We start from the raw sequence: 57,451 nt of genomic DNA on the forward strand, positions 1-57,451 counted from the left end.
TAGGGGCTTTTGCCATTGGCAATGTTGCGTCGCTGCAAAGCAGTTCGGCATCTGGCAAGGACCATCGCAACGGCGTGGGCGACGTCACGGTGGGCTCGACTGTCGGCTGGGACGTCGGCGCGTTTCACCCGCTGGTCGCGGTCGACATCGTGCTGCCCGTCGGCGGCTATGACATGGCACGCGGCCTGAACACCGGCGGCAACTACTACTCGTTCCGCCCGATCGTCGCTTTCACTTATCTGCCAACAAACGGTCTGGAAGTGTCGGCGAAGATCACGTACACGTTCAACGTACGCAATGCGGCTACTGATTACCGGTCGGGGCAGATTTTCCACTTCGACTATTCGGTGAGCTATCCGGTCGCGAAAGACCTGCGTCTTGGCGTGAACGGGTACTACGTGAACCAAACCACGGACGACTATCAGCACGGCATGCCTGTCGACGGAGACGGGTTTCGCGGCCGCGTGGCTGCCATCGGGCCGGCTGCGCATTATCAGTTCGGCAAGGTTGGCCTCGACCTGAAGGTGCTGAAGGAATTTGCCGCGCGCAATCGTACGGAGGGCACGAGCGTCTGGGCAAAGGTCGTTGTGCCATTTTGAAGCCCAATGTCCAGCGTTCAAGGGCTGGCTCGTAAGCCGCGGTCGGAAGCTCTCGGGAATGACACGGACAGATGACTCACGCATCGGCCGAAGCCTTTCCAATCTCGCTGAGCAGTGCCTCCTGGCATTTGAGCAACTGAGCGGCGAGCATCTCGCGCTTAACACCGAACCGCGCGCTTGGCACGACCACCGAGACGGCGTAGCGGCCAAGAATGGTGTCGATCGCGACGGCTATCGACGAGATGCCAGGTTCGGTCTCGTCTTCCTGGTACGCATAGCCCGCACTGCGCACCTTTCGAAGTTCTTTTGTCAACGCGGTGGCTGAGTGCAACGTGCGGGGCGTTACGCGCTCGTAGGTGTCTCCCATGAGCTCAAGCACTTCTTCATCGGGGTTCAGCGCAAGCAGAGCCTTTCCACCGCATGTGCTGTGAAGCGGCAGGCTTGCGCCCACGCGCGGCACAACGCGTAGCTCTTGCTCGGAGACGACGACATGCACGAACGCAAGCTCGCGCCCGCTCATGCGCGTGAGCGCCACCGTCTCGGCGACCTCGTCGCACAGCGCCTGCATATGCGGAGTAACGACCGCAACGACGTCGGTATGCAGCTTCCCCACAAGGCGCAGCAAGGAAGGGCCGAGGCGCACGCCGTCCGCGCGATCGGATCGCACAAGACCTTCGGTCCCGAGCGCGTTGACGATGCGCTGCACCGTCGAACGGGGCAGTTCGACTACTTTGGCTATCTCGCCCAGGCTCATGCCGCCCGGGGAAGCGCCAAGGGCATCCAGGATTCTCGCGGCGCGGCCAATGACCTGAATGCCGTTTCCGCGCTCGTCGTCGCCGTTCTGTTGTTGCTTTTCGTTCATGGTCGGTCGCTTTTCGGTGAGTCTGGAGTTTAACGCGTCTGTACGGTCGTGCGTCACAAAATATCCACGATACGATACAACGGATCGTATGATAGACTTCGCGCTTATTTTGAATCTGTACCGTAACACGAGTTGAAGTACCGTATGGTGAGCATTAACATGCGTCCAGCGGTGAGCGTTCTTTCAGTTGGAGCACGAGATGACCTCGATACAATCCATAGCAGTAGGCGGACCGCCGCCCGTGCCACCGGTGCCCACACCTTTTAACGGGCGGCTCATTGTCGGCCTTCTGGGCGTGCTGATTGCCGCGCTGGCCTCGGGCCTGAATAACCGCGTGACGGATATCGCGCTGAATGACGTTCGGGGCGTACTCGGCATGGGGTTTGACGAAGGCACGTGGGTGCGCGCGGCCTATGCCGCAGCGGAAGTGGCTGCAATGATGGTGTCCGCGTGGTGCGCCGTGACGTTCTCACTGCGCCGCTTCGCGATGGCCGTGGTGCTGCTCTTCGCACTGCTTGGCGCGGTGTTTCCTTTCGTGCAGGGCTTCAACGCCATCATCGCGCTGCGAATCGCCCAAGGGTTGCTCGGCGGCGCGCTGCCGCCGCTCCTGATGACGGTGGCGCTTCGGTTCCTGCCACCGCCAATCAAGCTTTACGGGTTGAGCGCGTACGCATTGACCGCGACGTTCGGCCCGAACCTCGCGGTACCGCTCGTCGCACTCTGGACGGGGCCGGTGGGCTGGCAATTCGTGTACTGGCAAATCATCCCGCCTTGCCTGATTGCGGCGGCGATGATTGCCTACGGTCTTCCGCAGGACCCGCTGCGCCTCGAGCGCTTCCGGCAATTCGACTGGGTGGGCGTGCTGACCGGATGCGGTGGCATGGCGGCGCTGGTTATAGGTCTGGAGCAGGGTGAGCGGCTGGACTGGTTCAACTCGCCGCTCATTTGCGTGCTGCTCGGCTCAGCGGCCGTTTCGCTCGTGGTCTTCTGCATTAACGAGTGGCATCACCCATTGCCCTTATTCAAGCTGCAAATCCTTGCGCGCCGCAATTTCTCGCATGGCCTGCTGGCACTCGGAGGCTTGCTGACAGTCTTCATGTCGGGTTCGATGCTGCCTTCGCTTTACCTCGGACAGGTACAGGACTTCAAGCCACTGGAGATTGGACCGCTCGCGCTAAGCATTGCGATTCCGCAGTTGCTCGCAGCGCCGGCCGCTGCCGCGCTGTGCAATCTCCGCTGGCTGGATAGCCGGTTCGTCATGGCAACGGGTCTCGCGCTATTGGTGGCGTCGTGTTTCGCGGGCTCGTTTCTAACGTCCGACTGGGGGCGCGATAACTTTTACCTGTTGCAGGCGATGCAGGCGCTGGGCCAACCGCTTGCCGTCCTTCCTATCCTGATGGGCGCCACCGGCGTCGTGCAGCCGATGGAAGGACCGTTTGCTTCGGCGATGTTCAACACGGTGCGTGGTCTTAGCACTGCGGTCGGCGCGACCGTCATCGAGGTATTCATCGCTCATCGTGAACGCTTCCACTGGACCATGCTGCTCGATCGCGCGGGCAATCTCGCCGGGCGTTTGCCGCAGACCGCGGTAGGCGCTCGACTTGGCTCCCAGGTGCACGAGCAGGTAGTCGTGCTGAGTCTCGCCGACGCCTACCTGCTGATTATGGGCATCGCACTCGCGCTGGTCATTCTGTTGATGGTTCTACCCGTTCGCGCTTTGCCTCCTCAATCCGTTTTCATACAGCCCTCGAAGTAAGGTGTTTCGATGAACAAGAAATTTCTCCGTGCTGCCGGCGTTGCGGTGGCAGTACTCGCCGTCGCGGGTGCCGTATTCGCGATGACTGGCCGCAGCCAGTCGGGTGAACAGTCGACCGACGACGCCTACGTCTCTGCCGACTACACGCTGGTCGCCCCCAAGGTCTCGGGCCAGATTGCCAAGGTGCTGGTCGAGGATAACCAGCGCGTTATGGCGGGCGCCACCCTTGCGCGCATTGACGACCGCGACTTTCAGACCGGTCTTCAGACGGCACGGGCCGAACTGGTTGCCATCAACGCACGGCTGGCCAACATCGACGCGCAGCTTGCGAAGCAGGATGCGGTCATCGCGCAGGCGAAGGCTTCGATCGCGGCGGACGATGCGGCTATCACCTTCGCGCAGCAGAACGCCGAGCGCTATCAGCGGTTGTCGAAGGACGGCGCCGGTACTATCGAGCAGCAGCAACAGGCCGAATTCACCTTGCGGCAGCAGTCCGCGATCCGGGCGCGGGACGCAGCAGCATCCGACGCGGCGCTAAAGGAACTGGGCGTGCTGAAGAGCCAGCGGGCAGAAACCGCTGCCACGGTGGAGCGCGCTGAGGCCGCGGTGGAACAGGCGCAACTGAACCTGTCATACACAACGATCACGGCGCCCGTCGATGGCATCGTCGGGCAGCGCTCGGTCCGCGTGGGTGCCTATGTAAATGCGGGGACTACGCTCATGGCTGTCGTGCCTCTGCACAAGGCCTATGTGGTCGGCAACTACCGCGAAACGCAATTGACGCGTGTGCGCGTCGGAGAACGCGTCCGGATTACGGTGGATGCGTATCCCGACCTTCTATTGCAGGGCAGTGTCGAGAGCATCGCGCCGGCAACGGGACTCACGTTCTCGCCAGTCGCCCGCGACAACGCAACGGGCAACTTCACCAAGGTCGTTCAGCGCGTGCCCGTGAAGATAGCCCTGGACCAGGACCAGCCGCAGGAAAACCTGCTTCGCGTCGGCATGTCGGTCGTCACGCACATCAATACCGGAAGTCCGGCGAAATCGGAGTAGCCACATGACCACGAGACAACCACGTCACCTGGTTCGTGCCGGGCTAACTACGCTCTCCTTCGCTCTGCTAACGGCATGTACGGTCGGCCCCAACTTCGTCGCTCCGCAGGCACAGGTGCCCGAAAAATGGACTCCCCATACCAGTGCAACGACGCAGAGCCATCCGGTAGATGCGTCGATCGACCCGAAGTGGTGGAGTCAGTTTGGCGACGCTCAGCTCGACGCGCTCATACAGCGCGCGGTATCAAGCAACCTGGACATCCAGGTTGCGGCGACGCGACTGCTGCAAAGCCGCTGGGAGCGCCGCATTGGGGGTGCGGCGGGGCTGCCGTCCGTGGGCGCTAACGCGGCCTACCAGCGTACGGGCGTGAGCGGCGTGGGCGTACTGGGGCAGGAGGGCGAGTCCTCCGGACCGGCGGACGGTGGAAACGCAAGCGTCATGGGCGCCGAAGCAGGCGCACCGTTCAATCTCTACCAATACGGCTTCGACGCAGCCTGGGAACTGGACCTGTGGGGGCGCAACCGCCGCGCGAACGAATCCGCAGATGCGATGATTGTCGCGACCGATGAAATGCGACACGGCGTAATCGTGTCCGTATTGACGGAAACCGCCACCAGCTACATCCAGCTTCGTGCGGTTCAGGCGACGACGGCGACGGTGACCGAGTCGCTCACATTGGCGCAGCAGAGCCTTGAGCTCACGAAACGACGCCGCACCGAAGGTGTCGCCACCACCCTCGAAGTATCGGAGGCGTCGGCACTCGTCGCATCTATTGAGTCGGAATTGCCCGCGCTTGAAGAGCAGCAGGGGCATCTGGTCAATGCGCTCAGCCTGCTCGTCGCGCAACCGCCGGGAACATTGACAGCGGAACTGGCTGGCGCAAGGCCTGTGCCGCCGGTGCCGGCGCAGGTACCGGTCGGGTTGCCGTCAGAGCTCGCGCGGCGGCGGCCGGACATCCGTCAGGCCGAAGCACGTTTGCATTCCAGCACTGCGAACATCGGCGTCGCTCAGGCTGACTTCTACCCCCATGTAACGCTCTCGGGCAACATCGGGATGCAATCGCTGTCTTTCGCGTCGCTCGGCACGTGGGCGGCGCGACAGTTTGCAGTCGGCCCCACGATGAGCCTGCCTATCTTCGAAGGCGGCCGCCTCAAGGGCACACTGAAGTTGCGCGAGGCGCAGCAGCAGGAGGCGGCACTGGCCTATCAGAAGACGGTCCTGAACGCGTGGCGGGAAATTGACGACGCGTTGATTGCGTACGACGCGCAGCAGCGCAGACGCGCCAGTCTCACTGCGGCAGTCGAGCATAGCCAGACCGCGTACCGGGCGGCGGTATCGCGCTACAAGGCCGGGGCGAGCACGTTCCTGGACGTGCTCGTGGTGCAGCGCTCGCTGCTCGACGCGCAGACGGCACTCGTGCATAGCAATGCAGAGGTGTCGTTGACGGTGGTGCGGCTCTACAAGGCGCTCGGGGGCGGCTGGGAGGATTCGCCGCTCGCTTGAATCACAAGATTTCGTACGTATGAACCGGGCCGCTGGTCTGGCGAGCCCGGCATGAATGTGTCGTAAAGCTGCGCCTGCGCGCAGCCTGAGCCATGCGCCATGCGCCATGCGCCATGCGCCATGCGCTATGCGGCGGGGACGTTGAACTTACCCGCGTGGAAATCAACTACAGCCTGATTCAGTTCTTCCTGCGTGTTCATGACGAACGGACCGCGGGCTGCGATCGGCTCGTCGATCGCCTCCGCATGACCGAAGAGCAGGACGGACGCGTCCGCTGCGGTCAGTTCGAGCGCATCACCGTCGTCATGCAGTTCAGCCAGGTTGAACTGTGAAACCTCTTGCCCTTCTATCGCGACCTTGCCACGGACGACGTAGAGAAAGATCTGGCGACCTCCTACATTCTCGAATCTGACCCGGCTACCAGCCGACATGCGGATGACGGACATGAAGGTGCTCGTCAGCGATTCAATGGGACCTTGCACGCCTTGCCATTCTCCCGAAATCAACTGAACATGCGCCGCCTGGTCGGGTGTGCTCACCACGGGAATATTGTTTTCCTGCAGGCCGACGTAGCGAGGCGACGTCATCTTCAGGCGCGCCGGCAGGTTCAGCCATAGCTGCAGGATTTCCAGCGGTCCGCCGTGCTCCATGAACGGATGCGGCGAGAGCTCGGCATGAATAAGACCACTGCCCGCCGTCATCCACTGGACCCCGCCGGCGTCGATGACGCTCTCCTGTCCACCGGTGTCCGAGTGCGCCAGGCTACCGTCGAGCACGAAAGTCACCGTCTCGAATCCGCGATGCGGATGCGGCCCAAATGGCAATCCGCCATTGTGCGGTGCGTACACCTGTGGGCCGTGGTGATTCAGAAAGAGGAACGGATTCAGATGCGGCAGCGCCGGCCCCGGCAGGGGACGCCGTGTGGTCAGGTCGGCTATATCGTCGCGATGCGCGCGATGGATCGCTTTAAGCGTACGGTTGGGCATTCGATGGCTCCTTGCAGCGTCGGTAGCGAGCCCACGCAAAAGATTCAAGTTATGGACACGTTGGACGAAAACGTTGATCAACGACCGCATGCTACCCGTGCGTGACGGGTTCGGGTAGCGGGCAATATCGATGAGCAGTGTTCTATTTCTGGAACGATAAATGTATGGCTGCCGCGTGTCAGCTTGACCGGACCGAGCTATGGCTAGCGCATCCATTCACTCGCGTAGTTATCTGGCATATGCATTGCGTCGAATCCGAAGCGTGGTGCCGCGAGGTTGACCGCTGTAAGAACCAACAGGAGCCGTCCCCATGTCCAGTCATTCAAGCGTTTCCTTCACAGAGCGGCGTCGCCTGGGCGGCTGGCTGCCGCGGAAAGAACCGGAGCTAGCGGCGTTTAGAAAGGACCTCGCGGCAAAAGCGCGGCGGCGGGCTGGGCAGGCTCCGCGCGTAAGCGTAGTCGAGGAGCTGGCAACGCTGATTGGCAACGATCCGGTGCTTCGGATGGACCTGACACGCGCCATCAATGACGCGGTCACCGCCGGCTATGAACTCGGCTATTCGACCATCGACGAGTTGATCGATATTGTCGACTACCTGATGACATACGCGCCGCGTTTTAGCGAAGCGAGCCTTATTCATTGCCCGCTGAACGCGGTTCTCGATTGGCCGATGTGCATGCCGTCGGGCTATGCGCTTTTTCGCGACCCCGCGCTCAATGCCCAGTTGAAGCGCGTACTTGACGTCTGGTGCGGCTTCCTTAGTGGACCCCATTCGCGAACACATCTGAATACCTCGTCGCCAGACGGATGGTTTTCGCCAGAAGCGCAGAAGCAACTGGGCATGTCGCAGTTCATATGCGACCCGGACGCGCCGTACTGGGGATTCGCATCGTGGAATAGTTTCTTCACGAGGCAATTCCGGCCGGGCGAGCGCCCGGTCGCCGAACCGGATGACAACAAGGTCATTGTCAGCGCATGCGAAGCGTCTCCCTACAACATACAGCATGACGTCAAACTGCATGATCAGTTCTGGATTAAATCCCAACCGTACTCGCTGCAAGAGATGTTCACGACGAGCCAGCACGCGCTGGCGAAACAATTTGTTGGTGGCAGTGTGTATCAGGCTTTTCTTAGCGCGTTCAACTATCACCGCTGGCACGCGCCGGTCGGTGGCAAGATCGTCAAGGCGTATCACGTCGACGGCAGCTATTACTCCAATGCGGAATCGGAGGGCGTCGACCCCGGCGGGTTGAACGATTCGCAGGGTTATACGACGGCAATTGCTGCGCGCGCGGTCATCGTGATCGATTGCGATGATCCCCGGATCGGCCTTGTAGGTTGCATCTTCGTCGGTATGGCCGATGTGTCCTCGTGTGTCATCGAGGCGCTTCCCGGACAGCGGGTCGCCAAAGGCGATGAACTCGGCTACTTTCAATACGGCGGCTCAACATATTGCCTGGTTTTCCAGCCGGCCGTGGTGCAAAGCTTTATGCCGCATCCGCCGTTTGACGACGCGAAACCGCCTCTTCACGTCAATGCGTGCGTCGCCAAGGCACGATGAGAATTTAGGGTACTTAGTGGACGAGCGCCGGGCGTTTGGCAACGCGTGATTCACCGGAGCTTGGATCCTCTTCTCAGGCGCGCATCGGAGGTCGTCAGCGAGAGCGGTCAGTCGATAGACCCCGCGGCACCCTCAGTTAGCGGTCGAACCGGGGGGGATGGGATTCTTGTCCTGGGAAGAATCCAGCGCATTTTCTGAGGCTGGGTGTTTGTTCTTTTCCTCCACGTCTCGCGCGGTTTGCTTTGAGTCGGGCGATGGATCTGCGCGCGAATCCGTTCCTGCTCTTCTGCCTTGCTTTCCAGCCATGTTCGCTTGCTCCGCTCGCTTTGCTTCCTCCGCTTTCGCGTCGCGATGCTCTTCCGGTATGCGAGAAGCTTCTAACGTGTGCTTCATGATGTTCTCCCACAGAAATAGGGTGTTCAATCGATCGCAGCAAGCGGTGGACCCGCTCGCGGCGAACGGCGAACCGGCTAGGCGGCAATTCATCTGACAAGGGTCCAGCAAACGGACACCGCACCGGCTTCCATTGCCGATTCGGTAAACGGTGGCGGAGATAACGCGTCGAACGATCCGCGCCATCGGACGTCGAAACGTTCCTCGACGGTGGCCGTTCCCGCCTTTAGCTGAAAGCCCCTGGTTGCGAGACGATAGCCTTCTAGTCGAAGCAGTTCGGTCAGCCGTTCCCTGCATGCACTCGCCCGGTCATATTCGACAGTCAGCAAGGCAGTTTTTTCACGCGACATGCGACGCTCAACGTACTCGAAACCCCATAGGACGATCATGCCCAACGTGAGTCCGGCTAAACCGAGGAGCAATTGACCACCACCAATGCATAACCCGATGACCGTGACGAACCATAGCGTCGCGGCAGTCGTCACGCCGATCACCAGACCGTCTTGACGCAGGATGGTCCCCGCACCGATAAAGCCGACGCCTGAAAGAATCCCCAGCGGCAAACGCATCAAGTCGAGTACAGCGAACGACCCGGGTTGCTTGCCGGCTTGCGCGAGCAGCGCGTTGACCTGAAGCATCGCGAGACAGGCGGCCAGGCAGACGAGCAACGTTGTCCGCAGCCCGGCTACTTTGCCTGACTCGCCGCGATTAAATCCTACCAATGTTCCGGCCAGCACCGACAGCGCGAGACGGATCACGATATCGAACCAATGAAGTGTTGTCGGCATCAGGTCCATATTCGCTTCCCGATTAAAAGCAACAAACTTCGCTGAGGTTGGATCTCGGCCGACGGCGTGATTCAAGTCGCGGACTTACGCATGGCGCCGGGATATCCGACGCGAAACCGTCAGCCTCCGCTAAGTCAGTCGGAATCGTAAAGGCGCTCGCTCTGATCGCGGTAATCCTTTTTTGGGCTCCTGCTGCGGCACAGCGTGCTACTTGTTTTTATGGCCGGGCAGCACTGCGCCCAGTACCTGCCTGGCGGTATCGATAAGTACATTGCCCTGATCCGGGTCGCCCTTCATCAATGTCGATGCGAATGCCTTGGCCTGCGCGAGCGTGATATGCGGCGGCAGGGGCGCCACGTTCGGATCGGTCTTTACCTCCAGTACGACAGGGCGATCCGAGGCGAACGCCTCGTCCCACGCGGCCCCCATCTTGTCGGCATTGTCGACATAGATTCCCTTCAGACCAATCAGCTCAGCAAACTTGTGATACGCGACAGAGGGAATGTCCTGAGATGCCTCGAACTTCGGGTCGCCCTCCATGACGCGCTGCTCCCACGTCACCTGATTCAAATCCTCGTTGTTCAGCACCATGCAAATCCAGTGCGGACTGGCCCATTGCTTCCAGTATTTCGCCACGGTGATGAGTTCAGCCATATTGTTCATCTGCATTGCGCCGTCGCCAACAATGGCGATCACGGGCCGCTGCGGATGTGCAAATTTCACAGCGATGGCGTAAGGGACCGCGGCCCCCATCGACGCGAGCCCTCCCGACAACGAACACATCATCCCGCGCTGGACCTTCAGGTCGCGTGCATACCAATTGGCGCAAGAGCCGGAATCGCTTGTGACAATCGCATTGGATGGTATGCGCGACGAGAGCTCCCAGACCGTGCGCTGCGGATTGACGCCGCCTTGGGCGGATTCGTGTGCACGCCGGTCGAGCGTTTGCCACCAGTCCTCGGTCCATCCTTCAATCGTCTTGCGCCAACCGCGGTCCTGCTTTTCTTCGAGGAGCGGTAACAGGGCACGCAGGGTCTCGGCGCTGTCGCCAACAAGGTTCACTTCCATCGGATAGCGCAGGCTCAGCATATCGGCTTTGAGATCGATCTGAACGCCACGCGCGGCGCCTTCCTTCGGCAAGAACTCCGAGTAGGGAAAGCCGGAGCCGACCATGAGCAGCGTGTCGCATTGGGTCATCAAATCGTAGCTCGGCTTGGTGCCTAGCAGTCCGATCGAACCCGTGACCCAGGGCAGGTTGTCCGGTAACGCGGCTTTGCCCAGAAGCGCCTTTGCAGCGCCAGCGCCGAGCTTGTCCGCCACGGCGATCAATTCGTCGGTCGCTTTCAATGCGCCTGCGCCGACGAGAATTGCCACCTTCTTGCCCGCGTTCAGCACATCCGCGGCTTGCCGGAGGTCGTCGGCATAGGGGACTGTCTTTGGGGCACGATAGCCCGCGCCTGAATGCACTGTTCCATGCTTTCGACCGGGCGGCTCGTACTCAATATCTTGCAAGTCGTTTGGAAGGATCAGTGCGGTGACGGTGCGCTCGGCTAACGCGACCCGCACAGCCCGGTCGACGAGATGGCGAATTTGGGAAGGAACGCTTGCTTGCTGCACGAAGGCGCCGGCAACGTCCTTGAACAAGGAAACGAGATCCAGTTCTTGCTGATAATGCCCGCCGAGCGACGCGCGAGCTTGCTGTCCCACGATCGCGAGGACCGGCATGTGATCCATTCTGGCGTCGTAAAGGCCAGTGACCAGATGAGAGGCCCCCGGCCCTGAGGTCGCGATACAGACACCGAGTTCGCCTGTAAATTTTGCATGCGCCGCCGCCATGAATGCCGCCATTTCCTCATGCCGGACCTGGACGAATTCTATTTTTCTTTCGGCCCGGTTAAGCGCGCCGAACACGCCGTTGATGCCGTCGCCGGGATAGCCGAAGATGCGGCGAACGCCCCACGAATAGAGACGATCGACGAGAAAGTCGCCAACTGTTGCGGCCATGGGATGCTCCAAAAGGTGGGTGGCGGAGACTACCGAATAGCAATGTGTATTCCCCGCTTGGCGCGGCTTTGCCCAAGGACGCAATTAACGCAGTGCACGGGTCGCGGCAGGAGATGGTGGCGTCTGTTTAGGGTAACGAGCGCAAAATGAGTCGCTTGCATCGGTACGTTCCGTGCAGCAAGCTCGTAGCGGCGACGCGGGTCTGGTCGAATCACACGAAGGTGTCGAATTGATTGGAAAGCTGGGCTTTAGCGCAACCGGTAGGACTACGGTGCGTAGTCCATGGATAACCGGAAGAGTCGAGTAACGAGCGGCTGGTTAGCGCGCGTACTGTGTGTTTGCAGCGATCAGGCCGCGAGGTTGCCGCACATGCTTGACAGCACATTGTGCTGCGGAAGAACGGTTCACCGGGGGTCCCTAAAAATCCTTCCAACGAGCCAGGAAAACTCCGGCGGAGGTGTGGTCTTGATTGCGCGGCACATGTCGGCGACCGGGCCGAGATCACGACGATTTGCGAACGCGATGGCTTCGTCGAGGGATACGGTTCCCGCTACCGCTTTGCCTTCGCTGTTGCCTATCGTGAAATCAAATTCCCAGTGCGTTGCGAAAATCCCTTTCGACTCTATAACCCCAATGATTTTTGCGTCCATGTCGCACCTCCGGGCATTCTTTATAAAATAAAGAATGAGAGCGACGTCTGCCATCCAGTATTTCTGTCGAAAAATGGCGGATTTCGGACAGCCCCGACATGATTCTTTCGTGCCGCACGCGGCTGGTGAACATTTTGTAGAGGAGAACGAGCATCGTTCGTCCCGCTCAACTGCATGTCGCTACCCTGACAGCGCGTCATTAAAGATTTTCTTCTACTGCCTACCGCCTGCGCATGGAAGGCAGGAATCGCGCTTGCTGGTATGTCCATTACCGAACGCCTCGTATGAATCCGTAAACATTGGAGTGCGCCATGCCGTCCGAAAAAATATCCACTTCGCGTCGCACTTTGATGCAAGGCGCCACAGCGGGATTTGTCACCGCAGTGGCAGCACGGGCTGTCGCACAGACCGATGTTTCCAATTCGACAGGAACCGCCATGGCGAGCCCGCCGCAGGACCCACGCACGCTCTATCCGCATCCGCCATTCCCTGCCCAGGAGCAACCGTGGCCAGGCCTTGCAGGGCGCATGACGCCCCGCCCCGATCACGGCGAAACCAGCTATCGAGGTTCTGGCCGTCTCAACGGACGAAGAGCGCTGATTACTGGCGGTGACTCGGGCATTGGTCGCGCCGCAGCTATCGCATATGCACGTGAAGGAGCCGACGTCGCGATCGTCTATCTTCCGGCGGAAGAACCCGATGCCCGTGAGGTCATACAAATCATTCGTGCCGCGGGTCGCAAGGCAATCGCATTACCCGGCGATATTCGCGATGAGGCTTTCTGTCAGGCGCTGGTAGAACAGGCGGTGTCAGGACTGGGCGGCCTGGACATTCTGGTGAGCAACGCTGGACGACAGCAAAGCCACGACTCGATCCTCGACATCACCACTGAGCAGTTTGACTGGACACTCCGTACCAATCTGTATGCGATGTTCTGGATTACGAAGGCCGCGATTCCTCACATGCCACCGGGCTCGGCGATCATTTATACGAGTTCGGTGAACGCTTACGATCCCTCATTCAACCTGCTCGATTACGCAATGACCAAAGCGGCTATCGCCAACTTTTCCAAAGGGCTCTCCAAGCAAATGATCAAGCGGGGCATCCGCGTCAATGCGGTTGCCCCTGGTCCTTTTTGGACAGCGCTACAGGTCAGCGGCGGGCAGACAACCGAGAATGTCGAAAAGTTTGGTGAGCAGGTACCGATGGGGCGCCCAGGGCAGCCGGCGGAGATCGCACCCGTCTACGTGCAGCTTGCGTCTGCGCAGGCGAGCTACGTGACCGGGCAGGTCTATGGTGCATCAGGCGGCTCGGGCCAGCCGTGAATTCGCGACTTTCTTTCCGGTGCCTCGCGCCATGCCGGTATCGACGCGAAACTTTGACCGACACGGGGAATGTGCCCACGGCTTGACGTCCTAACAACGAGCGCGCGAGAAACGATGGCTAACAGGATCGGAATATCGGGTTGGCGCTACGAGGGATGGCGCGGCGTGTTCTACCCCAAGGGCCTTCAACAGGCTCGCGAACTGGAATTCGCTTCTCGTGCGGTAGATACGATAGAAATCAACGGTTCGCATTATTCCCTCCAAACGATCGGCAGTTACGAGTCGTGGTATGCGGCAACGCCGGCTCATTTTGTGTTCAGCGTAAAGGGTCCGCGTTATCTGACCCATATGCTCCGATTCCGGGACGACTCAGTGCGGCCGGCCATCGCGAATTTTTTCGCCTCTGGCGTCCTCGCGCTTAAAGAGAAGCTTGGACCTTTTCTCTGGCAGTTCCCGCCTAACTATTCTTTTGAGCCGGTGCGCCTGGACCGGTTTCTGGCGCTGCTGCCGCATGACACTCGCGAAGCTGCCGCTCTGGCGAGCCAGCATGACACCCGGGTAAAGCAGCCGTGGTTTGACATCAGGCGCCAGCACCGTCTCAGACACGCGATCGAGATCAGGCACCCGAGTTTCGCAAGCCCGGACTTTATAAAAACGCTGCGCGAACATCGCGTTGCGCTTGTGATTTCAGACTCGGTGGCAGGGTGGCCTTATGCCGAAGATCTGACGGCTGACTTCGTGTATATGCGCCTTCATGGCACTGAGACGCTGTACGGCGGAGCCTATACCGATGAAGGGCTCGACCATTGGGCAAGTCGGATCCGGAGTTGGTCCGCGGGAAGCGCACCTCCGGATGCGAAGCTTTTCTCGCCGGCACGCGCCCGTCCAGGAAAAATTGATGATGTGTTCTGCTACTTCGACAACGACAAAAAGGTTCGGGCGCCATTTGATGCCCAACGATTGATGACGCGTTTATCGGACGCGTGAAGCATCTTGATCTGCACTCGTCCCGCTTGCCGCTCGAACGCCGATAGTTGTCCGTAGATCGCTTAGGCATGGAAATTGCCAATTCATGTGGGTATTCGTAGCAATAGCCCACCTACATTTTTACCGACGCCTCGTTGCGTCTCAACGCCTACATTGAGACCGCGGTGCGAACAGTCGCGATGACAAACGATAAAACGCCAAACGAGACGCCTGCTCCCGAATCCAAACAGCTTTCGGCAACAAGCTCGCTGGATTTTCCGGTGGTGGGCATCGGCGCCTCGGCCGGTGGCATCCAGACCTTGCTTCGTCTGTTTGAAAACACGCCTGGCGATGCCGGCATGGCGTTCGTCATCGTCTTGCATTTGTCCTCGAAACACGAGAGCGTCGCGGATCAGGTCCTGCAACGTGCAACGAAGATGCGCGTCATTCAGGTGACGACGCCCACGCGAATCGAAAAGAACTGCGTCTACCTCATCTCGCCGTCGAACAACTTGTCCATGGAAGACGGACATTTGCGTGTCACGCATGTTGATCGCCTACCCGGTCGGCCCGTCACGATTGACCTGTTCTTTCGGAGTCTGGCCGAGGCGCACGGCGAACGGGCCATCAGCATCATCCTTTCCGGGTCCGGAAGTGATGGATCGGTTGGCATCGGTCGTATCAAGGAGCTGGCTGGAATCACGATCGCGCAGAGCCCCGAGGACGCCGAATACGAGGACATGCCTCGCAATGCGATTGCGACCGGCATGGTGGACATCGTGCTGCCGATCGTTGACATCCCGCAAAAATTGATCGAATTGTGGGCCAACATGCGCGCTATCGAGGTGCCACGATCTGGTCAGGAACAACCCGTTGCTCCCGCCGTTGTCGGAGAGCACATCGTTTCGCCTGCCGAGCGCGCGCTTCATTCGATATTAATGACCCTGCATACCCGCACCGGTCACGATTTTCATCACTATAAGCGCGCGACCGTCCTGCGGCGTATCGAACGGCGGTTGCAAGTCAATGCACTGCCCAGCCTCCCGTTGTACGAGCGATTCCTGAGTTCGCATCCCGAGGAAACGTCACCGCTACTCAAGGACATGTTAATTGGCGTTACCAACTTTTTCCGTGATCGCGAAGCATTCGAAGCGGTCGAGCGTGAGGTAATCCCGAAGATCGTTACCGAGCGGAACTCGCTCGACGATCCGGTGCGCGTGTGGGTGCCCGGTTGTTCCACCGGAGAAGAGGTTTACTCGCTCGCGATGTTGCTATGTGAACGCCAGCCGGAAGGGAACGAGCTGCCGGCGATTCACTTGTTCGCGACCGACATTGACCAGCACGCTATCGAAATCGCCCGGGCAGGTAACTATCCTGAATCAATCCTGACGGACGTGCCGCCCACCCGTTTGAACCGATTTTTCAACCACGCCGGCAGTCGCTATGTGATCGACAAGTCGGTACGCGAAAAGGTGCTTTTTGCCCCTCACAATATCCTGCGCGATCCGCCGTTCTCGCAGGTGGACTTCGTGTCTTGTCGCAATCTGCTGATTTATCTGGATCGCGCGATTCAGCGGGAAATTTTTCAGACATTCCACTTTGCGCTGAAGCCGGGTGGCTTTTTGTTCTTGGGAAGCTCGGAATCGGCCGAAGTTGCAGACGATCTATTCATAGCGATCGACAAAAAGAACCGGATCTATCAAGCGAAGATCCTGACTTCGCGCCCGCGTGCGTCTGCTGCGTCATTCCCCCGGCTGGCGGCGGGGCCGGCATACCTCAGCATCGCGGCGCGACCCGTTACTGAACGGCCACGCCTGGAGACCGCCGACTTGCATCGCCGGGCGATTGAACACGGTGCGCCTCCCAGTGTAATTGTGGATCGCGACGCAGATGTCGTGCATATGTCTGGTCAGGTCGGGCAGTTTTTTCACTATCCAGGTGGCGAGCCATCACACAACCTTCTCACGCTGATCCATCCTGACTTGCGGCTCGAACTGCGCACGGCGCTGTTTCAGGCGACACAAAAAGGCATCGACGTCGACACGCGGCCGGTGCGTTTGTCCGGCGGTGAGACGGCCACGCGAATCAGGATGAAGGTGCATCCGTACCACGATCAGGCAAGCGGCGTGGACATCCTGCTAATTTCGTTTAGTGAACTGGAAGACGTCGCACGGCACGAAGGGAGTGCAAATGACGAAAGCAGCTCCGCTGCGAACGATCCGGTTATGGCGCAGCTTGAAGCAGAGTTGCATCTCGCGAAAGAGAACCTGCAGTCGTCCATTGAACAGTCGAACGTATCGACCGAGGAGTTGAAAGCATCCAACGAAGAGCTGCAAGCCATCGTTGAAGAACTCCGGTCGGCTACCGAAGAGCTCGAAACGAGCAAGGAAGAGCTTCACTCGGTCAATGAAGAACTGGTGACGGTCAATGTCGAGCTGGAATCGAAGGTGGAGGAGACGGCCAAGGCGAACGATGACCTGGAGAACCTCATTGCCTCAACGGATATCGCGACTGTTTTTGTAGACCGGGCGATGCGCATTAAACGCTATACCGCGCCCGCAGTCGGCTTGTTCAATCTGATCAAGTCCGACGTCGGCCGCCCATTGCTCGATCTTACGCATCGCGTGAAATATCCCGAACTGGCCAACGATGCTGCCGCTGTCTTTGGCACCCTGCAGATGATCGAGCGAGAGGTCGAAACGGGCGATGGCCATTGGTTTCTGGCTCGTTTGCTGCCGTATCGCACTGCTGACCACCACATCGACGGCGCTGTGCTTACGCTGATCGATGTCACGTCTCAACGACAAGCGCAACTGGAGGCGCGCACAAGTGACGACCGGCTGAAGCTTGCGGCGCTGACGACCGACGATTACGGGATCATCGTCCAGGACATGGACGGCGTGATTGTTAGCTGGAACAAGGGTGCGGAACGCATATTCGGATACAAGGAAGCGGAAGCGAAGGGCAACTCCATCGATATGATTTTCTTGCCCGAAGATCGGGGGGACGGTATTGCTCAAGCTGAGCGAGCGCAAGCGGCCGGCGTCGGGCGCGCGGAAGACGAACGGTGGTACCTGCGGCATGATGGCTCGCAAGCCTACTGCAGCGGCGTTATGACATTCATTGATGCAGCCGGCTTTAAGGGTTACGCGAAGATCGTTCGCGACGTCACGGATCAGAAAGGGATTGAAAGCCAGCAGCAGTTACAGTTGACGCTTGAGCGCGAAGTGCGCCTTCAGGCGGAGGCCGCCAACCGTTTGAAGGACGAGTTCTTTGCCGTGTTGTCGCACGAACTAAAGAACCCGCTCAATCTGATTCACGTGAAAGCGGAGTTGCTCACCCGCACGCCCGAGGCAAGAGGTATCGCAGTCGTTCAAGAGGCGGCCGAAGCTATCCAGCGCTCGGTCGTCGGCCAGGCGAAAATCATCGACGATCTGCTCGACTTGTCGCGCGCCCGCACCGGCAAGCTGGCGTTGCAGCGGGGACCGGTCGACGTTTCGGTCGCAGTGCAATCGGTGGTCGAGGCGAGCGCGGCCGATGCGGCAATAAACGGCATTGCCCTATCGACGTCTGGCGTGAGCGTCCCCGTTGTCATCCGGGCCGACGCGGTCCGGCTCGAGCAGATGCTTTGGAATCTCGTGCGTAATGCACTGAAGTTCACGCCGCGCGGGGGACGTATTGGGATCACGCTCTTGCGCGATGAGGATTTCATCTGCATCGAAGTTGCAGACACGGGGCAGGGCATTGCGCCGGATTTCCTGCCGAGAATATTTGACATGTTCAGCCAGGCTGAAGCGGCAGGAAGACGTGATCGTGGAGGATTGGGAATCGGGCTCTCGCTGGTCCAGCAAATAGCGGAGATGCATGGTGGACGCATCGAGGCCGAGTCCGCGGGCTTGGGAAAGGGCGCTCGTTTTCGTCTCTGGTTACCGGAAAGCCCCGTTTCGCGAGGGTTGAACCATCCGGGTGAGCCACTCGATTCGAGTGCTCTCATGGGGCTGAAAGTCCTGTTGGTCGACGACTCGCTGGAAGCGCTCGAAGCGTTTCGCACGCTTCTCGAACTTGAGGGCGCGCACGTGCAGGCGGAGGCGACCGCGAAGCAGGCCCTTGCGGCGGCAACCAGCAACGACTTCGATTTGATTCTGTCGGACATCGGAATGCCGGAAATGGACGGCTACGAATTAATTGAAGCCTTGCGAAAACTGCCACGGATGGTCGCGGTGCCCGCGATCGCACTCACCGGGTTTGGACGTGCTCAGGATGCTGCGAAAGCGCTGCGTGCCGGGTTTAATGCTCATCTCGCGAAGCCTGTATCGCTACCGGTTTTGCTTAGTGCCATCGATCGAATAAAAGGGCCGAAACTTGGGTAGTTGCGGCAAAGTTTCGACTTCCGCACCTCACCGCATGGTCCATGTCGCGGGTGTCGCTGGAGTGTCCAAAATAACGGTTTCGCGCGTGCTCGCCTGGTTTGCGCGCGGGGGATTAGTCGCGCCTCGAACCATGATTGCGTTCTGTTTGGGTTTCTGATATCGGTCGACCTTGTCAGGCGGGTTGAGCCGCGAGCATGGCTTCCATTTTTACAGAATCCATATTTGAATCGCAGGACCAAAACGGTTCGAATTGCTAAATTATTGGCGAGTACCGATGCAGTCTCTCGAGGCTTAAACGTGCAGCGAAGCTTTGAAGTCACCGGGTCGATCAATGTGCATTCGCTTGGCGAGCGATGAACCCAATCTTGCATGACGGAATTCGTGTTAATGAAATTATGCAAGCGGGATTTAAGCGCTGTCCTTGAATTACGACAAAGGATAAGGCCGTTAATGGGCTGCCTTGTGCTCACTGCATCACTCACCGGCGTTGCGTCTGCCGAAGGCAAATTCACGGACGCTGAAGACGGCATGTTCGACTTGAGCGATATGTTGTTGTCACATCGCGGAGTCCTGCCGGTACCCACTATTGTCACGGAACCTGCGGTTGGATATGGGCTCGGCCTTGGGCTGCTTTACTTCACCATGCCCAAGCGTGATCCGGATGCCCCTCAGAGCGAGGTCAAGAGCTCAGCGCCTCCCAATATCACGGGCTTGGGCGGCTTCGCGACAGGCACGCATAGCTGGGGTGTAGGGCTGATGCATTTTCACACCTGGGACGACGACCGGATTCGCTACCTCGGCATTGTGGGAAAGATCAATCTGCATCTGAATTACTACGGTTCGGACGGCGGATCGCATGCGTATCAGCTAAGTGGCGTGGCGGTTGTTCAGCAGCTCTTGTTCCGCTTGGGCGATAGTCCGTGGTACGTTGGCCCTCGCTATACGTTCCTGGATTCCAACACGCGGTTCGGCGCCATGCTGCCGAATGGACTGCTCGATTTCAAGAACGAGCAACGCGTCGCAAAGGGCGGTGTCGTCATTGACTACGACACCCGCGACAATTTCTTTTTCCCGGGCAAGGGAACCTATGCCGAGCTTGAAGCGGAAATTGCCAGAGGTGGGCTAGGCAGCTCTTCAAATTTCCAGATGGAGACAGCAAAGGGTTATCACTGGATACCCCTCGCTCCGTCATGGGTCCTCGGTGTGCGGGCCGACACCGGATTTTCGCAAGGCAATATCCCGTTCTTTGCGCAGCCTTACGTCTCGCTACGAGGCGTGTCTGACGCGAAGTATCAAGACCGGAATCAACTGACGAGTGAAGTCGAGCTCAGGTGGAATGTCGCGCCGCGCTGGTATGTGCTCGGTTTTGGCGGCGCCGGCAAAGCGTACGGCGAGCTTCACTCACTTTCAGATGCGCCGACAGCCTATGGTTTCGGCACTGGTTTTCGCTACCTGATCGCCCGCAAGCTGGGTTTGACGATGGGTATCGATATTGCACGCGGCCCCGGCCAGAACGCGTTCTACGTTCAAGTCGGCAGTGCCTGGCGCTAAGACTTGAACCTGAATTCAAGCCACCCCCGTTCCAATGGCCGGCCAATGAAAAACCACTCGATCCAAGCATGCCTGCACGTCGTTTTGCTGGCAACGTGCTGTCTGATCACTCGGGAAAGCCGGGCAGCGTCCATTGACCTTCCCGGCGCGCTTCCCAGCATGGTCGGCGGTGGCCTTGGGTCTACAACGGACTATGCAGGGGCCAAGGACCGTTTTATCGGCGCTGTGCCGGGCGTGCGTTATGTGACTGATGGCGGGCAGCTGTTCGAGCTATACGGGCCCTATGCCCAGTTCGATCTTGGTGGGCTGACAGGACTGCAATACGGCCCCGCCGTGGAGCTTCGCCTGGGACGAAGTCATGTTGACGATCCGGTCGTTTCCCAGATCCACGACGTGAACACGACCGTGGAAGCGGGCGGTTTTGTGGGCTATGAATACGATAATCAAGGCGCGTTCCCGTATCGCCTGCGGGGTTCCGTGACGGTGGTGACCAACGCGGGCATTGTTTATACGGGAGCGCGTGTGTCGATGAACGGAAGCCTCTGGTTGCCCGTGCAGCGGCGCATTTTCGTAGGTGCAGGGGTGGGCGCGAGCTGGGTCAGCCAGGGATTTAACCAGGTGTACTACGGCGTCACGGAAGAGGACTCCGCGCGCAGCGGCCTGCCCGCTTTCACTCCTTCCGGTGGGCTTGAACAGATGACCGGGTGGCTTGCCGCGATCTACCAGATCGACAAACACTGGTTCGGCGGAGCAATGATTTACTACCAGCGGTTATCCGGCTCGGCGGCTGACAGTCCTATCGTCACGCAGCGCGGAAACCGGAATCAAATCACTTACGGCGTTGGAGTCGCCTACGCGTTCAAGTGACATGCCGGACGGAGGCTAAAACCTTCCTTCGACAATTTCGCAATTGGACGGCATGTCCACGCATCGAGCGGCGTCATCCATACTGATTTCGTTCAGGATGACCCGCACGGCCTGAAGCGTCCAGCCGTGCGTGACGACGAGCACGGTCTGCGGACTACTCAGCTTCAGGTCAGCGATCAGTGATTGAACGCGCGTGAGCATTCCCGTGAACGGTTCGCCGTCCGGCATGGCGGTAGTAGCCGGCGCGTGGGCAATGAATCGCTGGAAATCATCGCCAGGCTTTCCTTCAAATTCGGCGCCCACCCGGTTTTCGTTGGCTAGCCGATTAACGACTTGCGGAACGTTCAATACCTTATTGGCCAGCCATGCTGTTTGCCGCGCACGCAGAAATTCCGAGGTCACGATAAGCTCGATTTTCTCGTCCTTCAGGCGCTCGCCCAAGGCCCTGGCTTGCGCTTCTCCCTTCTCGGTCAGGTAAAAGCCGGTGCGGGGATTACTGTTGCAAACGCCGCGAACGTTGCACGGATATTCGCCGTGGCGCGCGAAGATGATGCGTTTGGACGCGGTGCTGGGTTCGGACAGCCAGTTTATTTCGGACATGTGGTGAAGAAGGACGGGGAGCTTGCCCCGATTGTACCAACCCAAGCTTCCTCGTCAGTTTGGTACCCGGCGTGACAAGCGAAGCGGACTAACCGGGGCCGCCTGCCGGCACTCGGCAATATCATCCACGTCCATGCCGCGCGGATACCTCTTGCAAGTCCAGGTCATGCTCGAGGATGTGCAACATCTCGTCGTGAATGGCGCCGGAGCGATGCATCCGGAGCAACTCCTTGCGCCCGGCTGCGATAGCTGCCAGGACAACATCGTAATGAGTGACACGTTCCTCATGCGGAAAATCAGTCCGGTCGCCATACGCTTTGGTGAGTGTTGCCCGGTAGGTATATTGCTCTAGCAGCCGGGGATGAATCACCTTTCCCTCACTGTCGCGTACAAGTGGTTCGATAGCGGCGAGCTGCGCCGCCTCCAGTCTTGCCCATGCTTGCGGTTCGGTGAGATGTTGGGCGCCGGCATCCAGGCTGCGATCAGGATTGATCCATTCGATGAGAACGCCAATGGTGGCGCCTTGCAGCAACACGGTCACCAGGATGACGGCAAACGACGCGACAAGGATCAAATCCCGTCCGGGCAAGGTTTCTGGAAGCGACAGCGCAACCGCGAGGGTGACCACGCCGCGCATGCCCGCCCAACTCGTTATGGTCGCGGTTCGCCAATCCAGCGCCACGTTCTTGCGGCCGGTTAGACGCTGCCATGACGCGTTGAAAAACTCGGTAGCGAAGACCCACACGAAGCGCGACAGGACCACCGCACCAAGCACTGCCGCCACGGCTGGCGCGAGCGTAAGGAGTGCATCGTCGGCACCGCCTGACCGGGCGATGACCCCTCGAAGAGAGAGCCCGATCAGGATGAATACGAGCGCTTCGAGAAGGAAGATGATGACTTGCCAGAACGCGGTGCCGCGCATGCGAACAGTTGCGCTCAAGACTTCGTGTTGATACCAGCCCAGGGTCAGGCCTGCCGTGACAGTCGCGATGACGCCCGAGACGCCAAGCATTTCGCCAACAATGTAGCTGATCCATGCCGTCAATACGCTGATGGTGATGATGAGATAGTCGTCAGCGAGGCAGCGGATGATTTGCACGATCACGTAGCCAACGACGGCGCCGACCACCACGCCACCCAGGCCGAGCAGGGCGAAGCTTGCGGCAGCATGTTCAATGCTGAACGTTCCGGTAAGCGCTGCCGCCACGGCGAAGCGAACCAGGACGAGGCCGGCCGCGTCGTTGAGCAAGCTTTCTCCCTCGAGGATAGACATCAGCTTGCGGGGCAGCGCGAGACGTTCGAGCACGGCCTTGGCTGCGATGGCATCGGGTGGCGAGACAATAGCGCCGAGCGCAAAGCAGACGGCCCAAGGCAGGCTGGGGACAATCAGGTGGGCGACCACACCGACCGCAAGTGTGGTGAACGCAACGGCACCGATAGCGAGAAGCAGGATCGCGCCGAGATTGCGCTTGAGCTCTTCCCAGACAGAGAAGTAGGCACCATCCATGAGCAGCGGCGGCAGGAATACGACAATCACCAGGTCCGGGTCAAGCCGAACGGGCGGAAGACCGGGCACGAATGCCATGGCCATGCCGCCAATCAGCAGCGCGGCAGCGGGTGGCAATCTAAGGCGCTTGGCTAGCAACTGCAAGCCGATCATCACGATTAGCGAGAGCAGGACAAGCTTGAATGCGGAGACGGAGGACATGGATTTGCCTGCAGAGCGTCAAGTGAGTGGAGCTTACCCGACGGCGGCATTTTTTCGGAATTCACGTGTGCAGGTTATCGCGTGCATCCGTTCTGAAGAAACGCTGCTACATACGCAGTTCTAGACAGAATACGATGCTTACCGCGCCCGTACGTCGCGACTGATTCCGGGACTTTACCAAGCCCGGCAATCCTTGACGCCAGGCTCACTTATCAAGCTTACTTATCGCCGTGGAAAGCCTCGTAGCGAGCGAGCAGACGTTTGGCATTATTGCGTTCGGGTGCGTCGATCCAATTGTCTGCGTCGGCGGCATAGGCCCCTTGTGCTTCGCAAGCAGCCAGCATTGCCCGCGCGGCCTCCGCAGCGCTCCCTGACGGTGTCAGCGCGCGATTGACCGCATCAACGTGTTCGGCGAACACCACGCACTTCGATGTAAATCCAAGCTGAGTCGAGAGCTCCATATCCGCTGCCAGCGTTGCGGGGGATCGGTAGGTACACGGCAGGTCGATCGGCACGCAATTCGCCGCAATACATTCAATGAGAAACCGGCTGCGTGCATAAAGCAGTTCCCGGCTTTCAGGCGTGCGACGTGCGCCCAGATTCGCGGCTAGATCCTCGACTGCGAGCATGCAGCATCGAATACGCGGGCTGACGGTCAATAACGTTCCGAGAGCGACCAGACCCTTTGCGGATTCGATAGTCGGAACAATCTCCGTCGTGCCTTGCACGATATCGTGGATACGTTCGAATTCACTGAGCGCCGCATCCAGCGCGACGAGTTGATCCGTGGTTTCGGTGTGGGGCAAAAAGACTGCATGCGGGGCTCCGGACATGATGCCTTCAAGATCGGCATGTCCATCATTCTCCAGCTTGTTGATGCGTGCGGCGCCGATCAATCCCAGGCGCGCGGCTTCACGCAGCATCGCGACGATCCGCTCTCGCGCCATTGGCCGATCCTCAGGCGTGGTCATTTCCTCGAGGTCGGCAACAATAGCGTCCGCGCCGCTTGCGAGCGCGGCTGCATGGCTGGGGGTATCGACGCCGGGAACGAAAAGCCATGCGCGCCGCAACGCGGGCGCTCGAATGGGATATGCCGGTTTCATGTTTGTTGTCTCGTGACCTGTGTGCGCGACTGTCGTTCCGGGCGAAATTAAAAATCAGAATGAGGATGCGGGTACCGAGACGCCCAGCCACTTCTTTTCGATCTGATCGATAGAGCCATCCTTGCGGGCACTGTCCAGGGCCGTGTTCAATTCGTCTCTCAACGGCCCTTCGCCCTTGTTCACCGCTATGTGCATGGGTGAGTCGAGCAGACGAATCTTTTCATCGATCGATGTTTGCGGATGCATTGCGCGAACGCGTGCAGCCACGTCTCCTCCCAGTGAAATCAGCTGAGTTTGCCCCGCAAGATACGCGGCAATCGCGCTGCTTTGATCGTCGAAACGCTTGATCGTTGCGGTGCCCGGTGCCACTTTCGTCAGGCTGATGTCTTCGTTCGTCCCGCCTGCGGTCGCGACCGACTTGCCACCCAGGTCGGCGGCTTGCTTGACCTCGACGGCCTTCGGACCGAACACGGCGATGTAGTAGGGCGCGTAGGCTTGCGTGAAGTCCAGGACCTTTTCTCGTGCCGGTGTTTGCCCGACCGACATCAGCAGGTCGACTTTATGATCGGCGAGGTACGCCAGCCGGTTCGTGCCCGTCACGGGTACGAGCTCCACGCGCGCCCCGAGTTTTTTCGCCAGGACCGCGGCAAGATCTACGTCGATTCCACGCGGCTTCATGTCCGCGCCGATCGAGCCGAACGGCGGATAGTCCTGGAATACGCCGATCTTCACCACCTTGCTTTGCTTGACGTTGTCGAGCGAATCGGCGTACGCGCAGGGCGGGGAACCCAACACGGCAGACAATAAAACCAGCGCCAATACCATGCAACGTGCAACCGGAGGGGGCAGGCCAAACGCTTTCATGATGAAGTCCTTGCTGATGTGGGAGCGTGGGTAGGAAGTGCAGGTCTTAAGCCATCGCTGCCGCTGCCCGCTTAGCTTTTTGCACTCGCTAATTCGTGTCGCGCGGTGGCGCATGACTCCTTTATCGGGAATACAAAATGATTAGTCCAATTTCTAATATTTATTTTAAGTATAATTTTCATGGATGATGACAGCTGAGGTTAGCAATGAGCAACGAACGATCCGATACCTACCTGAATGATCGGCTCGACTGGAATCTGCTGCGGACATTTCTCGCTATAGCGCGCGAGCGCAGTGTGAGCCGCGCGGCTACGCGGCTGCATTTGACGCAACCCGCCGTGAGTCAGGCTCTGCGGCGTCTGGAGGATCAGCTTGGCATGCGGCTGGTGGATCGTCATGGGCCGCGCATAGAAGTGACACAGGCCGGCATTGAAGTGCAGCAGATCGCAGAAGATGTGTACGGCACGATCTCGCGGCTTTCGCTGGCCAAGGTCGACGGCGATCACGATATCTCGGGCGTGGTGCGCCTGAGCACGGTGAGCGGCATTGATTTCCCTGCCTACGACACATTCCTCGCCGAGTTCCATCGCGACTATCCGCGCATTGAACTCGAGAGTCAGGAGATGCGCAGCGCCGACGTAGTCAGCAGTTTGCAGCAGAAGTCCGCAACACTTGGGCTTACGCCGCGCCGTACCTTGCCCAAGAGAGTCGAGAGCCGCGTGTTCCTGAGGCAGCGTTATGCACTTTTTTGCGGGCGCCACCATCCGTTGTTCGGGCGCACGGACTTGCGCACGTCCGATCTCGTGAGCGAGAAATTTGTGTCCTTTACGGGTGACAAGGTAGGTGATCACATGTCGCCGCTGACGTTCTTCCGCGATGAGATGGGATTCACCGAGCGCGTGATCGGATCTTCGTCGAGCATGTGGGAAGTGAAGCGATTCATATTCGCCGGCTTCGGCATTGGTTGTCTTCCTGAACATGTGGTTCGGGAGGATATTGCGCAGGGGCGTTTTCAGCGCCTGCCACCGGATGAGGGCGTGGCCGATCTCGATGTGCATCTGCTCTGGTCGAATGACCGGAAGTTCAGCGCGGCCGAGACGGCCTTCCTGGATGCGTTGCACCGGTTTATCGATACGGAAGGCGGTGAAGTGATTCCTGTCGCGGTTTAGAGGCCGCTTTGGGCGAAGGGCCTGGTGTGCTAATAGCCTCGCGTCACATCAACCGCGTTATGCAAAGCCTCCCCGTTCACGAGCCGCCGCACGTTCTCCGCTACCTGTAGTCCGATCGTATCCGCGCTGGCGACCGACGCCATATGCGGGGTCACGATCATGTTCTTCGCCCGCCAGAATGCATGTCCTCGCGGCAGTGGTTCGTTTGGAAAGACATCGACAATGGCGCCGCCAATGCGCTCCTCATTCAGCGCGCGCAGCAAATCCTCCGGTACCAGATGTTCCCCTCTTCCCACGTGGATCAGCTTTGCGCCGGGACGCAATGCATTGAACGTGCGTGCATTCAGGATGCCGCGCGTTTCGTCCGTCAGGGGTAACAGGCAAACAAGGATGTCAGTGCCTTGGAGGAACGGTTCCAGCCCTTGCGCACCTTCGAATGTTTCGACGCCTTGCAGGTCTCTTGCCCGACGCGCCCAACCGCGTACGCTGAATCCTAGCCGATGCACGTCTGTTGCCACGCGGCTGCCGATCTCACCGAGTCCCATCACGCCTATTGAACAGGTTGATGGATCTTGCTGAGTGGGGCGAAACCAGTGTTCTTCGCGCTGGTTCAATATCACACGATCAAGTTGTCGATAAAAATGCAGTACGCCCCACGTCACGAATTCGCTCATGCCGCGTGCGTGCTGCGGATCGACCACTCGGCACACGGGTACGCGGGGCAGGCTGGGGTCGGTCAGGATGTTGTCGACGCCGGCTGCGATGCTGTGCACGAGCCGTAACTGGGGTAACGCTGCGATAGCGCCATGGGGGGGATTCCAGCACACGGCGACCTCGGCGTTTTGGGCGTTTTCGTGACCGTGCAACGTGACTTCGAGGTCGGGCGCTGCGCGGAGAATGGACGGGACGAGGTGCGACATATCGAAGTCGCGGCTGATGAGGACAATTTTAGTCATAAGTTTTTCGCTCGCGCCGGTGGACGGGGGGTGGTTTTGGGGGTAGTGGTTGGGGTCAGTGCCAGGGTGTTAGGTTCCGGGGTTAGTGGTCGGGGTCTATGCTGGGTTGGTGCTTTCGGCCGTGGTGGTCTGCGAGAGTCGGATTTTCTCTTTATCACTATTAGCCACTGTGCGTGGCGGCACGTCATTTCTTTGTCCAAAGCGACAAAGAAACGAAGCAAAGAAAGCGCTTTTAAACCACGCTACCCTAAGTGTCCACAGCGTGCAGTTTCTATTCATAGGTGCCCCAAAAGCACGGTGCTCGCCAGAGCGGAGGATGTGTGAACCCCTCTTTCTCCGAACACCGATACCCACACGCTTCGCCACCAGTGATTGAACCTGCCCAAGGGACACCCCGCGCTATCCGCGGATAACCTCCCTCCGAATTTGTACTCTCGTCGAACCACGCCGCCAACCCGCAACGTATCAAACCCCAAAGATGCTTAAGGCAGTAGCCAACGAAAATAATCGTATGGAAAACGTAGCCAATTCACTAAAACTCGAAGCGGCAATTCGCGTCAAGCTACTATGGAACAGGCTGCGATCGATGAATATGACCGCGCAGACCAGGCAGCTAACCAACCAAAAAAACTGCGACCGTAAATACGTGTGAGGCCATTTGGATTCGTTAGCAATGGTGCTTGCCCGAGAGCGTACGGGGCGAAGCGTGTTCGTGTCAGGATTCGCGAGAAGGAGGGGTTCACACATCCGTGGCTCTGGCGAGCACCGTGCTTTTGGGGCACCTATGAATAGAAACTGCACGCTGTGGACACTTAGGGTAGCGTGGTTTGAAAGCGTTTTCTTTGCTTCGTTTCTTTGTCGCTTTGGACAAAGAAATGACGTGCCGCCACGCACAGTGGCTAATAGTGATAAAGAGAAAATCCGACTCACGCAGACCACCACGGCCGAAAGCACCAACCCGGCATAGACTCCGACCACTAACCCCAGGACCGAACACCCCGACCATTACCACCCCAAACCCCAAAATCCCGTCCACCGGCGCGAGCAAAAAACTAATCCGTTATTAATCGCAACGCCGCCCGCCAAGCCATCTCCACGATTTCCGCCGATTCCTCGCGGTTGAACTGGCTGGCGGTCAATTCACAAACTTCCACAGACGGAATGCGCAACGGGGTCCCGCCCGCCAACGCCTGAATCTGCGCCTGACAAGCGCGCTCAAGAAAATAGATCTCATGGAACGCCTCGGCAACCGTCGCCCCCGCTACAAGCAAACCGTGATTCCGCAAGATCATCGCCTTGTTGCGACCAAGATCGCGTACCAGACGTTCACGCTCGCCAAGATTCAACGCAATGCCCTCGTAGTCGTGATACCCGAGCTTGCCGTAGAACTTGAGCGCATGCTGACTGATCGGCAACAGCCCATGCTCTTGCGCAGACACCGCCGTTCCCGCGGCCGTATGCGTGTGAACCACAAAACCAAGGTCCTCGCGAGCCATGTGAATCGCGGAATGTATCGTGAATCCAGCAGCATTCACGCGAAAGCGCGCGGGTTCGGTAGCGGCGCGTTCATCAATGACATTGCCCAGATGATCGATCTTGACCAGATCCGAAGCCCGCATCTCATGGAACATAACGCCATACCGGTTGATCAGGAATGCCGGCGTCGCGCCGGGCAAGCGCGCAGTAATGTGCGTATCGATCATGTCCGTCATGCGGAAATGGGCCGTAAGCCGGTACAGCGCCGCCAGATCCGAACGGACCTGCCATTCATCAGAGTCAAACATGTCGGCGTCGAACACGGCCTTGTGCGTATCGGGAGGCAGATTTTGCGTTGCTTGCATGCTATGGATCTCTCTAGTTCGTGCGCGGTGACAGGACGTAGTGTTCGTTGAACAGAAAGCATTCGTCAAATTCCCTGTCCTTATCCTCATCATCAATCCTGCTAATGCTTGACCCGGACTCCTGGCATTGAAACGCCGCAGCGCCCGCACCGCAACGCGGGTATGGAAGTATTAGCCACGTTGATACTGACAATGCAAAAACGCGATTGTACGAATGATTTTTGACGCTTGATAAGTCGGTATCCCCTCTCGTACATCGCGTTTTGAACAACGCGCGCCACTTTCAAGGAACACGAAAATCATGAAGGCAGCGGTCTCCGGCAGGCAACCCGTCCGCGCAGCGTTTGCGGCTTTTATCGGCACGACCGTCGAGTTCTACGACTTCTATACCTACGCGACAGCCGCCGCGCTCGTGCTAGGTGACGTCTTCTTTCCAAGCAGCAATCACTTCATCAGCACGCTCGCTTCATTCGGCACATTCGCGGTCGGCTTCATTGCACGGCCTCTGAGCGGTGCGGTGTTCGGGCACTTGGGCGACAAGCTGGGACGCAAGAAAATGCTGCTGCTGACCATGTTTCTCATGGGCGTGGCGACCACCGGCATCGGCTTGTTGCCGTCTTACGCGACAGCCGGTATCTGGGCGCCAGCAATGCTGATCGTGCTCCGCATAGTGCAGGGCATTGCAGTGGGCGGCGAGTGGGGCGGTGCCGTGCTGATGTCGAGTGAACACGCGCCGGAAGGACGCAAGACCTTCTTCGCGTCATTCCCGCAAATGGGAAGCCCCGCAGGCCTGATTCTTTCGCTCATTTCCTTCCGGCTGGTGACGTCGCTCAATCACGACGACTTCATCTCCTGGGGATGGCGCTTGCCGTTTCTCGCAAGCTTCATCCTGCTCGCGGCCGGCCTGGTGATTCGCTCGGGTGTCAATGAATCGCCGGAGTTCGAGGCAATGAAGAAGTCGGACGAAATGGTGCAGTCACCCGTCAAGGAAGTGCTCAAATCGCATTGGGTGCCGATCCTTTTTGCGGCGGCGGCAACGACTATAGGGTCTGCCGGATTCTTCTTCACCAACACGTTCATGATCTCGTACGTGACGGTCTATTTGCATATGTCGAAGTCGCTGATTCTCGACTGCCTGTTTGCCGTCACCGTCATTCAGCTTCTCTCGCAACCAATCTCGGCGATGCTGGCAGAACGATTTGGCAATGCCCGTTTCCTCACGGCCGCTGCGCTGCTTTCGATGCTGACGCCGTACCCCATGTTCATGCTCGTCAATACCGGAAACCCGGTGGCGATCATTGCGGGTATCGCGTTCTCGGTGGTCGTGTTGTCGGCGGTCTATGCGGTTATCGCGGGCTTCATGACTTATGCGTTTCCCCGGCATCTGCGTTATTCCGGCATCTCGATTGCGTACCAGCTCTGTGCGACGATTGCCGGCGGTACGACACCGATCATCGGGACCATGATCGCGCAGCGATTCCAGGGTCAATGGGTGCCGCTCGCGCTCTTTTTTACAGTGCTGTCGGCGGTCTCGCTGATTGGCATTCGCGGCCTGGCGCGTCTTCAGAATGGACGTGAGTCGAACGAGTCAAAACAGGCGGAATCGGTGGGGGCACTTGAGCGGCAAGGGGTGAATTGAGGTGGCGAAGCGCATGCCAAGTCACCTTATTTTACGGCCGGCATGCGCTTCCTTACCCGCTGAAAGACTTGAGTCTGGCTCGGTTGACCCGGCAATTGCAACGGGAAGTTTCTGCGGGCACCGGTTACGGCCCGCACGGCGCTTGTTCATTGCGAGAATGTAACCGTGTAATGCCGTGAAAAATGGCTGTAGCGTGAATGTCGATTTGGCTCTCTAGGATGCATGAACGCAAACGGTTGCGATTCATTCATGCAAGGAGATTCCCATGCTCAGCCCTCACGAGTTGTCGACACTGCTCCTGATCCAACACTCGCCGTCGCAAGTGGAACCTCAATGTTCCGACGTGGCGAGTCTCGAGCACGAGCACCTCGTCAGCATTGATGCGAGCACGAGCGGTCGGGCTACGCCGCGCCTGACTTCGCAAGGCTCCGAGTTATTGCAGCAGTTGCATCGATTCTGCACCCGTGAGTTTGCTGAGAACCACTGAACCTGCACTCATGCCCGCCACCGTTCACCGTGGGTTCATTGCTGCGCAGCCCCGTCCTGCTTCATGACAAGCGCATGTGCGGCGGTGAGAATCGACAGCGCCAGTTCGTGATCGTCCACTGCGCGCGCCAGCGTGATCGCGCCCACGATCGTGGCCGCCACTCCTAGTCCCAGCGCTTCGCTCCCGGTTTCGTCTCCGCTTCCGTCTCCGCCTCCCGCGGCTTGCGTCAACTGATCTGCAAGCCGCCGCAAGTGCGTGGTGTAGAGCGCTTTTACGTCCGCTGTTGCATGCACCGTATCGCCGGCAAGTGCGCACAGTGCGCATCCGGTGCCGGGATTGTCCGCGTGAGCGGGGTGCAGGTAGGCATCGACGATCGCTGCGAATGGTGTCTTTGAATGTTTCGCCGCATCGGCCGCACGCGACATCACGCGTGTCTGGCCCCGTGTCATTGCCTGTTCCAGCGCGGCGATGATCAACGCATCGCGCGACGAAAAATGTCCATAGAACGCGCCGTGGGTAAGCCCCGCACTGCGCATGCAATCGGCGACCCCCAACGCTTCCAGGCCGTGCTCGCGGATCTGCCGCGCTGCCGTGTCCAGCACGCGTTGCCTGCTCTCCGCTTTCTGCGCCTGTGAGTAACCCATCTCAATCCTCGCTTGACAATCTGCATGATGACGATAATACTGAATTTGTGGATTATGATCAACATTTAGATTGATGGCGTGTCGTTACATCGATGCATTTTCTGCCGCAACCGGGCGGTGACCAACAGGAGAAGGACCCATGCGTTTCACCAATAAAACTGCCTTGATTACGGGCGGAAACAGCGGGATTGGTTTTGCGACAGCGAAGTTGTTGATTGCTGAAGGCGCTCGCGTGGCGATCACGGGGCGCGACCGCGCGAAGCTCGACGAGGCGGCATCGGAGCTTGGCGCAAACGCGCTCGCCATCCAGGCGGATCTGGACGATCCGACCGCAATCGATTCGGTGATCAAGCAGGTCGGCGACGCTTACGGTTCGCTTGATATCGTGTTTGCCAACGCGGGGATTTCAGGGCCAACGCCGCTGGGCGGCACGACCGCTGCGGCGTTCGAGGCGATTCTGCGCACTAACCTGACGGCGGTTTTTCTTACGGTTCAGGCGGCGCTGCCGCTGATGTCGGCGGGGGGATCGATCGTGCTGAATGGTTCGGTCATGCGTGAGCTTGGCCGGGCGGGTACGGCGGCTTATTCGGCGTCGAAGGCCGGCATTACCGGCATGGCGAAAGTGTTTGCCGGTGAGCTCGTGCAACGCGGCATTCGCGTGAACACGGTGATCCCCGGCGCCACGCGTACGCCGATCTGGACCCGTGGTGCACGAGTCGGCGCGACACTGGACGGCACGGAAGACGCACTCTCACCGGCTATTCCAATGGGACGCCTCGCCGCCGCTGAAGAGGTCGCGGAGGCCGTATTGTTCCTTGCGTCGGACGGCGCGTCCGGGATCACGGCGGCCGAGATTGTGGTCGATGGCGGCACGATCGGCGCGCCATGGGGCTCCCCAGCGCTTCGCAAAAGCTAAGCACGCGTTATGCCACCGGCGCGGCACACGCAACGGCGTGGCCGCGTTGTGTGGCAGGCACTGCGGGCACGCTCTCCATCCCCGCAGTGTCTCTGCCGAACATCGCCTGATAGACGACCGCTTAAAGCCCTGCTCAAATCGAGGCACATCATGGCGCGAAGACGCCGGCCGAGATGAAACGAAAGCTTTATTCCGAAAGCTTGGAGAGCGCGCGCGTATGATCTACGTCTGGAAGTTTCTGGGGCGGTGAACGATGAGTGGCGGATATCCGTCCACCATTCGCCGCCGCGAACAAACTGGACGTAGAGGAGAGATTCAACGCATGAAGTTCGACACAGTCGTGCTGGGCGCGGGCATCGTGGGGGTATCGGTCGCCATTCATTTGCAAAAGCGTGGCCGCTCGGTCGCGCTCGTGGACCGCAAGCGTCCGGGTCTCGAAACGTCATTCGGCAACGCGGGGCTGTTGCAGCGCGAGGGTGTCTACCCCTACGCGCTTCCCCGCGACATCGGCACGCTGATGCACTACGCCCGCAATTCGTCCATCGATGTCCATTACCATCGCGACGCATTGCCCGCGCTGGCGCCATTCCTCTGGGCCTACTGGCGCAATTCCGAACCCGCGCGCCATGCCGCCATCGCGCGTCAGTACGCTACCCTGATCGAACATTGCGTGACCGAGCATGAGGTCCTTGCGCGCGAGGCCGGCGTTGAGTCGTTGTTGCGGCCAACGGGCTGGATCAAGGTGTTCCACAGTGCTGCCGCTCAGGATGACGAGTTGCGTGACGCAGAGCGGTGGCATCGCGAGTTTGGCGTGCAATACAAGCTCCTCGATCCGGCGACGTTGCAACTAGCGGAGCCGCATCTCGACCGTTCGCTAATAGGTGGTTTGCATTACACGGATGCGGTGTCGGTCACCGATCCAGGCGCGTTGGTCGCGGGTTATGCAGCGTACTTCGAGCGTCTGGGAGGCCGCTTCCTGACCGGCGATGCAACGTCGCTCGAAGCCGATGGCGACGGCTGGCGCGTGATGACGCAAGACGGTGCGGTCAGTGCGTCGTCGGCGGTGATCGCGTTGGGGCCGTGGGCTAAAGACGTGACCTCAGCGCTCGGCTACCGGCTGCCGCTTGCGGTCAAGCGCGGTTACCACATGCATTACGCGCCGCAACCCGGGACGGTGCTGAACCATCCCGTGCTGGACGTGGATAACGGTTTCCTGCTCGCGCCAATGGCACGCGGCATTCGGCTGACAACGGGTGTTGAACTGGCGGATCGCGATGCGCCCAAGACACCCGTGCAACTGATGCGTGCCGAGCCCGTGGCGCGTACGCTGTTCCCGCTCGGCGAGCGGGTAGACGACGAACCGTGGATGGGCCGGCGTCCGTGTACGCCCGACATGATGCCGATCATCGGCCCCGCGCCGCGTCACAAGACCATGTGGTTTGCGTTCGGACACGCGCATCATGGGTTGACGCTCGGCGCGGTCACCGGGCGGCTGATCGCGTCCATGATGACGGGGGAAGAACCGTTCGTCGATGTCACGCCGTTCAGGGCTGACCGCTTCGAATCGGTCTGAAGGCAACCGCGTCTGGCCGAACCCGCACGCGATCGATCATCTGACATGCGGGGCCTGCTCTGAAAATTTGTCGATAGCCCCGTAGAATCGGGTCAGACGCAAGCAAGCTCCGCTCGTTTCGGTACTAAGCCGAACGCTGATTCCTGACCTCATCCTGCCAACGCCAATGAACGCTACCGCTACCGAAAACCACGTGAACCAGCCCGAGATCTGGCTGATCCGTCATGGTGAAACCGAATGGAGCCTGTCCGGCCAGCACACGGGCCGCACCGATATTCCTCTGACCGATCACGGGCGCGAACAGGCGCGTTCGCTGCGGCCGGTGCTTGCCGCACAGCCCTTCGACCTCGTGCTGTGCAGCCCGATGTCTCGCGCTCGCGATACCTGCGCCGAGGCCGGTCTTGGTGCCCAGGCAGAAGAAGAGCCGCGGCTGAGCGAATGGAACTACGGTATCTATGAAGGCCGTACGACGAAGGATATCCGCGCTGAGGACCCTGACTGGGCCGTATGGACCTCGCCGATACCGGAAGGCGAAAATGTCGAAGACATCCAGGCGCGCGCGGAGTCTCTGATCCAGCGGCTGCTTGCCACGAACGGGCGCATCGCGCTGTTTTCGCATGCGCATTTCCTGCGGGTTCTCGGTGCCTGCTGGATGGCCGATTCAGCGGCGCTTGGAGCGCATTTGCTACTCGATACCGCGTCGGTGAGCGTGCTAGGTTTCGATCGCGAAACAAGGGCGCTTAAGCAATGGAACGTGCGTTATCCGCAATCGTAGGGCAGGGCCCTGAAACAGGAGGCATATTTTTGCAGCAAGTGCAGGGATAGGCTTTACCCACAAAGTGCGACCCTATGCTTTGCAACAGAGCCGACGTCAAGTCGGCTTTGTTGTATCCGGACGCAGCTTTAAAGTCCCAGTTTGTTAAGGATTGTCGGACGCCTGCCCGCCGGCTTTCGCGTGCGCTTGCAGGCCGGGTGTTTAGGAGAGGCGTCTACAATCCCTAACGATCGAATCCAACGACGACCGGCTCGGCTTGACCTACTACCGTCACTACCGTCGTTCGTCACGAGTCAACTTCAATGGCGGCTTCCAAGGTACAACGGCCGTCGGCAGTTCGGCCTTTGCGGTCGTGGGCGAGCTCGTCTTAGTCTTCGCGAATGTCGGCTTTAGGCGCCTTGGTTGAACTGGCGCTATCGGCCAAAACCGGCATCTCAATACGCACCGGTCAAGATCCTCAAGCGGTCGTTGAAGCACTGCCTCGATATCGAATTCCAAAGCAAGGAACGGAGTGTCTTGAATCGACCGTTGCGATACATTTTCCGCGACGAGATCCGTCATCGAACTCAAGATGCCGCGTCAGCGGTTTAAGGGGTCGTTGAGATCGGCGACGACCGTCCCTTGCCCCTGCGCTGCTCCCCAGACGGGCATGCCCCGAACTGCCCCTCAGAATGATTACGCGAAAGGAATTCACCGTGCCAGCACTAGAGGAAAATAAACCTTTCATCGGACGTTGGTCGAGAGCCCTCTGGTGCAAGGCCCGCAATGTGTGCAACGCACTCGCCCGGAAAGCAGGTCCGTCGTCTCCGTTCGCGAGGCCCAACGCGGAGGCGGCACAGGTTGCCGAGATAAAAAGCGTCTTTGGCCTCCCCGAGCCACGCCGTGTGGAAAGCTTCAGTGATGGGGCTTTCGCCATCATCATTACGCTGCTTGTTCTGGAGATCCATCGCCCGAATGCTGCGCCAGGAAGATTGGGGGAAGAGCTTGTGGCGGAATGGTCTTCCTACTTGGCCTATGCAATTGCGTTCATCTACGTTGGAATCATCTGGCTCAACCATCACTACATGTTCGAGCGTCTCTCTAAGGTGGATGTGACACTCAACTGCATCAATCTCGGCATCGTTGGCACCGCAGCCTTGATTCCGTTTCCGACCGGCGTGCTGGCGGGTGCATTCCGCGACGGGAACCTCATGGACCAGAAGGCAGCCGTGGTGCTTTATGCCTTGATAGCCGGACTCATGTCGGCGTCATGGCTCCCTGCCTTTCGGCATTTGCATCGCCATCCTGAACTCTTGAAGCCGCATCTGCCGGCGGCTGCTTTTGCGTCGCAGGTGCTTCGACCGGCGCTTGGCATCCTGCTTTACATCATTGCAGCGGCGCTAGGTTGGTTTGTTCACCCGCTTATCGCAATTGGGATTTTCATCTTCGTTGTCGGCTACTACGCCTTGACGAGCCAAGGCATCTATTCAAACCGGTGAATGCCCGGCGAGGGGATTGGCGCGCCATGCGTACCCGTGGGTACCGCGCAGGTGTGCGTGCAGGCGAGTCCCGGTTCGTCATACTCGGCCACCTCCGTCGATGGCGGACCGAGTGCCGGGGCGTACGGCTTCGTTTCGTTCTGTGGGGTGGGTCTCCGGCCAGGGACTATTTAGCGTAGTGGAAGATGATGCCCAGTGTATGGCGCTGCCCGCGATCCAGCTTGCTGACGCCATGGCGCAAGTTCGAGCGATAGAACCCACGCATGGAGCGCACGGGGCGATGGTTGACGGCGAAGACCACCGCATCACCCTGCCGCAGCGGCATGACCTCGATATGGCTTACCAGCCCGGATATCTTGCAATGAGGCAGAGCCACAGCGAGAGACATCCGGCGTCACTCATGTACTGAATCGCTTCGCCTGCTCGCCAGGTACAGGGGACGCGACGCAGCCACGTCGAATCGGGACCCGATTGATATAGCCAGATGATCGTGCTTGTCATCATCTGCTGTTCCGGAGCCATGCCCCGGAATTCCGCCCGCCATCGCGTCATCTCCTCTGGATGATGTTCACCCGTTCGTTCGTTATAAGCAGCCGGACAGATGCTTCGGTGGAATTCGCCTTCCTGGCTGGGACAGAACAGCTTGGTCAATTGAAGTTGCCGAATGACCTGCTGCAGGGCTTTGTTGAAGCTTGCGGGACTTCGGCTGCCCAACGCCATCGGCACGCCACCAAGTGCCTCCAGCTCCATCGCGTCGTCATCGTCGAGGTCAAGCAGACGCTGTACCAGGCGATCCAGTCGCGTGTCGTCGGAGGACGTGGATATATGAGCCTGCCGATGCAGGGCCTCGTTGATCACCGCAGCGCCGTTGGCGAAGGTTCGTTCGGCTGTAATAGCGCAGAGGTATTTCAACATGAGAGCCTTTCTCCAGAAAGCGTCGAAAGTAGGATCTTTTGATGGGTACGTCTCTCCGGTTCTTGCGGTATTCAACTCGACGTCAGTTTCTCGAAGTCACGAGTTCAACTACCGTATGCAGATGAGACGGCCCAAGGCATGGCGCGTACTAGCTTATTGAGGCGCCCGGCGCATAGAACCAACCATACGTGTTGCAGGCAATCCTTCTCTGTTTCTTGCTCCCCGGTTCCGGATGAGCGGCGTGGAACGGATTGTCTGAATCGCACCGCAAGAAACGGGTAGTAGTGGGGAGGCGCGATGGATATTGTTCGTTCCAGGCGAAGCAAGCCCGCTTCGCTGCCAATCAAGCTCAGTAAGGAGTCGAACATGTCAAAGGAAGAGGACAACAAGGCGGTCGTAGGTCGCTGGTTCACCAGTTTCTGGGGCGAGAAATGTGACCTGAGCATTGTCGACGAGATCGCTGCGCCGGACATGCTGTTGAAATACTCGCTGCATGAACCACGTCGTGGTCGTGACGACATCAAAGCGTTCATGACCGCTTTCCGCGAAGCCTTTCCGGACCTCAATTTCTGGGGCGTCACGGATCTCATCGCTGAAGGCGATTACGTCGTAGGCCAATGGGAAGGTGGTGGTACGCACACGGGCCCGGCTTTTAGCGACTTTCTTGCAGGGTCTCTGCCGGCGGCAACCGGCCGCAAGATGCACTTCACCGGCACCACCGTACTTCGTTTGAAGGAGGGCAAAATCGTCGAAGAGCTTGGTCTTGACGACGGTGTGTCGGCTCTCACGCAATTGGGGCTGATCAAGACGGTCTGAGCCTTTCGGTCATCATCGGTGTGGACCCGTCGGCGCGTCGAGTGATCGGGAGCGCAGACCGGCGAATGCCGGTCTGCGTTGTCCGGTCGGTCTACTCTTCATCCACGCAGGACGGGTCTGGCATATCAGTCACGAATCATCACTCTCCTCAAAAATTGCCGCAAGGAACGGAGCACTTCGGCGCTCCCGTACTCCAGATTATTCAGTTATCCTTAGCCAATTGGGGATCCAATATGCGCATCGAGAATCGTCGCGCCAGCGATGAGCCGAATCTGGCTGCCAGCTTCAAAACCGCTGTCATGAGTGTTTCCGGCGCAGTGGTAAGTGTCTGCGTCAAATACGCAATGTATGACGGGACCTTTCGGCTCTCTCATTGGTCAACTAAGCAGATCCTCGCGCTCTACAAGTGCCTCGAACACTACAGCGGCGTTCATTACTACGGCTCCGATTTGCAGCGCATATCGGACGATCCCAGTCTTTCCGATTTACTGCCAGCCCGGCATCCGGTTCACACTATGCTCAACGAAAGACCGGATCTGACACAGGAAGACTATTCGGAGGCGAACAAAAGCTTTTCCGTGAAGTCATTTATATTCGCCGATCACGGTGAGACATGCCGCATTTCTTGCGCCTTCGGCGACCACGTCCATCGCGCAGAGGTGCTGCCCGCATATATCGCGATGAACCTGTACGGTTCTCTTAAGGCGGGCATCGATCTGTCGGGTCTCGTCACCGCGGAAGCGGGCGGTTCGGCTTGACCTCTCGAATGGTCAAGCCCGAACGCGATATCATCAAGATGCACTGCCGTCCTGGCGGCTCGACATTATTCAGTGGTTGGATCGTTAAAGGTGAGTTCAGCTCCCTCGCTACCACGAGGCATCCCGAACGACCGCAAAGGCCGATGATGCGACGTACTTCACTGGCGCTCGACCGGCCGCTTTCAGAGCGAAGCAGCCGCACCAATGTCCATGCGGCAATCTTGCCAAATGACGCGTCTTGACTTCCGCCCTACGGACGATCGGCCGTACCCGACGACGTGCCGCGGTCATCGCGGGTGACGTAAAAACGGTCATTCACGCGGCCAATCAACGCGTGAAGACGATATCCGAAACCGCCGGCTCCAACGGCGATCTCAGTCTGGTAACGACACCGTCCGCATGTCGGTCGAACGTGAAAACCAGGTCAGACAAGCGAGCTTCGTCATCCTCTTTCAACTGCAACGAGCTTTCACCGCGATATACCAGCCTGCCTTTCAGGCCCCGCCAACTCCAACGCATGCCGGATGTATTGTGGGTGATCGAAATCGTGCCATAAGCTGGATTGCTATATTCGCCGATGAAGTGCTTGAGAAGCTCGTCTGGATACGGAACCACAATACCGTTGGCGCCAAAACGCCGTGCGTCAGCTTCTTCTTTTTCTAAAGTGCTTTGCCGTCTCGCGTGAAAGATCTCGAACCAGTCGATCGGCGAGAGCGAGCGCAATCGATCGAACACCGCGTACGTGATCAATTCGCGAACGGGACAGGGATCGCGATTCGTCAGCACGACAACCCCAATCTCACGATCCGGCATCATGCGGAACAGCGAACCCCAGCCGGGCAGCGAACCGGTGTGTGACACAGTGCGCTCGCCACGATAAAGCTGGCACGTCAGCCCGTATCCGTATTGGTTCCTACCGATCTCCGCGAATCCCGAATCGTCCGAGTCGATGTGCGGCGTCATCATCGTGGTCACTGCCGCTTCCGAAAGGATTTGCGCACCGTCGACGCGTCCTCGCGACAACAGCAACCGCAGCCAACGGGCCATATCCGCCGCGCAAGTGTGGATGCCGCCGGCAGGCGTCGCGTGCATCGGCCACAATCTCGTTCGACGGGCATGCCGCCCATCCCGAACATGCGGATGCGCGAAATCGGCCGCCGATACCAATGTGTCAGTCGAGAATCCGAAATTCCTGAAACCCAGAGGCGACAAAAGGCGCTGCGTCGTGAACTGTTCCCAACTCTGCCCGCTGAGCCGCTCAGTGACCATGCCCGCGACGATGTAGCCGAGGTTCGAGTACTGGTACGCCTGGCGCAGAGGCCGGCTCGATTCCAGATAACGCATGGCATATAGGATCTGTTCCCGCGACCGCGCTTCTGGCAGCGACCACATGCGGTCATGACGGGGGAGCCCACTACGATGCGCAAGCAGATCGGAGACAGTGATAGCTTCAGTAGTCGCCGGATCGCGAAGCTGGAATTCCGGCAGTATTTCACGAACGCGCGTGTCCCAATTCAACCGATTTTCGTCGACCAGTAGCGCAATACCGGCGGCGTTGATCGATTTGGTCAGCGAGCAGATCATGAATTGCGTGTCGGGCGTGACCGGAGCGCTCGCGCCCAGTTCACGTACACCATAACCCTTGAGCAGAATGATGTCGTCGCCTTGAACCACGGCGATGGCCAGGCCGGGAATGGCCCAGCACTTCATTGCATCTTCGACAAGACAGTCCAGTTCGATCCAATCGGCGTCGCGCATATCGCTCACCGTGCTAAATGAGTTCAGCTACGTGGACAATGACGATTGCCGCCGGAACGAGCACTGCCTGCGCGCACAGCGTACCGAGAACGCGTGCACCCGCGAGCGTCGTGATCGCGCGCCGAAAGCTGTTTTCCGAAATCCTTCCTTCGATGACGTCGTCAGTCATCACGGAAACTTGCGGGTCGATAATGACCGCCAGCACGACGGTCGCAAAGCCATTGATGACCGACGACAGATTCGCGCACGTCACCCGCAGCTCGGGCTTCAGGTATCCCGCATACAACGATGCGAACACCCCGACCGTCCAGATCGCCATTGCGACAACGTTCAGCCCGATAACTGTCCAGGACACGCCAGCGCTTGCGGCCAGTTGCGTAACGTTGTGTCGAGAAGGAAGCCGCGCGCCCGTGCGAATGGTGTTAAGACCGGCACGACTGAAGACGTGCAGCAGCAGGCGAGGAATCGAGCGGTTTGCGTGGAACTGACCGACCGCGCGACTGAAGTAACGCTGGAACGTGGGAATCAGGAACGATCCTGCAATGCTTGCCACTGTGGCAGTCAGCAGGAACAACCGAAAATCGTTGAGCAATCCGGCGCCCAGATGATGCGCAATGTCCAGTTCGACCCGTTTCGCGATGAACGGTCCTTGAAAGGAATTCGCTGTCCGGGAAACCAGCGCAATAATCCCGAAAAGGGAAAACGACACAGCAATGCGGCCCGTGCGAACACCTGCGATTCGCACGGCATAGGCCAATGTTGCAATCACGTGGATTACAAATGTAAGTCCGCAGATGACCAGAAGCTGGCTGTCCATGCTTTTTGCGGCGCGTTTGGCTGGGACATGAGTGTACCCGAGGCAAGTACCGACCTGATGGTCTGCGATCCTTGTTAGCCAATCGAGTGACCGCAACCGGCTGGCTGCCGTCTTCAGAGGCTGGATTCAGAGGCTAGAACAAGTCCTCGTGCCGGCAATTCACCAGGATCTCCGCGACGCTTGCCGTATTCGGCATCGCAATGGTGTTCGCGATCAGCAAGGCCAGATCCTCGGGCTGGGTCATCGCCTGGGGTTCAAGGTCGGCTATGCCCGCCGCCATGTCGGTATTCACGAAGCCGGGGCAGATAGCGGTCGCGCGAATACCGTCGTCCCAGCCGGCTCGGCGCACCGCATGATTCAACGCGATCACCGCATGCTTCGACATCTGGTAACCGGCGTTCAGGTTCTTCACGCGCTTGCCGGATAACGATGCAATCTGCACGACCCGCGCATCGCCGGGTTTGCGCAGGTGCGGCAACGCAGCCTGGATCAGGCGGAAGGGCGCCTTCACGTTGATATCGAGCGTTTCTTCCAACTGCTCGTCGGTGCCGTCCTCGAGCGTTATATGCGTGCATATTCCCGCGTTATTGATCAGGACATCTATGCGGCCAAAATGCTCGACGGTCGCGTCGACCCAGCGTTGCCCGCTTAGCGGATCGCGCGCTTCATACGCAAAGGTGAATGCATCGAAGGGAAGGTGCGCCGACGAAGGATCACGCATGCCCAGCGACAGCCGATAACCCCGCCGGTGCAATTCCGAGGCCACCGCCAGGCCAATGCCGCGATTCGCGCCGGAAATCATCGCTACCTTGTTCATTGCCGAGCCCCTTGCTTAAAAACCTGCATCGATAACGATCTTCGTGCCGTCACTGAAACGGCTTAGCCGGAACATGTGCGGATCGACGAGCGGTGTGTCGTTGGTGACCAGATCCGCCATCAGTTTTCCCGCTGCCGGACCGATGCCAAATCCATGCCCTGAAAACCCGGTGCCGATAAAAAGCCCCGGCACGCTTTCAACGCCCGATATCACGGGAATGGCATCAGGCGTCACGTCCATGAGACCCGCCCAGCGCTGCGCGATGCGTGCACCGCTCATATGCGGAAAGACCTTTACGAACTCACGCAGGCCTGCATCGGTATAGGCGGAAATAGGCTCGGGGTCGAGTGTGCGAACTTCCTCGAAAGCGGTTCGCTGATCAAGCGCCCAGTGACTCGGCCGGCGCAGTTCATCGAAGAAACGCGCACCCAATCCAATCCGTAACGCGCCCATCTGACTCTTGAGCGCAGGGATATATTGCGGAAACAGGCGGAAGCTGTCGGGCGTGATATCCGTGTAGGTACGAAAGCCGAACGCGATCGTATAACCGCCATCCGCGCGTTTGCGGAACGCGAATTCCTTGTTGCTGGCGCTCACGGCGGGACCGCCTTCTATAGGCGCCGTCCGCAACACGGAAGCCTTCACCATCAACTGCGGCACGTTGACATCCAGATTCCCGCAGAAGAGCCGCGACCACGCGCCGCCCGCAACCACCACGCTCTTGCAACGGATTGTCCCCAGCTCGGTCACCACCGCGCTGACGCGTCCCGCGCTTGTTTCCACACCGCGCACCGCACAGGGCGTGAGTATTTTCACGCCGCGTTTGCGCAGTGCATTTGCAATAGCTGGCGCGGCTTTCTGCGGTTCGGCGCGGCCGTCGCCGGGGGTGTACAGGCCGCCCTTGAACGCTTTCGTCGCGCCCGGAAGCAAACCGGCGACGGTCCTGGGATCGACTTCGCGAGTATCGAATGCGTCGTTCCCGGCCAGGGCGCGCGCTTTCTCAAGCCATACGCGATGCCCTTCCATTTTCGCGTCGTCGTTGGCCATGTACAGGATGCCGCATTGCCTGAAACCAGTATCGATGCCAAGCGTCTGGTCGAGCGTTCGCCACAGCTTCAGGCTCTCTATACTCAGTTGGAACTCGCGCATGTCGCGATGCGTGACACGCACCCAACCCCAGTTACGGCTGGATTGTTCGCCCGCTATGTAGCCCTTCTCGCACACTGCCACGCGCAGGCCTTTGTCGCTTAGATACAGTGCCGTACTCACGCCAATAATTCCGCCGCCGACCACCACGACATCCACTTCGTCCGGCAAGGTGGTGTCGTCGGTGACGGTCTCGACTGGTGGTCCCATAAGCTTGGTATTCCCTGCTTTTTAGTTGTGTTGTTCGGTCATGCCCGCGCGCGTGGCTGCTGCCTGGCGTTTGAGTTGCTTGCGCGTGGTAGCCATGCTTGCGCCGCCGTAACGCGGATTCGAATGCCGGTTGGTCCAGCGGTCGATATGATTGATCGCGTGCGTGAGCGGCACCGTAATCAACAGGTAGACGAACCCGGCGGCGACCAGCGGCGAAAGGTTTGCCACGTTCACCGACGTGTTCTGTCCAATGGTGAACAGGTCCCGCTGCGAGGTCAGCAAGCCGAGAAAATAAACGAGGCTTGAATCCTTCACGATCGAAATGAACTGGTTCGCCAGCGCCGGCAGAATGCGCCGGATGCCTTGCGGCACGATCACATGGCGCATGGCGGTCCAGTACGTCATGCCGAGCGCCTGACACGCGGAGAGCTGTCCCTTGCCCACGCTCTGAATGCCCGAGCGAAAAATCTCCGCTATATACGCCGATGAAATCAGCCCGAGCGCCACGATCGCAAGCGGATACGGATTCGGGCCGAACACCGCTAGCCCGACGGGCGCGAGTCCTTGGCCCACGAGCAGGATCACGAGCGCGGCGGGAAGCCCGCGAAAGACCTCGACGAACACACGCGCCGGCACTTCGAGCCAGCGCATATGCGACACCGCCATCAACGCCAGCACCATACCTGCGATGATCCCGAGCAAGGTCGAAAACAGCGACAGCACGAGCGTGTTGACCAGTCCGGTTTCGAGCAGCGCAGGCAGCGACCCGGTGAGCAACGGCCAGTCGAGGAAGTTCTGCAGGAATGCGTTCATGGCGCTCTCCGGATCATGTCGGTGACAAGTTCAGCTACCGGTTTTCATCACATACGGCGGCAGGCTGGCGGGCTTCGGATAACCGGGATGGAACTGGGTGTAGAGCTTGATCCAGGTGCCGTCGGCTACAAGCTCGTTAAGCGTCTTGTTGACCGCGGCTTCGAGTTTGACGTTGCCCTTTCGTATCGGAAAACCGGCGGGCAGGTTGATCGCGGAAATATCCAGGCGGTCGGTAATGTTCAACTGCGGGTACTTGCTTTGCAGACCGTCGACCAGCGATTTATCGATGAAGAAACCATCGATATATTTTGAACGCAGCGAGAGAAAGCCCGCGTTCACGTTAGGGAAACGCACGATCTGCGCGCCCGGCAAGTAGCTGTCCGAATACGTGTCTTCAATCGTACCTTGCACCACGCCGATCCGCTTGTCCTTGACCGACGCCTTGTCGCTTGTGATCGGGCTATCGGGAAGGCTCGCTACGCTAAGCAGCCCAGTGAGATAACCCTCGGAGAAATCGACCATCTTGAGACGGTCGGTCGTGATCGAGATCGATCCGGCGGCGAGATCAATCTGCTGGTTCGACACGCTCGGCAGCAAGCCGCTGAAGTCCTGCGCGCGGAAGTCGACGCTCAATCCCAACTTTGCGCCAACCGCGCGCAGCAACTCCACGTCGAAGCCGGTCATCTTGCCGTTATCGATGTAGGAATAGGGCTTGTTGTTGGCGTCCACGCCGGCCATCAGCTTGCCCGGCGCTAGCGTGCCGAGGTCGTCGGCACGCGCGCTGGTGGCGGCCATCAATGAGAAGGAAGCGACGATTGAAACGAGGCTGAGAAAGTGTCGAAACCGCATGATGTTGCTCCAGGGAAGCCAGCGATGAATTGAAAATACGACGAGTCGATACAGCGTTACTAAAAACGTCAGGACAACGCGCCGCGCACACGTCCGTTCCAGCAATCGTCAAGCTGATACAGCACGGCACCCACCGGCACGCTCAAGTTGCGCGCGATGCCGCCCGGACTTAGCGGGAACGGACCTTCGCCGAATGCGCTGGGTGCGGCGTCGAAGCCTGATAGTGTTCTTGCGATGCGCTGCCCGAGGTAACTCATCAACGCGACGCCGTTGCCGTTGCAGCCGAGCGCGTAAAACACGCCGTCGCGTTCGCCTATGTGCGCGAGCTTGTCGCCGGTCATCGCAACGTATCCCTTCCATGCATGCGTGATACGCACATCGCGCAAAGCGGGCCAGAGCTGCACCATCTTCGTGTGCAGGATTCGCGCCGCCTCGCGTTCGCCGACTTCGCGAAACGATGGCCGCGAGCCGAACAACATGCGCGTGCCGTCAGGGGAAGGACGCGTATAAAACAGGTTGCGCTTGGAGTCGCTGATCATGCGACGGCCGGGATTCAGTACATCCATGAGTCCGGGCGGCAGCGGTTCCGTGGCGATCTGGTAACTCGCCACCGGCAGCACGCGCCGCGATAAAAATGGCAGCAAGGGTCCGGTATAACCGTTGGTCGCGATCAGCACTTGCTTTGCATCAATCTTGCCGCGCGCTGTATGAACAGCGAAGCGCGCGCCGGTCCGTTCAATTCGTTCGACCGCCGCGTGCGAATGCAGGCTCGCGCCGCGCCGCCGCGCGAGTTCGCGCAGGGCGCGATGATATTTTGCCGTATGCAGGCCGCCGTATTCATCTACGAGAATGCCACCATAGTAGTAGTCGGACCCCACCACGGCACGTTGCTCCGCACGCGTCACCACATGTACGGTCACGCCGGTTTTCTCGCGCAGCAGTTCACCTTGCTTACGCAGCCGCTCGAAATGCCCGGGGGTGAACGCACCAAAAAAGCGACCGGTTATCTGCAGATCGGCGTCGAGCGATTCACTGGCTATCAGGTGCTTGAGATAGTCGAAACTCGCCGTGGATTCGGCCATCAAGCGGCTCAGCCGTTCCGCCGATACCCCGCGAATGGCGTCGGTCAGCGCCAGTTTCTGCCCGCTCGACACCATGCCGCCGCTGCGCGTGCTGCCGCCCGCGCCGATCTCGGCGGCATCGAGCACAGCCACCGTTGCACCTTGCCGCGCCGCTTCCGCCGCCGCCGACAAGCCGCAATAGCCGCTCCCCACGATCACCAGATCCACGCTCGGCGGCAACGCGACGCGCGATGTTTCTGGCGGCGCCGCATCCCACCAATAGGGTGCGATGCGAAAGTCATCGTGGAAAAGCAGTGCGTCGGCTCGCATGGTTCGCTGGGAGTGGCTAGTTGCAATTAGTCTAGGAGCGCTTCCGTCATCCGGTCAAATACGGCCAAAAAGGTCTGCTATTCATTTTTGATATGACAAGCTTCCGTACGGACCGGGCAAATCAAGGGAGCGGACACATGAACCAGAAGCAAATCGAAGCGTTCAGGCTGGTGATGCTGAGGGGATCGATGACGGCCGCGGCCGAAGAACTCGGCACCTCGCAGCCTAGCGTCAGCCGCCTGATCGCGGAGCTGGAGGCGTCGACGGGACTCGCGCTTTTCACGCGCAACGGCGGCAGGATCCAGGCTACCGATGCGGGGACCGCGTTCTATCGCGAGGTCGACCGCAGTTTCGTCGGACTCGAAAAGCTTGGGCATTCAGCGCGCGAGATCCGCCAGTTCGGCAGTGGCCGGCTGCGTCTGGTGGCGCCGCCGGTGCTGGCGTTATCGTTCGTACCCCTTGTGATCGAGCGCTTCCTTGCGGCATATCCGCGTATTGCGGTGTCGCTGGAAATGCGCAGCGAGGGCACGATCCAGCGCTGGGCATCGTCGGCGTATTGCGATGTCGGTTTTGCCACCACTACGCCTGATGCGTTCGGCGTGACCAGCGCGGAATTGTATCGGCTGGCGGGGGTCTGCGCGCTGCCCGCGAAACATCCGCTCACCGCGCGCAAGCGGATTCATGCGCGTGACTTGAGGGATCAGAGCCTGATCCTGCCGTCCTACGCCGACGACACACGCTCGTCGCTCGACCACGCGTTGCGGCAGGCCGGCGTGAACCAGGTGCCGGTGATCGAGACGCCTTACGGCGCCACCATTTGCGCGATGGTCGCGCGTGGCCTGGGTGTGGGCGTGGTGAATCCGCTGGCCACTTCCGATACCAATCCGGCCCGCATCGTGTTCAGGCCGTTCTCGCCGGAAGTCATGTTTCGCGGCTTCACGGTCTGTCCTCAGTTACAGCATTCGAACCCGCTGGTGAAGGCGTTCCTTGATCTCACCAAGGAGACGATGGCGATCGAAGCAGCCCGTTTGCGAGGTTTCGCCGAAGCTGTCTGATCTGTGGGTGACCGAGCGGATCGAGGAGGCGCATGGGGGTGAACTTGTGTGTGAAGCAGGAGATCGATGCGCAGGAGCAGTGACTCCGGTACAAAAACCCACCCCGGTGGCGCTGATCTTTTTCTGCTAGATTGAACGTTCTCGCCAAGCGTCGTGCATCTGAGGTTTCAGAATCCGCACGCGCGACCCGTCTGGCGCTTCGATCGATCATGACTTCGCCTATCGCTGTTCCATCCACACTCGACACCCGGAGCCGGCCCGCAAACCGGGCGCGGATCTGGCGCGAGCCGGCGCTGGCAAATGCTGAATTGCTCCGGGCGGCTTACCGGACGCATCAATTTCCGCCTCACGCACACGACGAATACGCGATTGGTTTCATCGAACGCGGCGCGCAGGCTTATACGCGCGGCCGCAAGGAGCGGCTGATCATGCCGGTGGGAAAGATCTGCGTGATCAATCCTGGGCAGCTCCACGAGGGCAGGGGCGCGACCGAGGTCGGCTGGGACTATCGGATGATCTATATCCCGCCCGAGGGCCTGGCGATGGTTCTGGCGGGCTCGGAACCTGTTAGCGCGCGCGACTTGCCGTTCTTCGCGGAATCGGTCATAGACGACCCTGAAACATTGCAGGCACTGCACGCCGCGCACTTGTGCTCCGAGTCTTCGGACGCTTCGCAACTCGAAAAGGCATCGCGCCTGATCTACGCCTTGCGCCAACTCATGACACGGCATGGCCAGGGCATGCCGCGCGCTCAACTGCCGCGCGCGGAGCCGGGCGCGGTGCGTCGTGCAAGAGAGTTTATCGATGCAAGCGTGGCAGCGAATCCGTCACTTGACGATATCGCCCGCGCGGCCGCCATGAGTCCCTTTCATTTGTTACGCGAGTTCAAGAAGGCGATCGGTGTGCCGCCTCATGCGTATCTTGTGCAACGTCGTGTGGACAAAGCACGCCGCTTGTTACTGAAAGGGCATGCACCGAGGCTGGTCGCAATTGAAGTGGGTTACAGCGACCAGGCGCATTTCAGCCGCGAATTCAGACGTTTTTACGGTGTGCCGCCCAGCACGGCGATTCGTTAGAAAGAACCGCAATTTTCTTCAAGGCACACGCTCGGCTGTCCGTCAGACTGGACTCCATCGATTCATTGAATGGAGAAAACCATGATCGACTTGCGCAGCGACACCTGTAGCCAACCCACCGAAGCCATGCGTCACGCGATGGCGACGGCACCGGTCGGTGATGACGTCTATAGCGACGACCCCACAGTCAAACGGCTCGAACGCGAGGTCGCGGATCTGCTCGGCAAGGAAGACGCCGTCTACATGGTGACCGGCACCATGACGAACCAGGTGGCTATCCGGGCGCATACCGAGCCGGGCGATGCCGTTCTGTTCGATCAGAACGCCCATGTCTACATACTCGAAGGCGGCGCGCCTGCAGCGTATGCCGGCGTGCTTCCGCGCTTGTTACCCGGCGTGCGCGGCATCTTCAATGCAGGCGATGTGGAAGCGGCTATCGGTGTGCCCCACCGGTTCTTTCCCGCCACCATTCCCGCTCCCGTCCGGCTGCTGTGTCTTGAGAATACGCACAACATTGGTGGTGGCAAAGTGTGGCCGCTCGAGCAACTCAAGGCCGTATGCGACGCAGGACGTGCGCGCGGCGTGAAGCTGCATCTGGATGGCGCACGGCTTTGGCATGCCACGGCCGCGACCGGTATTGCGGAGAGTGAATATGCCCGGCATTTCGACACGGTCAGCGTCTGCTTTTCCAAGGGACTGGGTGCGCCTGTCGGATCTGCGCTGGCGGGATCGCGTGAATTCATCGCGCGGGCCAGGCGCTTCAAGCAGCAGATTGGCGGCGGCTTCAGACAGGCCGGGATCATTGCGGCCGGTGCGCTCTATGCGCTGCAAAATAACCGGGCGCGGCTGATCGAAGATCACGAAAACGCCCGTCTGCTTGCAGAAGGAATTGCATCACTGCCGGGTATCGAGATCGATGTGAATGCGGTCGAGACGAATATTGTCCGGTTCGTGGTGACGTCCTTGCCAGCGGGTGAGTTTGTCGAGCGCTTGTACGAGAAGGGCTTGTATGTGCTGCCTTCCGGTACCGACGGCGTGCGCGCGATTCCGTATCTGAACATCACGAAAGCGCAGGTTCAGGAGGCTATCGGCATTATTGCGTCAGTGGCCGAAGCGTATGCGGAGAAGGCCGGTGTAATGGCAGGACAAGCGGCAAGGGGTGGCGCGGGATATTAAAGCAAGGGTGCGGCGGCCGGGATTCATTAGCAGCCGCACCCCCTTGCCGCTCGCGCTTTACCCCGGCGCTCCAGCTTGCCGCTTGGGATCGGCCTTCATGAATGCCGGATGCTGGTCACATGTGGCCATGATCCGGTCGATAGTCGGAATGTCAGGGATCTCGATCTTGAACACACGCGCCACAGCGACAATGCTCGCGAGGCAAATATCCGCAATGGTCGGTTCATCGCCATGACAGAACGTGCCCGTTTCCGGCGCGCCCGCCAGACGTTCTTCGACTGCGGTGAGGCCCGTGCCGAACCAGCGGATTTGCCATGCGCGCCACGCTGCATCGTCGAATCCACCCGTTGTCTGAAGATACTTTTTCACACGCGGCACGACTAGCGGATGGGTATCGGCTGCACACATGGACGCAATCGAGCGCACTCGTGCGCGACCGTATAAATCGCTCGGCAACAAGGGTGGGGAAGGCTGGAGTTCATCGAGGAATTCGAGGATCGCCAGCGATTGCGTCAGCGGTTCATGCCCTTGTTCAACCAATGCGGGAATGGACCCTAGCGGACTGATTTTCAGGAATTCGGCGCTGCGTTGTTCGCCTGCGTCGAGATCGATATTTTGTTCGTGCGCGCTGAGGCCCTTCAAATTAAGGGCGACACGTACGCGAAATGCGGCGGACGAGCGCCAGAACGCGAAGAGTTCGAATTGCGCTTGCTCTGACATGAGGATCTTCCTTCGTAGTAGACGGTAGCGGCGACGTTGGTTAAGTCGACGGCTCTCAACTATGCATGAAAGTGCTCTAGCCTGTGTCCGCAGCTTGAAATATCCACAAACGCCGATGCCCGGCGAACCTGAGTTCGCCGGGCATCGGTTTGCTGCCAAGCGCCAAACTTCGGCTTTGATCAGTTATGCGAGTAGAGCGAACGCGTGCCGTCAGCTTGAACGCGATTACCGGATTGAGTGGCGGTGCTGCGCACGCCGCCGTAAGCGCTTGCGTCAGCATTGTTTGCTGCATTTTCCGCTGCGATGGTTTGCGCGCTCTGGCCGCGTTGCGAAGAGGGTGCGCCAACCTGCGGGTTGTACGACGGTGCCGGACCATAGCCGCTGCTGGCAAATGCGGGCGCTGCAACGGCGGCGGCAACGGCGACTAACAACGATGCAATAAGGGTCTTGTTCATGATGTGCTCCGATGCGTATCAGTGACTCAGTGACTTCATTTCATGGGCTACGCAGCGGTCCTGCTGGTTGGTGCGCTGCGTCGATGGAATGGAGTATATGCGCGCACTATCGAAATATTGTACCGATAGAGGGGAATAGTGATTCCACGCAAAACGAATAATCGGAGGCAGTTGGCTTAGCCGAATTCGCTAAGAAAATGGGGCGTGATAGCGCTACGGGTGAGCGGGCACAGTGGCAAGGTTGGAAGACCGGCGATAGTGCACCGGGCGAGCGTTGCGGCTCCCTCGCCACGGCCCGCCCGTCGTCGTACAAGGCGCTGCGCGGAACCCGCTTTCGCGGGCTTGGCACGACGCTATCGCTCGGGCTTCCAAACCTGACCCTTGCGTGTCGACGGCGCTCGCACTATAAGCCACGCCGGAATAGATTCTGGTCACGCTAGCGAAGCTACGCGGACGTGAACGCTTTTAAAAAGTTCTAGCTGGCGACAACTCGTAAGTCTGCGCGTCCGCATTGCGAATGTATCGGGGAAGTACCTTGAGTTTGCGATGGGCAACCTTTTGCTTGACCGACCGCTTGACGTTTGTCAGCGCACGACAATTTTTGACAAAATGCCCGAGTGAGGACGGTTACGCTGGCGAGGCCACCATCTCGGGCGTGGCGTTCATTCACATAGGAGACTTAAACATGTTGAAACAGCAAAACAACGAGACCACGTATTTGTTCGTCACTATCGGCTCTCGCACCAAGCTTGGAGGCCGAGTTACACGGGTAACAACCAAGGCAGAGCATGAAGGCAAGGCTCTGGCTCGCGTTGGCGATATCGTCACCTATGACGACGGCAGCGAAGCTACAATCATTGACGGAGCTGGGTTTGCCGCCGCATGGGATGACAAGCCGTTCGCGCTGGTTGGTTCCCGTCTGAGCAATGGCGATACGATCACAGAAACATTGCAGGACGGCTGGGGTATCACGGTTCGCGACGGCGAAACGATTCCCGGCCTGTTTGATCCTGCCTACACGCTTCCCCCGATCATCGCGACGGAGGGAGGCAACAATCATGCGTAAGGCTGCAGTACGGCACGGCGATCCGACGACAACGCGCGGAGTTGTTCTTGCTTACTCGTCAACAATCCACGACGACGGGAAACAGGTTGCGCTGAGTGGCGACGAAGCAACTTGCGGCAATTGCAAGGGCGTATTCAAGATATTCGGCACCGGAAAGGGTATGTCCGAAAAGGGGCGCGTCGTGGTTGTTGACGGCGATCAGGTGCTGTGCCCGTGCAAGAAGAACAGGGTGATTGTTGGCAGCAACCCTGGGATTTTTCTTGAGATCACTGAAGGCTCGGCGCGCGTGAGCAGTGTTGCCGCTACAGCGTCCCCACCGCAAGCCTTAGATGAGGCGAAGCCTTCCCGTTGGTGCTTAGTCCGGGACGGTGTCACTGGCGAGCCAATCGCTAATCGGGGCTTTGTTGCCGATGTTGGAGGCCGAAGCCAATACGGGAAGACTGACGGACAAGGCTACGCGAAGATCGAGACCAACGGCGAGCAATTGTTCAACATCCATGTCATCTTTTCGTCGCCGAAGCGCGTCCTGAAACCTCGTCAAGGAAATTAGTCGTGGCAGCAGACTACAACATAGAGCATTGGACTTCGGCTTGTACGATGGTTGGCAGCAGCAAAGACGATGCTGTCTCAATCAGGGTTCACGATCGGGCCGCAACGCGACAAGCAATCATCAATCACGTAAGACAAAATGGCATGAACTTCGTGGAGCGATCGGATTGGGCTGCGCACAAGAATCGCTCTGAGCGGATGCACGACGACTGGAACTACACCAAGATCGCCATCCATCATGCCGGACGTAGTTTTACGTGCGGCCCTGCTGCGCTTCAGATGCTGGAAATCCAAGACATGCAGATGGGAAAGAGCACAGCGGCGAGCGACGATATCGGCTATCACTATGCGCTTGACTGTTTCGGCAATGTCTTCGAAGGCCGGGATATCCGGTTCAAGGGCGAGAACGTGCACAACTACAACACGGGAGTCATCGGTGTTGTGCTGCTAGAGAACCTGGCGGCCCCGGACGAAGGCCGTGATGGCGTCGCGATGGTCCGAAAGCTTTTCGATGTCATAGGTTTTAACGAGCGACCGCTCCTACCCGAGAAGCAGAAGCAATCGCTCGAAGCATTCGTCGCGATTTTGCGAGAGTTCTTTTTTATTAATACGCTTGGCGGCCACCGCGAGTTTCCTGGCCAACTGGGGGAGGGCAAGATTTGCCCCGGCAATGTTGGCTCGGCGTTCGTAAAAGAGCTGCGGAAATTGACTGGGCTAAGTGCGCCATGAGCGCGCCATGGAAATGGCTTGGGGCGACAGTTGGCACGGCCATCGTTCTCTTGACGGTTGCGTACACGGGCTATGTCAATTCGTATTTAGATCATGAGACGCAGACCACGTTTTTCCTGAAACGATATCCGACGTTGCAGGCGAAGTTCTACGACCCGTTTGCCAATGAGGGGGATGACGAGCCGATCGACCAGTTGTCGCCGACCGATCGTGCGCACTTTGCCGACTACTGCAAGTATCGGTTTGGGGTTGTCGATCCTGACACGCGGGCGCTACAGGAGTGCAAAGCGAAGATTCCGGGCTATTTACAGTAGGCGTGTACTGGCGGCCTGTAGTCGACGAGGTCGGTTTCCTCCCTTGGGGCTTGTAGGACGCCTGCCCGCCGACGTCCGGGCGAGTTGACGCGTCGACGGATCAGGGCAGGTGTCCTACAACTCTAAACAATGAGAGAAGCTGAATCAGGCTTGAACGCAAAGAGAAAACGCTTAACGGCTTAATCCGCTTAACCGATTAACAGCCTAACCGCCTTGCACAGGCAGTTCCTTTAACTCCACGTCCGGCGCCATGGTATTTCCCGCGGCAGCGGCCGGGACATTGACGGATGATTGCTCAAGCCGGTTGCTGCTCTTGCGGGCCAGCGCGGCGCAATCGCCCATTGGCAAGCGCTTGACCACGGCGTACGCGGCCAGCATTGCCATCGTGCCGAAGATCGCATTGCCGGCGGCCTGTCCGATCATCACGCCCACAGGACCATGCCGTATCCCGGCCGCGACGAACGGCACCGTGCCGATGGTCGCGCGCCCCCAGTTGAACAGGGTCGATAACAACGGCCGATCAAGATTATTGAAGGTCGCGTTCGCCACGAACTGGCAGCCGACGAAAGCATAACTTGCCACCAGCCACGAACAAAACGCCGTGATGATGACGGCGGTGTCGCCGCGCGCCGAGAACGCGCGGATCAGGCCGCCCTGAGCCAGCGCCAGCACGGCCCACGCAACCGCGACCGTCAGCAGCACGAACACGAGGCTGCTGCGAACCGTTTCGCGAATCCGGTCCGCGCGGCCCGCCCCGAGATTCTGCGCGATGATCGGACCGACGGCGCCGGTCAGCGCATAGATCACCGCGAACGCCACGGGCGTGATGCGGTCGATGGTGGCCTGCCCCGCCACCGCGGCAGCGCCGAAACGCGCCATTGCATGCGTCACGTATGCACTGGCAACGGGCGTGGCAAGGTTGGTCAGCACGGCGGGCAGGGCGACTTTCATGACCGGCTGGCTGTTGGACCACAAGCGTGCAAAGCGGACACGGGCAATGAGATCGTTGACGCGGGTTGCGCCATGGAGACCGACAAGCGCGAGCGCAATACGTGCTATATCGTTCGATATGGCCGCACCCGTCAGCCCGAGATGAAAACCGAAGATCAGGATTGGATCGAGGATCGCGGTGACCACTGCTGCGGTCAGCGTGACGGTCATGGCACGGCGGGCATCGCCGACAGAACGCATCAGCGCGGCCGTACACATGCCAATAGCGAGGAACACGTAGGTGGGCGCGGTGATCAGCAGGAAGCCGCGGGTCAGTACGCGCGTTTCGCCGGCCGCCCCGAGCGCGTTGAGGATCGGGTCGAGGAAGAGCAGCGTGGCGGCGCTCAATATGACGGTGATGACGATCATCAGCACCAGACTCGCCGATGCCACCTGCCGCGCTTTGGTCCGCTGGCCCGCACCGAGAAGCCGCGCGACGGTTGCGCTGACGCCTATGGTCATGCCAATGGAAATGGCGGTGTGGAAGAAGTTGATGGTGCCGGCGAATCCGACCGCAGCGGCAACCGCTGTGTCGCCAAGCAGCGACACGTAGAAGAGATTAGCCAGGTCGACCGCGAACACGGCCATCAATCCAATTGCCCCGGTTCCCGCCATGACCACGACATGCCGCAAGGTCGAGCCGTGTACGAAGCGAGCGGAGTCGACCTGGCGTTTTGTTGTCATGGCGGAGCATCGGGTAGTGGTGGCCGAATCATCGCATGAATGATCTTTGTTTCCCTGGCTGCAAGGATGATCGTCCACTGTACTCACTAGCAGAAACGAAACGATTCCACTGTTAAACGCATGTCGCGGTAACAGTATCCTGCGCGCGTTGCGGCTTCTCTATGTCAGGGCATTTTCAAGATGATTGATCACCTACAATGTCCTTGCAGCTGTGCGCCGGACTCGAGACATAACATTTATTGATGGTCTCGGGAACGTGTCTTGCATGGCGGCTCCTCCTCCTCCACTCGCAGCGGCGAACGCGCTGCTTCACCACGTCGTTGACTACCTCGACCAAGGACAAACATCATGAGCATTTTCGGCACGATCCTGAGCAAGATCTTCCCTTCAAGCCATCCCGCGAATACAGCGCCCGCCGATCCGGCCGCGCCCCCTGCGGCGGACCCAACCGTGGCGGCTGACGCCGCTGCAGCACCGGCTGCGGCCGCAGAACCGGTGGATGTTGAGGCAGTCCTGACTGCCATGCAGGCGAATACGTCGGAGCAATTGAACTGGCGGACATCGATTGTCGACCTGATGAAATTGCTGGGTCTCGACAGCAGCCTTGGCGCACGCAAGGAGCTGGCCGGCGAGCTGCACTATTCGGGCGACACCAACGATTCCGCATCGATGAACGTCTGGCTTCACAAAGCCGTGATGGAACAGCTTGCCGCCAATGGTGGAAAGGTGCCGGACAGCCTGAAGGGTTAAGCTTGGCGTCGCCCTCAAGGCGACGGCTGGCACGCGCAGGCGCTTGCGAGTATTGCAAGACGGCGTGCCAGCATGACCCGCAACTGTTAAGTCCCAAGTGTTTCCGCATGACGCTGCGCTATGAAATCAAGCGCGGCTATCTCTCCAGCTTCAACGCCTTCCCATATCCCGTCAGTTCAAGATAGCCGTGACCCAAGGTCTCGCCGTTACGGCTGACCCGTACCGCTCCCTCCCAATACACCGCGCCCGTCGACTGGCTGGAGTCGAGTTCCTGATCGTCCATCAATGGGTCGAGCTGCCACGTGAGCGCGCCGGTCCTGACCGTTTCCGATACCGGATAAGACGTACCCGTGCGTGGTGAGCGCCACGTCCGGCGCGGCGTGAAGTTGACCTGGTCCCCATCGAATGCGCTCACGTGGCCGCTTGCATCGCGAAGCGCCGCGTGTGACCAGACTGTCCCGCCGTTTTGTCCGCGCACCTTGAACGCCATCAGCGCCGATCCGTCAGACAAATTGGCGCCGAGCCAGTCCCATCCCGTGGCGTCGCTGCTCAGCACCGTGCTTGACCATTCGTGATCCAGCCACGCCGAGCCGGTGACTGCTGCGTCAA

The 57,451-nt window shown here is 59.3% G+C and carries 52 protein-coding genes and 1 pseudogene (2 of these 53 only partly in view); 27 read left to right on the top strand and 26 right to left on the bottom strand.

Features of this window, described 5'->3' with window-relative positions:
* Positions 1-599, top strand: the 3' portion of a protein-coding gene (locus HB376_RS24290; RefSeq protein ID WP_213766223.1) for a transporter. The gene continues 298 nt to the left of window position 1, outside the view; only the last 599 of its 897 coding nucleotides appear in the window; its start codon lies off the left edge, out of view; the stop codon is at positions 597-599.
* A 76-nt stretch (positions 600-675) separates the two neighbouring features.
* Here the strand turns inward: HB376_RS24290 and HB376_RS24295 are convergent, their stop codons facing one another.
* Positions 676-1,461, bottom strand: coding sequence for an IclR family transcriptional regulator (locus HB376_RS24295; protein ID WP_213766224.1), 786 nt, complete (start codon positions 1,459-1,461; stop codon positions 676-678).
* Positions 1,462-1,660: 199 nt separating this feature from the next.
* Between HB376_RS24295 and HB376_RS24300 the strand changes: the two genes are divergently transcribed.
* Genes HB376_RS24300 through HB376_RS24310 form a run of 3 tightly spaced genes read left to right on the top strand, consistent with a single transcriptional unit; the run spans position 1,661 to position 5,774 of the window.
* Positions 1,661-3,217, top strand: a complete 1,557-nt coding sequence (locus HB376_RS24300) for an MFS transporter (RefSeq protein WP_213766225.1) — start codon at positions 1,661-1,663, stop codon at positions 3,215-3,217.
* Positions 3,218-3,226: 9 nt separating this feature from the next.
* Positions 3,227-4,270, top strand: a complete 1,044-nt coding sequence (locus tag HB376_RS24305) for an HlyD family secretion protein (protein WP_213766226.1) — start codon at positions 3,227-3,229, stop codon at positions 4,268-4,270.
* Between the two features lie 4 nt (positions 4,271-4,274).
* Complete coding sequence (locus HB376_RS24310; protein ID WP_213766227.1) at positions 4,275-5,774, top strand: efflux transporter outer membrane subunit; 1,500 nt, start codon at positions 4,275-4,277, stop codon at positions 5,772-5,774.
* Positions 5,775-5,899: 125 nt separating this feature from the next.
* On the opposite strand, the gene HB376_RS24315 is transcribed toward HB376_RS24310, so the two are convergent.
* Entirely contained in the window at positions 5,900-6,760 is an 861-nt protein-coding gene (locus HB376_RS24315) for a pirin family protein (RefSeq protein WP_213766228.1), read from the bottom strand.
* Between the two features lie 310 nt (positions 6,761-7,070).
* Here HB376_RS24315 and HB376_RS24320 point away from each other — a divergent pair, with 310 nt between their 5' ends.
* Complete coding sequence (locus HB376_RS24320) at positions 7,071-8,321, top strand: phosphatidylserine decarboxylase family protein (RefSeq protein WP_213766229.1); 1,251 nt, start codon at positions 7,071-7,073, stop codon at positions 8,319-8,321.
* 132 nt (positions 8,322-8,453) lie between these two features.
* Here HB376_RS24320 and HB376_RS24325 read toward each other — a convergent pair whose 3' ends face one another.
* The 4 genes from HB376_RS24325 to HB376_RS24340 all read right to left on the bottom strand — a co-directional run bounded on the left by HB376_RS24325 (position 8,454) and on the right by HB376_RS24340 (position 12,156).
* Entirely contained in the window at positions 8,454-8,714 is a 261-nt protein-coding gene (locus tag HB376_RS24325) for a hypothetical protein (RefSeq protein ID WP_213766230.1), read from the bottom strand.
* 89 nt (positions 8,715-8,803) lie between these two features.
* Positions 8,804-9,511 (bottom strand): MgtC/SapB family protein, encoded by a 708-nt coding sequence (locus tag HB376_RS24330; protein WP_213766231.1) that lies wholly within the window; start codon positions 9,509-9,511, stop codon positions 8,804-8,806.
* 198 nt (positions 9,512-9,709) lie between these two features.
* A complete protein-coding gene (locus HB376_RS24335) occupies positions 9,710-11,506 on the bottom strand; it encodes a thiamine pyrophosphate-requiring protein (protein ID WP_213766232.1) in 1,797 nt (598 codons plus the stop codon).
* 404 nt (positions 11,507-11,910) lie between these two features.
* Positions 11,911-12,156, bottom strand: a complete 246-nt coding sequence (locus HB376_RS24340; protein ID WP_213766233.1) for a hypothetical protein — start codon at positions 12,154-12,156, stop codon at positions 11,911-11,913.
* A gap of 311 nt (positions 12,157-12,467) precedes the next feature.
* Between HB376_RS24340 and HB376_RS24345 the strand changes: the two genes are divergently transcribed.
* The 5 genes from HB376_RS24345 (at position 12,468) to HB376_RS24370 (ending at position 21,235) form a co-directional block, all read left to right on the top strand.
* Positions 12,468-13,481 (top strand): SDR family oxidoreductase, encoded by a 1,014-nt coding sequence (locus tag HB376_RS24345; RefSeq protein WP_213766234.1) that lies wholly within the window; start codon positions 12,468-12,470, stop codon positions 13,479-13,481.
* Between the two features lie 114 nt (positions 13,482-13,595).
* Positions 13,596-14,468, top strand: a complete 873-nt coding sequence (locus HB376_RS24350; protein WP_213766235.1) for a DUF72 domain-containing protein — start codon at positions 13,596-13,598, stop codon at positions 14,466-14,468.
* A 179-nt stretch (positions 14,469-14,647) separates the two neighbouring features.
* Positions 14,648-18,817, top strand: coding sequence for a CheR family methyltransferase (locus HB376_RS24355; RefSeq protein ID WP_213766236.1), 4,170 nt, complete (start codon positions 14,648-14,650; stop codon positions 18,815-18,817).
* Between the two features lie 450 nt (positions 18,818-19,267).
* Complete coding sequence (locus HB376_RS24365) at positions 19,268-20,368, top strand: BamA/TamA family outer membrane protein (RefSeq protein WP_255631535.1); 1,101 nt, start codon at positions 19,268-19,270, stop codon at positions 20,366-20,368.
* Between the two features lie 45 nt (positions 20,369-20,413).
* Positions 20,414-21,235, top strand: a complete 822-nt coding sequence (locus HB376_RS24370) for a MipA/OmpV family protein (RefSeq protein WP_255631536.1) — start codon at positions 20,414-20,416, stop codon at positions 21,233-21,235.
* Positions 21,236-21,250: 15 nt separating this feature from the next.
* Here HB376_RS24370 and HB376_RS24375 read toward each other — a convergent pair whose 3' ends face one another.
* The 4 genes from HB376_RS24375 to HB376_RS24390 form a co-directional block, all read right to left on the bottom strand.
* On the bottom strand, positions 21,251-21,835 hold the full coding sequence (locus HB376_RS24375; RefSeq protein WP_213766239.1) for a histidine phosphatase family protein: 585 nt from the start codon (positions 21,833-21,835) through the stop codon (positions 21,251-21,253).
* 121 nt (positions 21,836-21,956) lie between these two features.
* Positions 21,957-23,543: a Na+/H+ antiporter gene (locus HB376_RS24380; RefSeq protein ID WP_213766240.1), complete on the bottom strand. Its 1,587-nt coding sequence runs from the start codon at positions 23,541-23,543 to the stop codon at positions 21,957-21,959.
* Positions 23,544-23,761: 218 nt separating this feature from the next.
* Positions 23,762-24,646, bottom strand: coding sequence for an aldolase/citrate lyase family protein (locus HB376_RS24385; RefSeq protein WP_213766241.1), 885 nt, complete (start codon positions 24,644-24,646; stop codon positions 23,762-23,764).
* A 54-nt stretch (positions 24,647-24,700) separates the two neighbouring features.
* Positions 24,701-25,510, bottom strand: a complete 810-nt coding sequence (locus HB376_RS24390; RefSeq protein WP_213766242.1) for a transporter substrate-binding domain-containing protein — start codon at positions 25,508-25,510, stop codon at positions 24,701-24,703.
* Positions 25,511-25,716: 206 nt separating this feature from the next.
* Between HB376_RS24390 and HB376_RS24395 the strand changes: the two genes are divergently transcribed.
* On the top strand, positions 25,717-26,679 hold the full coding sequence (locus HB376_RS24395; RefSeq protein ID WP_213766243.1) for a LysR family transcriptional regulator: 963 nt from the start codon (positions 25,717-25,719) through the stop codon (positions 26,677-26,679).
* 29 nt (positions 26,680-26,708) lie between these two features.
* Here HB376_RS24395 and HB376_RS24400 read toward each other — a convergent pair whose 3' ends face one another.
* Together HB376_RS24400 and HB376_RS24405 are read right to left on the bottom strand one after the other, a co-directional pair.
* Positions 26,709-27,635 carry a glyoxylate/hydroxypyruvate reductase A gene (locus HB376_RS24400; protein WP_255631537.1) on the bottom strand — a complete coding sequence of 309 codons (927 nt, stop codon included), beginning with the start codon at positions 27,633-27,635 and terminating at the stop codon, positions 26,709-26,711.
* Between the two features lie 1,052 nt (positions 27,636-28,687).
* Complete coding sequence (locus tag HB376_RS24405; RefSeq protein WP_213766298.1) at positions 28,688-29,419, bottom strand: class II aldolase/adducin family protein; 732 nt, start codon at positions 29,417-29,419, stop codon at positions 28,688-28,690.
* A gap of 358 nt (positions 29,420-29,777) precedes the next feature.
* Here HB376_RS24405 and HB376_RS24410 point away from each other — a divergent pair, with 358 nt between their 5' ends.
* Both HB376_RS24410 and HB376_RS24415 read left to right on the top strand, forming a co-directional pair.
* Positions 29,778-31,115, top strand: coding sequence for an MFS transporter (locus HB376_RS24410; RefSeq protein ID WP_213766244.1), 1,338 nt, complete (start codon positions 29,778-29,780; stop codon positions 31,113-31,115).
* A gap of 265 nt (positions 31,116-31,380) precedes the next feature.
* Positions 31,381-31,602 carry a hypothetical protein gene (locus HB376_RS24415; RefSeq protein WP_213766245.1) on the top strand — a complete coding sequence of 74 codons (222 nt, stop codon included), beginning with the start codon at positions 31,381-31,383 and terminating at the stop codon, positions 31,600-31,602.
* A gap of 35 nt (positions 31,603-31,637) precedes the next feature.
* Here HB376_RS24415 and HB376_RS24420 read toward each other — a convergent pair whose 3' ends face one another.
* Positions 31,638-32,246 (bottom strand): TetR/AcrR family transcriptional regulator, encoded by a 609-nt coding sequence (locus HB376_RS24420; protein ID WP_213766246.1) that lies wholly within the window; start codon positions 32,244-32,246, stop codon positions 31,638-31,640.
* 139 nt (positions 32,247-32,385) lie between these two features.
* On the opposite strand from HB376_RS24420, the gene HB376_RS24425 reads away from it, so the two are divergent.
* The 4 genes from HB376_RS24425 (at position 32,386) to HB376_RS24440 (ending at position 36,988) form a co-directional block, all read left to right on the top strand.
* Entirely contained in the window at positions 32,386-33,162 is a 777-nt protein-coding gene (locus HB376_RS24425) for an SDR family oxidoreductase (RefSeq protein WP_213766247.1), read from the top strand.
* A gap of 322 nt (positions 33,163-33,484) precedes the next feature.
* Entirely contained in the window at positions 33,485-34,735 is a 1,251-nt protein-coding gene (locus HB376_RS24430; RefSeq protein WP_213766248.1) for an FAD-binding oxidoreductase, read from the top strand.
* A 193-nt stretch (positions 34,736-34,928) separates the two neighbouring features.
* Positions 34,929-35,510 carry a histidine phosphatase family protein gene (locus HB376_RS24435; protein WP_346730569.1) on the top strand — a complete coding sequence of 194 codons (582 nt, stop codon included), beginning with the start codon at positions 34,929-34,931 and terminating at the stop codon, positions 35,508-35,510.
* Positions 35,511-36,205: 695 nt separating this feature from the next.
* Positions 36,206-36,988 (top strand): TMEM175 family protein, encoded by a 783-nt coding sequence (locus HB376_RS24440; RefSeq protein WP_213766250.1) that lies wholly within the window; start codon positions 36,206-36,208, stop codon positions 36,986-36,988.
* Between the two features lie 166 nt (positions 36,989-37,154).
* Here the strand turns inward: HB376_RS24440 and HB376_RS24445 are convergent.
* Together HB376_RS24445 and HB376_RS24450 are read right to left on the bottom strand one after the other, a co-directional pair.
* A pseudogene (locus HB376_RS24445) lies at positions 37,155-37,319 on the bottom strand (2OG-Fe(II) oxygenase); the annotation flags it as partial.
* Between the two features lie 8 nt (positions 37,320-37,327).
* Entirely contained in the window at positions 37,328-37,903 is a 576-nt protein-coding gene (locus HB376_RS24450) for a hypothetical protein (protein WP_213766252.1), read from the bottom strand.
* 366 nt (positions 37,904-38,269) lie between these two features.
* On the opposite strand from HB376_RS24450, the gene HB376_RS24455 reads away from it, so the two are divergent.
* Together HB376_RS24455 and HB376_RS24460 are read left to right on the top strand one after the other, a co-directional pair.
* A complete protein-coding gene (locus tag HB376_RS24455) occupies positions 38,270-38,719 on the top strand; it encodes an ester cyclase (protein ID WP_213766253.1) in 450 nt (149 codons plus the stop codon).
* Positions 38,720-38,952: 233 nt separating this feature from the next.
* The gene (locus tag HB376_RS24460) at positions 38,953-39,477 is read left to right on the top strand and encodes a hypothetical protein (RefSeq protein ID WP_213766254.1); all 525 of its coding nucleotides are present in this window, start codon (positions 38,953-38,955) and stop codon (positions 39,475-39,477) included.
* 327 nt (positions 39,478-39,804) lie between these two features.
* Here the strand turns inward: HB376_RS24460 and HB376_RS24465 are convergent, their stop codons facing one another.
* From HB376_RS24465 to HB376_RS24495, 7 genes are all read right to left on the bottom strand, one after another.
* Positions 39,805-41,235: a serine hydrolase domain-containing protein gene (locus HB376_RS24465; RefSeq protein ID WP_213766255.1), complete on the bottom strand. Its 1,431-nt coding sequence runs from the start codon at positions 41,233-41,235 to the stop codon at positions 39,805-39,807.
* Between the two features lie 13 nt (positions 41,236-41,248).
* Positions 41,249-42,052 (bottom strand): lipid II flippase Amj family protein, encoded by an 804-nt coding sequence (locus tag HB376_RS24470; protein ID WP_213766256.1) that lies wholly within the window; start codon positions 42,050-42,052, stop codon positions 41,249-41,251.
* A 133-nt stretch (positions 42,053-42,185) separates the two neighbouring features.
* Complete coding sequence (locus tag HB376_RS24475) at positions 42,186-42,869, bottom strand: SDR family NAD(P)-dependent oxidoreductase (RefSeq protein ID WP_213766257.1); 684 nt, start codon at positions 42,867-42,869, stop codon at positions 42,186-42,188.
* A gap of 15 nt (positions 42,870-42,884) precedes the next feature.
* Positions 42,885-44,225, bottom strand: a complete 1,341-nt coding sequence (locus tag HB376_RS24480) for an FAD-binding oxidoreductase (RefSeq protein WP_213766258.1) — start codon at positions 44,223-44,225, stop codon at positions 42,885-42,887.
* Positions 44,226-44,246: 21 nt separating this feature from the next.
* Complete coding sequence (locus HB376_RS24485) at positions 44,247-45,038, bottom strand: amino acid ABC transporter permease (protein WP_213766259.1); 792 nt, start codon at positions 45,036-45,038, stop codon at positions 44,247-44,249.
* Between the two features lie 30 nt (positions 45,039-45,068).
* Positions 45,069-45,887: a transporter substrate-binding domain-containing protein gene (locus HB376_RS24490; RefSeq protein ID WP_213766260.1), complete on the bottom strand. Its 819-nt coding sequence runs from the start codon at positions 45,885-45,887 to the stop codon at positions 45,069-45,071.
* A gap of 68 nt (positions 45,888-45,955) precedes the next feature.
* Entirely contained in the window at positions 45,956-47,278 is a 1,323-nt protein-coding gene (locus tag HB376_RS24495) for an FAD-binding oxidoreductase (RefSeq protein WP_213766261.1), read from the bottom strand.
* A gap of 137 nt (positions 47,279-47,415) precedes the next feature.
* On the opposite strand from HB376_RS24495, the gene HB376_RS24500 reads away from it, so the two are divergent.
* From HB376_RS24500 to HB376_RS24510, 3 genes are all read left to right on the top strand, one after another.
* Positions 47,416-48,333, top strand: a complete 918-nt coding sequence (locus tag HB376_RS24500) for a LysR substrate-binding domain-containing protein (protein WP_213766262.1) — start codon at positions 47,416-47,418, stop codon at positions 48,331-48,333.
* 209 nt (positions 48,334-48,542) lie between these two features.
* Entirely contained in the window at positions 48,543-49,409 is an 867-nt protein-coding gene (locus HB376_RS24505) for an AraC family transcriptional regulator (protein ID WP_213766263.1), read from the top strand.
* Between the two features lie 81 nt (positions 49,410-49,490).
* The gene (locus HB376_RS24510) at positions 49,491-50,585 is read left to right on the top strand and encodes a GntG family PLP-dependent aldolase (RefSeq protein ID WP_255631539.1); all 1,095 of its coding nucleotides are present in this window, start codon (positions 49,491-49,493) and stop codon (positions 50,583-50,585) included.
* Between the two features lie 57 nt (positions 50,586-50,642).
* Here the strand turns inward: HB376_RS24510 and maiA are convergent, their stop codons facing one another.
* Entirely contained in the window at positions 50,643-51,305 is a 663-nt protein-coding gene (gene maiA, locus HB376_RS24515; protein ID WP_213766265.1) for a maleylacetoacetate isomerase, read from the bottom strand.
* Between the two features lie 179 nt (positions 51,306-51,484).
* Entirely contained in the window at positions 51,485-51,760 is a 276-nt protein-coding gene (locus HB376_RS24520; RefSeq protein ID WP_213766266.1) for a hypothetical protein, read from the bottom strand.
* A 685-nt stretch (positions 51,761-52,445) separates the two neighbouring features.
* Here HB376_RS24520 and HB376_RS24525 point away from each other — a divergent pair.
* Genes HB376_RS24525 through HB376_RS24540 form a run of 4 tightly spaced genes read left to right on the top strand, consistent with a single transcriptional unit; the run spans position 52,446 to position 54,418 of the window.
* Complete coding sequence (locus HB376_RS24525) at positions 52,446-52,826, top strand: PAAR domain-containing protein (protein ID WP_213766267.1); 381 nt, start codon at positions 52,446-52,448, stop codon at positions 52,824-52,826.
* Positions 52,819-53,376, top strand: a complete 558-nt coding sequence (locus tag HB376_RS24530; protein ID WP_213766268.1) for a PAAR domain-containing protein — start codon at positions 52,819-52,821, stop codon at positions 53,374-53,376. Before HB376_RS24525 ends, HB376_RS24530 begins: the two co-directional genes overlap by 8 nt.
* A 2-nt stretch (positions 53,377-53,378) precedes the next feature.
* The gene (locus HB376_RS24535; protein WP_346730570.1) at positions 53,379-54,104 is read left to right on the top strand and encodes a peptidoglycan recognition family protein; all 726 of its coding nucleotides are present in this window, start codon (positions 53,379-53,381) and stop codon (positions 54,102-54,104) included.
* The gene (locus tag HB376_RS24540; protein ID WP_213766269.1) at positions 54,101-54,418 is read left to right on the top strand and encodes a hypothetical protein; all 318 of its coding nucleotides are present in this window, start codon (positions 54,101-54,103) and stop codon (positions 54,416-54,418) included. Before HB376_RS24535 ends, HB376_RS24540 begins: the two co-directional genes overlap by 4 nt.
* A gap of 204 nt (positions 54,419-54,622) precedes the next feature.
* On the opposite strand, the gene HB376_RS24545 is transcribed toward HB376_RS24540, so the two are convergent.
* Positions 54,623-56,092, bottom strand: a complete 1,470-nt coding sequence (locus HB376_RS24545) for an MATE family efflux transporter (RefSeq protein ID WP_213766270.1) — start codon at positions 56,090-56,092, stop codon at positions 54,623-54,625.
* Between the two features lie 348 nt (positions 56,093-56,440).
* Between HB376_RS24545 and HB376_RS24550 the strand changes: the two genes are divergently transcribed.
* Positions 56,441-56,842, top strand: coding sequence for a DUF3597 domain-containing protein (locus HB376_RS24550; RefSeq protein ID WP_213766271.1), 402 nt, complete (start codon positions 56,441-56,443; stop codon positions 56,840-56,842).
* A 136-nt stretch (positions 56,843-56,978) separates the two neighbouring features.
* On the opposite strand, the gene HB376_RS24555 is transcribed toward HB376_RS24550, so the two are convergent.
* Positions 56,979-57,451, bottom strand: the 3' end of a protein-coding gene (locus HB376_RS24555; RefSeq protein WP_255631552.1) for a carotenoid 1,2-hydratase. The gene runs 607 nt beyond the window's last position; only the last 473 of its 1,080 coding nucleotides appear in the window; the start codon falls outside the window, past its right edge; its stop codon occupies positions 56,979-56,981.

This window comes from Caballeronia sp. dw_19 (assembly GCF_018449515.1).
GTDB lineage: Bacteria > Pseudomonadota > Gammaproteobacteria > Burkholderiales > Burkholderiaceae > Caballeronia.

What these genes read in the sequence shown, in the direction of transcription:
- HB376_RS24295 (WP_213766224.1), bottom strand. Translation starts at nt 1,461, where the DNA reads ATGAACGAAAAGCAACAACAGAACGGCGACGACGAGCGCGGAAACGGC.
- HB376_RS24300 (WP_213766225.1), top strand. Translation starts at nt 1,661, where the DNA reads ATGACCTCGATACAATCCATAGCAGTAGGCGGACCGCCGCCCGTGCCA.
- HB376_RS24305 (WP_213766226.1), top strand. Translation starts at nt 3,227, where the DNA reads ATGAACAAGAAATTTCTCCGTGCTGCCGGCGTTGCGGTGGCAGTACTC.
- HB376_RS24310 (WP_213766227.1), top strand. Translation starts at nt 4,275, where the DNA reads ATGACCACGAGACAACCACGTCACCTGGTTCGTGCCGGGCTAACTACG.
- HB376_RS24315 (WP_213766228.1), bottom strand. Translation starts at nt 6,760, where the DNA reads ATGCCCAACCGTACGCTTAAAGCGATCCATCGCGCGCATCGCGACGAT.
- HB376_RS24320 (WP_213766229.1), top strand. Translation starts at nt 7,071, where the DNA reads ATGTCCAGTCATTCAAGCGTTTCCTTCACAGAGCGGCGTCGCCTGGGC.
- HB376_RS24325 (WP_213766230.1), bottom strand. Translation starts at nt 8,714, where the DNA reads ATGAAGCACACGTTAGAAGCTTCTCGCATACCGGAAGAGCATCGCGAC.
- HB376_RS24330 (WP_213766231.1), bottom strand. Translation starts at nt 9,511, where the DNA reads ATGGACCTGATGCCGACAACACTTCATTGGTTCGATATCGTGATCCGT.
- HB376_RS24335 (WP_213766232.1), bottom strand. Translation starts at nt 11,506, where the DNA reads ATGGCCGCAACAGTTGGCGACTTTCTCGTCGATCGTCTCTATTCGTGG.
- HB376_RS24340 (WP_213766233.1), bottom strand. Translation starts at nt 12,156, where the DNA reads ATGGACGCAAAAATCATTGGGGTTATAGAGTCGAAAGGGATTTTCGCA.
- HB376_RS24345 (WP_213766234.1), top strand. Translation starts at nt 12,468, where the DNA reads ATGCCGTCCGAAAAAATATCCACTTCGCGTCGCACTTTGATGCAAGGC.
- HB376_RS24350 (WP_213766235.1), top strand. Translation starts at nt 13,596, where the DNA reads ATGGCTAACAGGATCGGAATATCGGGTTGGCGCTACGAGGGATGGCGC.
- HB376_RS24355 (WP_213766236.1), top strand. Translation starts at nt 14,648, where the DNA reads ATGACAAACGATAAAACGCCAAACGAGACGCCTGCTCCCGAATCCAAA.
- HB376_RS24365 (WP_255631535.1), top strand. Translation starts at nt 19,268, where the DNA reads ATGGGCTGCCTTGTGCTCACTGCATCACTCACCGGCGTTGCGTCTGCC.
- HB376_RS24370 (WP_255631536.1), top strand. Translation starts at nt 20,414, where the DNA reads ATGAAAAACCACTCGATCCAAGCATGCCTGCACGTCGTTTTGCTGGCA.
- HB376_RS24375 (WP_213766239.1), bottom strand. Translation starts at nt 21,835, where the DNA reads ATGTCCGAAATAAACTGGCTGTCCGAACCCAGCACCGCGTCCAAACGC.
- HB376_RS24380 (WP_213766240.1), bottom strand. Translation starts at nt 23,543, where the DNA reads ATGTCCTCCGTCTCCGCATTCAAGCTTGTCCTGCTCTCGCTAATCGTG.
- HB376_RS24385 (WP_213766241.1), bottom strand. Translation starts at nt 24,646, where the DNA reads ATGAAACCGGCATATCCCATTCGAGCGCCCGCGTTGCGGCGCGCATGG.
- HB376_RS24390 (WP_213766242.1), bottom strand. Translation starts at nt 25,510, where the DNA reads ATGAAAGCGTTTGGCCTGCCCCCTCCGGTTGCACGTTGCATGGTATTG.
- HB376_RS24395 (WP_213766243.1), top strand. Translation starts at nt 25,717, where the DNA reads ATGAGCAACGAACGATCCGATACCTACCTGAATGATCGGCTCGACTGG.
- HB376_RS24400 (WP_255631537.1), bottom strand. Translation starts at nt 27,635, where the DNA reads ATGACTAAAATTGTCCTCATCAGCCGCGACTTCGATATGTCGCACCTC.
- HB376_RS24405 (WP_213766298.1), bottom strand. Translation starts at nt 29,419, where the DNA reads ATGTTTGACTCTGATGAATGGCAGGTCCGTTCGGATCTGGCGGCGCTG.
- HB376_RS24410 (WP_213766244.1), top strand. Translation starts at nt 29,778, where the DNA reads ATGAAGGCAGCGGTCTCCGGCAGGCAACCCGTCCGCGCAGCGTTTGCG.
- HB376_RS24415 (WP_213766245.1), top strand. Translation starts at nt 31,381, where the DNA reads ATGCTCAGCCCTCACGAGTTGTCGACACTGCTCCTGATCCAACACTCG.
- HB376_RS24420 (WP_213766246.1), bottom strand. Translation starts at nt 32,246, where the DNA reads ATGGGTTACTCACAGGCGCAGAAAGCGGAGAGCAGGCAACGCGTGCTG.
- HB376_RS24425 (WP_213766247.1), top strand. Translation starts at nt 32,386, where the DNA reads ATGCGTTTCACCAATAAAACTGCCTTGATTACGGGCGGAAACAGCGGG.
- HB376_RS24430 (WP_213766248.1), top strand. Translation starts at nt 33,485, where the DNA reads ATGAAGTTCGACACAGTCGTGCTGGGCGCGGGCATCGTGGGGGTATCG.
- HB376_RS24450 (WP_213766252.1), bottom strand. Translation starts at nt 37,903, where the DNA reads ATGTTGAAATACCTCTGCGCTATTACAGCCGAACGAACCTTCGCCAAC.
- HB376_RS24455 (WP_213766253.1), top strand. Translation starts at nt 38,270, where the DNA reads ATGTCAAAGGAAGAGGACAACAAGGCGGTCGTAGGTCGCTGGTTCACC.
- HB376_RS24460 (WP_213766254.1), top strand. Translation starts at nt 38,953, where the DNA reads ATGCGCATCGAGAATCGTCGCGCCAGCGATGAGCCGAATCTGGCTGCC.
- HB376_RS24465 (WP_213766255.1), bottom strand. Translation starts at nt 41,235, where the DNA reads ATGCGCGACGCCGATTGGATCGAACTGGACTGTCTTGTCGAAGATGCA.
- HB376_RS24470 (WP_213766256.1), bottom strand. Translation starts at nt 42,052, where the DNA reads ATGGACAGCCAGCTTCTGGTCATCTGCGGACTTACATTTGTAATCCAC.
- HB376_RS24475 (WP_213766257.1), bottom strand. Translation starts at nt 42,869, where the DNA reads ATGAACAAGGTAGCGATGATTTCCGGCGCGAATCGCGGCATTGGCCTG.
- HB376_RS24480 (WP_213766258.1), bottom strand. Translation starts at nt 44,225, where the DNA reads ATGGGACCACCAGTCGAGACCGTCACCGACGACACCACCTTGCCGGAC.
- HB376_RS24485 (WP_213766259.1), bottom strand. Translation starts at nt 45,038, where the DNA reads ATGAACGCATTCCTGCAGAACTTCCTCGACTGGCCGTTGCTCACCGGG.
- HB376_RS24490 (WP_213766260.1), bottom strand. Translation starts at nt 45,887, where the DNA reads ATGCGGTTTCGACACTTTCTCAGCCTCGTTTCAATCGTCGCTTCCTTC.
- HB376_RS24495 (WP_213766261.1), bottom strand. Translation starts at nt 47,278, where the DNA reads ATGCGAGCCGACGCACTGCTTTTCCACGATGACTTTCGCATCGCACCC.
- HB376_RS24500 (WP_213766262.1), top strand. Translation starts at nt 47,416, where the DNA reads ATGAACCAGAAGCAAATCGAAGCGTTCAGGCTGGTGATGCTGAGGGGA.
- HB376_RS24505 (WP_213766263.1), top strand. Translation starts at nt 48,543, where the DNA reads ATGACTTCGCCTATCGCTGTTCCATCCACACTCGACACCCGGAGCCGG.
- HB376_RS24510 (WP_255631539.1), top strand. Translation starts at nt 49,491, where the DNA reads ATGATCGACTTGCGCAGCGACACCTGTAGCCAACCCACCGAAGCCATG.
- maiA (WP_213766265.1), bottom strand. Translation starts at nt 51,305, where the DNA reads ATGTCAGAGCAAGCGCAATTCGAACTCTTCGCGTTCTGGCGCTCGTCC.
- HB376_RS24520 (WP_213766266.1), bottom strand. Translation starts at nt 51,760, where the DNA reads ATGAACAAGACCCTTATTGCATCGTTGTTAGTCGCCGTTGCCGCCGCC.
- HB376_RS24525 (WP_213766267.1), top strand. Translation starts at nt 52,446, where the DNA reads ATGTTGAAACAGCAAAACAACGAGACCACGTATTTGTTCGTCACTATC.
- HB376_RS24530 (WP_213766268.1), top strand. Translation starts at nt 52,819, where the DNA reads ATGCGTAAGGCTGCAGTACGGCACGGCGATCCGACGACAACGCGCGGA.
- HB376_RS24540 (WP_213766269.1), top strand. Translation starts at nt 54,101, where the DNA reads ATGAGCGCGCCATGGAAATGGCTTGGGGCGACAGTTGGCACGGCCATC.
- HB376_RS24545 (WP_213766270.1), bottom strand. Translation starts at nt 56,092, where the DNA reads ATGACAACAAAACGCCAGGTCGACTCCGCTCGCTTCGTACACGGCTCG.
- HB376_RS24550 (WP_213766271.1), top strand. Translation starts at nt 56,441, where the DNA reads ATGAGCATTTTCGGCACGATCCTGAGCAAGATCTTCCCTTCAAGCCAT.